Below are 56,548 nucleotides of genomic sequence, written 5' to 3'. Positions count from 1 at the left end.
TGCCACATGACGGCGATGACCACCAGCGACAGCACCTGCGGGAAGAAGAAGACGACCTTGTAGAGGGCGGAGCCGAAGACTCCGCGGACGCCGGCCCTGTCCTCGCGTCCGCCCACGTTGAGCAGGAACGCGAGGAACAGGGCCAGCGCGATGGTGAACAGCGGCACGGTGACCAGGAAGAAGACGTTGTGCCAGAACGCCTTCCGGATCAGCTCGTCGGAGAGCAGCCGGACGTAGTTGTCCAGCCCGACGAAGCGCTGGGAATCCGAGTACCCGCCCCAGTCGGTCAGCGAGTATCCCGCCGCCTGCGCGAACGGCCACACCACGTAGAACAGGTACAGCGCGACGGGCAGGGCCAGGAAGCCCGTGACGAAACGCGCGACTCCGTGCCGCATTGGACTCACTCTCTCCGTCGGATCAGGCGGTGCGGGTCTGCTTCTTGATCGACGAGTCCTTGGCGACCTTGTCGGCGGCCGCCTGCATCTTGTCGACGAACTGCTGCGCGGTGAGCCGGCCGGCCATCAGCTCCTCGGAGAGGTTCTGGCTCTCCTTGTCCAGGTCGGCGTAGAAGTCCGGGAACTTGAACGAGATGAGCTCGGAGCCACCGTTCTTCATCAGGCTGTTCGCGCTGGACAGCGCGGAGTCCTGCACGTTGTCGCCGGAGCCCTTGGTGGAGGCCAGCGACTTGGTCAGCTCGGCGAACTTCGCCGAACCGGCCTTGGACAGGATCGCCCGCAGGAACTCCTTGGCGGCCTCCTTGTTGGGGGCCTTGCTCGGGACCACGAAGCCCTCGCCGGAGGCGGCGAACACGTCCTTCGCCGCCTTGTCGCCGGTGTTGCTCCAGTAGTCGGAGAGCGTCATCTCGAAGCCCGGCGGGATGGTCGCGGCCATCTCGTTCTTCAGCCAGGTGCCGACCTGGATGAACGCCGCCTTGCCGTCGAGGAAGGCCTGCTGCGACTGGGTGTGGTCGAGCTTGCCCGGCAGGAGCAGCTTGTCCTTGACCAGCTTCTCCCACGGCTCCAGCGCCTTGAGCACGCCGTCCGCCTTCCAGGCGCCGTCCTTGAGGTTGTCGATGTCGACGACGACCTGCTTGCCGGCGGACTTCCAGATGCTGGCCATCAGGGCCCAGCGCGGGTAGTAGCCGTGCACGGCGTCGTGCACGTACGGCGCCATGCCCTTGGCCTTGATCTTCGGAGCCAGGGCGAAGAACTCGTCCCAGGTGGTCGGCGGCTGCCAGCCCTCCTGCTTGAACTTGGCCGCGTTGTACCAGTTGCCCCAGACGGTGAAGGCGATGTTCACCACGTAGAACTTGCCGTTCTGCGTGCCGTCGGAGACGGTGCCGGGCAGCAGCGAGTCGGCCACGGTGCCCTCGCCGTCCCAGGCGGGCGCGGTGAGCAGGTCGTCGAGCGGCTCGATGGCGCCCTCGTTGATCAGCGTGGCGCGGTCCATGCTGTCGGCGCCCGAGTTCATGACGAGGTCGCTGGGCTGCGTCGCCATCTTCGGCTGCTCTTCGGTCTTGATCTTCTGGGTCGAAGACATGTTGACCGTGATGTTCGGGTGCTTGGCGCTGAAGACGACCTTGTCTTCCTTGGCCCACTGGTCGCCCAGGCCGCCGTTGAAGATGACCACCTTGACGGCGCTGCCGTCCTTCACACCGAACGGGTTGTCCTTGCTCTTGGCCGCGCCGCCGGTGTCGGACTTCTCCGGCTCGCTGCCGGCGCAGGCGCTGAGCAGGCCCATCGCCGGAGCGGCGAGGAGGCCCGCCGCGGCGGCCCGCTGGAGCAGGGTCCGGCGGCTGAGGTCGCCGAGGTTCTCGGGGGTAACCGACATCTTTGTCTCTCCTTGTGGTGTCGGGTCAGGCGGTCCGCCGGAGGCGCCCGGCGTACCGCGACTCGAGGGCGAGGTTGTGCTCGTCCCCACCGGGGACGTTGGCGGAGAGGTAGATAGGGGGTACCTCCCCGGCCTGGTGGAACCGTCGTACGACCTCGGCGGTCAGCAGCTGCGCCAGGAGCGCCGCGGTGACCGACGAGACCGCACAGACCGCGCCGCCGCCCTCGAGCGGCAGCAGTGCGTCGCCGTACGGCGCGCCGTTGTCCAGCACGACGTCGGCGAGGTCGGCGAGCCGGTGGCCGGACGGGTGCCGCGGGGCGACCCGTGCGGTGTGCTCGACCGAGGTGACCGCGATCAACGGGTGGCCCTGCTCCCGGACCAGCGTCGCCAGCTCGACCACCGAGCCGTTGATGCCGGACTGGGAGGCGACCACGAACACGTCCTCCGGCTGCGGCGCCGCCAGGGCGTAGAGCTGGTGCGCCACGGCCGGGTCGCGTTCCAGCTTGGGGTCGGCGAGCACGTCGCGGGGCGCGTCGCCGTGCAGCACGAGGTCGTGCAGGGAGAGTCGGTTGGTCGGGACCAGGCCGCCGGCCCGGGCCACCAGCTCGGCGGCGAACGCCTCGGAGTGGCCGGCGCCGAACGCCTGGAGCACCCCGCCGGCACGCAGCCCGCCGGCGATCACGTCGGCCGCCCGGTCGACCGCCTCCGCCTGGGTGTCGACCAGCCGGTCGAGCACCGGGCGGACGGCGTCTGCGTACCGCTGGGCACTGATCATGAGGTGGCCCCCTTCTCGGCCTTGTGCCCGTCGACGGCCTGGGCGGTACGCCGGAAGGCCGCGTGGGCGCGGTCGTGGGTGCGCTGCGCCACCGCGATGTAGAGCAGGTCGAGCACGACGAGCTGGGGGTGCCGCGCGGAGAGCGCGTCGGGCCGGAAGGTGGTGGCCTGGCTGGCGGTGACCAGCACGATGTCGGCCAGCTCGGCCAGCGGCGAGCGGGGGAACCCGGTCAGCGCGACCGTTGTGGCGCCCCGGCTGCCCGCCTCGGCGAGCATCTCGATGGTCTCCCGCGTCTGCCCGGTGTGCGAGATGCCGAGCGCGACGTCGCCGACGCCGAGCAGCGCGGCGCTGGCCAGCCCCTCGTGCACGTCGCTCCAGGCCCAGGCGGCCACCCCGATGCGGTGCAGGCTGAACTGCATCTCCTCGCCGACCAGGGCGCTGCCGCTGGCGCCGAAGATGTTCACCCGGCTGGCCCCGGCGATGGCCACCGCGGCCCGCTCCACCTCGCCGAGGTCGAGCAGCGCGGCGGTGTCGTGCATGGCCCGCGTGTCGGCGGCCATGATCTGGTCGAGCACCCGGGACAGCGGGTCGCTGGGCTGGATCTCCCGGCCGATGTCGACCGTCCAGCCGGCCGAGCGCGCCCGGCCGGTCTCCGCGGCGATGCCGAGCCGCAGGTCGGCGTACCCCTCGAAGCCCATGGCCCGGCAGAACCGGGTGATGGTCGCCGGTGAGGTGCCGCTACGCTCGGCCAACTCGACGATGGTGGCCCGGGCCGCCGCCTCCGGGTCGCTGAGCACGTGCTCGGCGACCCGGCGCAACGCCCCCGTCAGCTCCCCCGCCCCGGCCCGGACCCTGGCCAGCACGCCGTCGGAGGAGACGGTCATCGCACCCCGCCGGTCGACCGCGTCGGCGTCGACCACCGCGGTCCCCGCGGGGGTGTCCACCTCGTGATCAACCATGGGACGCCTTTCGGAAAAGAGTGTTAACTGTTAGTGGTAAAAGTTCTTACTGAAGGCCCCTCCGTGTCAAGGCCGTGGGCGAAGTTTTCAAACTGTTACCTGGCGCACAGCCCGGATCTTGCGTCCGGAAGCCCGGCCGACCAGCATGAAGGGATGTCGGACACCGTCGTGGTCGGTCTCGACGTCGGGGGTACGTCCACCCGCGCCGCCGCCCTCAGCCTCGACGGGACACGCCTCGGCACCGGCCGTGCCGGCGGGGGCAACCCGACCAGCCACGGCGCCGAGCGGGCCGCCGTCGAACTCCTCGCCGCGCTGCGCGCCGCCCTCGCCGACGTCGACCCGACCCGAGTCCGTGCGGGCGTCATCGGGCTGGCCGGGGCCGGCCGGCTCCTCGCCGACCCGCAGGGCCGGGCGGCCTTCGACCACGCCTGGGCCGACGCCGGCCTGCGCTGCCCGTACGCGGTGCACGGCGACGCCCTGGTCGCCTACGCCTCGGGCACGGCGGCCCCGGACGGCACCGTGCTCATCGCCGGCACCGGAGCGATCGCCGCCCAGGTACGCAACCTGCGCCTCGACCGCACCGCCGACGGGCACGGCTGGCTGCTCGGCGACGCCGGCTCCGGGTTCTGGCTGGGCCGCGAGGCGGTCCGCCGGCTGCTCACCGACCTGGACCGGGCCGACCCGCCGGGCGACCTGGCCCGGCGGGTGCTCGCCGACCTCACCGGCGCCGCCGAGGTGGCCGCCCGCCCCCGCGCGACCGCGGAGGCCGTGGTGCAGGCGGTGACCCGCCGGCCGCCGGTCGAACTGGCCCGGCTCGCGCCGCTGGTCGTCACGGCGGCCCGGGACGGCGAGCCGACCGGTGTGGCCCTGGTCGCGGAGGCGGCCGCGTTGCTGGCCGAGAGCGTCTCCCGGATCCGGCCGCCCGGCGCGACCGACCCGGTGGTGCTCGGCGGCGGCCTGCTCACCGGGGACACGCCGCTGGCCACCGCCGTCCGCGCCGAACTGGCCCGCCGGTGGCCGGACGCCCCACTGTGCGGCGCCGGCGACGGGGCCGCCGCGGCGGCCTGGCTCGCCGCCCGCGACCTGCCCGAGGTCGCCGACCCGGCGGCACTGCACGCCCTGCTGGTCCCGGCGACCTGACCAGCAGGCCCCACGTGGGAACCGCGCCCGACCGCCCCCACCCGCGCTTCGCACCCGAGTACGGGTCGAGCGGCGCCGCATCCCACTGCCCGCGTTGATCAAGAAGTTTGCGTCACCTTCCGGCCAGATCCCGACCAAAACCTCTTGATCAACGCCAGGGACGGGATCTTGGCCAGCGGAGTCGGGTGGGTGATCAGGAACGGTCAGGTCGGCGCGAATGCGTGGCGCGCCGGGGTGGTGGCAGCCGGAACGACGGCAGCGGGCCGGTCGACAAGGCGTCGACCGGCCCGCTCGACGTGCTGACTTCAGGCGTTCGGGTAGCCCTGCTGCTGCGGCTGGCCGTACTGGGCCTGCTGCCCGTACTGGCCCTGGGGCTGGCCGTACTGGCCCTGCGGGGCCGGCTGGCCGTACGGCTGCTGCGGCGTCGGGTGGCCGGGCTGCTGCGGGGCCTGGCCGTACTGGCCCTGCGGCGCCTGGCCGTAGGGCGCCTGCGGCGCCTGGCCGTACGGGGCGGGCTGGCCCTGCGGGGCCGGCCAACCCTGGGCCGGCTGGCCCGGGGCGGACGGGGCGAACTGGCCGGGCTGGGGCGCGCCGGCGAACTGGTGCGCCGCGGCCTGCTCGCGGGCCTCCTTGCGGGCCTTCACCGCGCGCACGATCAGCAGGATCGGCAGGATGAAGACGTAGATGAAGATCCGGTACGAGCCGCCCTCGAAGAGGAACATCAGGTAGAAGCCGTAGGCGAAGAAGGCCAGGCCGACGACCACGTTGAGGATCCGGGCACCGGTGCCCTGCTCCTTGATGGCGATGCCGATGGCGACCATCGCGATGCCGCCGAGCAGCAACAGGAGGTCGTAGATGAGGAAGAACATGTGATTCCTGTCAATCGGTGAAGGTGCCGGCCCACGATAAGGGAGCCCTCAGCGGTCGCGCTGCCCCGTTGCCTGTGGCAACCAACACCTCACTTGAGCTGCCCGGCGGTGAGACCCGCCTGGATCTGCCGCTGGAAGGCCACGTAGACCACGAGCACCGGCAGCACCGCGATGGTCAGGCCGGCGAAGAGTTGCGCGTAGTCGCCCGCGTAGCCCTGGTTGACGGCGAGCGCGTTGAGCCCCTGGGCGAGCATCCACTTGGACTCGTCGCCCTGCATGAGCACCTGCGGCAGCAGGAACTGGTTCCAGTGGCTGAGGAGGTTGAAGATCCCCACACTGATCAGTCCCGGACGCGCCATGGGCAGCATCACCCGGAAGAAGAGCCGGAAGTGGCCGCAGCCGTCGATCAGCGCCGCCTCGGCGATCGCGGTCGGCAGGGTGCGGAAGAACGCGGTCAGGAAGAACACCGTGAACGGCAGCGAGTAGGCGGTGTAGACCAGGATCAGGCCGGTCCAGGTGCCGAAGAGGCCGGCGTTGCGAACCACGAAGAAGAGCGGCACGAGGGCGAGGAAGACCGGGAACATCATCCCGCCGACGAACAGGTAGTAGACCACCTGCCGGCCGCGGAAGTCGTAGCGCGCGAAGACGTACGCGGCGGCGGCGCCGAGGAGCATGGTGAGGGTCAGCGAGCCGGCCACCACCACGGCGCTGTTGAGGAAGTAGCGCCCGATGTGGGCCTTGGTCCAGGCCCGCGCCCAGTTGTCCAGGTGCAGCGCCTCGGGCAGCCCCCAGGGGTCGGCGAGGATCTCGCCGTTGCTCTTCAGCGAGCTGAGCACCATCCAGGCCAGCGGCAGCACGGTCATGGCCGCCCAGAGCAGCAGGAAGCTGTGCGAGAAGACGTTCGCCACGCCCAGTTCGCGGCGCGGCGGCCGGCCGGTCGTCGGCTCGGCGAGCGCGGCCGGAGCCGGCCGGGTGCCGGAGTCCACACTGGTCATGAGTACTCGATCCGATCGCGCCGGGCGGCCCGCAGCGCCAGCACCGCCACCGAGAGGGTCAGGAAGAACATCACCACGCCGATCGCCGAGGCGTAACCGAACTTGGTCTCGCTGCCGAACGCGGTGTCGTACATCCGGTTGCCGATCACGTCGGAGGAGAAGTTCGGGCCGCCGTTGGTCATGAGCTGGACCAGGATGAACCCGTCGAGCGCGGCGATGGCCAGGTAGATCCAGGCCACCTGGATGGTGTCCCAGAGCAGCGGGATGGTGATCTTCCGCAGCATCACGGCCCGGGACGCCCCGTCGAGCATCACCGCCTCGTAGATGTCGCGCGGGATGGCCTGCATGGCGGCGCCGAAGAGCACCACATAGAAGCCGACGTTGCTCCACACCATCACGGCCAGCACGCACCAGAAGGCGAACCGGGGGTCGCCCAGCCAGGCCGGGGTGGGCAGGCCGAGCGCGTGCAGGGCGCCGTTGAGCAGGCCGCTGCGCGGGTTGTAGATCTCCTTCCACAGCAGCGCGATGATCACCACCGAGAGCACCTGGGGGAAGAAGTAGACCAGTCGGTAGACCGCGGTGCCCCGGACGCCGGTCACGCCGGCCTGGCCCTTGCGGCCGCCCATGGTGAGCATGGTGGCGAAGAACAGGCCGAGCGCGATGGTCAGCACCGGCACCACGAGCAGCAGGACCGCGTTGTTCGTCAGCGCGTTCCAGACGTAGCCGTCGTGCAGCAGGGTGCGGAAGTTCGCCATGCCCACCGGGTCGGCCTGCGCGGAGTAGCCCAGCCAGTTGGTGGTCGAGATCTGAAAGGCCTGAAGGTACGGCGAGAGCACGAAGACGCCGTACAGCACCAGCGGCGGCAGCAGGAAGCTGACGATCAGCGGGTATCTGCCATGTCGCACCTGGCGACCCCTCCCTGGTTCGACCGGTGGGGGCGGGCACGCCCACCCCCACCGGGGCACGTCACGCGGCGCGCTTGTACTTCTTGATCGAGCTGTCCTGGGCGATCGAGTCGGCGCCCTTCTGGCACTGGTCGAGGAACTCGGCCGGCCCGATCCGGCCGCTGAAGAACTCGCCGCAGGCGGCGTCGACCAGGTTGCGCTCGAGCTTGCGGTAGTAGTTGTTGTAGACCCAGTTGAAGCCGTTGGACCCGGACGCCTCCAGCGCCTTGACCACGGTGTTCAGCCCGAACGGCAGCTCGACGCCCTCGGTCGCGCCGGCCACCACGGTGAGACTGGCGACCTTCTTGGTGAAGTCCTGCGCGCCCTTCTTGGACAGCATGGTCCGGAAGTACTCCAGGCCGCCGGCCACGTTCTTGGCCTTGGCCGGGACCATGAACGGCTCGCCGGCGGTGCCCCGGACCGCCTCGAACGGCAGCTTGTCGCCGCTGCCCAGGCTCGGGGTCGGCGCGACGGTCATGTTGAAGCCGGCCGGGGTGACGTCCTTCTGCTCGCTCTCCAGCCAGGAGCCGCAGGAGATGAAGGCGGCCTTGCCCTGGCACCAGGCGGTCTGCGACTGCTTGTGGTCGAGGCCGGGCGAGCCCTCCAGGATGTACTTGTCCTTGACGATCTGGTGCCAGGCGTCCGCGGCGGACTTCATGGCGTCGGACTTCCAGGCGTTGGGCTCCAGGTTGTCGATGGCCAGCGCCACCGAGGGCCCGCCGAGCTTGATGGCCGTGGAGATCAGCGGCCAGCTCATGTAGCGCGGGTGGATGCCGGCGTACGTCCAGGGGGCGATGCCGGCGGCCTTGATCTGCTTGCAGAGCGCGATGTGCTCGTCCCAGGTCTTGGCGTACTGCCAGCCCCGGTCGGCGAAGAGCTTGGTGGAGTGCCAGATGCCGTACACCGTGTAGGTGTAGTTCATCACCAGGAACTTGCCGTCGTACGAGCCGACCTCGACGGCGCCGGGGAGCAGGGTGTCCTTGACCGTCTTGCCGGGGATGTCGAGGCTGGGCGCGGCGAGCAGGTCGCCGAGGTCGGCCAGGGCGTTCTGCGAGACCAGGCCGTTGAAGTCGATCTGCCCGGCGCCGGAGTTGTTCACCACGTCCGGCGGCGTGCCGTCGACGAAGCGCGGCTGGAGGGTCTTGCTGATCTCCTGGGTGGCCGAGTGGTTGATCTTCGCCTTCGGGTACTTCTCCTTGTACATGGCCTCGTGGGCCTTGGCGTACTCCTCGCCGAAGCCGCCATTGAAGATCACCACCTCGAGCGGGGCGTCCTCCTTGACGCCGAGCGGGTTCTGCTCGCTCTTGGTGCCCTTGTAGGCGCCGGAGTCGCCCTTGTCGTCGCCACCGGAGGTGGCGCAGCCGGCGAGCAGGCCGGCGGCGGGGGTGGCCAGCAGACCGGCGGCAGCGGTCCGCTGGAGGATCTCACGCCTGTTCATCGCATCTCCTCGGTTCGGGTACGCGCGGACCGCCGCAGTCTGGGGGAACGGCGGCCGCGACGGCGAGGCTCGGGGGTGTCAGCTGTTGCTTGTCTTCATTTCAGTTGATGTTGCTGAAGAATTTCTACGGCAGACCGGCGCGGACCACAAGACCTCACGACCGAACCGTTATCCGTACCGGTCGCCGCCGGCTGGCATAGCCTGGGCCCATGCGCCGCCTGCGGCAGCTCGCCGAGCGCACGCCGGCCACCCGGGAGCGCTACGTCGACCTGCTCCGGGCGCTCGCCATCACCATGGTCGTGCTCGGCCACTGGGGCGTGACCGTCATCGGGTACGACCGGGCCGGCCGCCCCGCCGGCCACTCCGCCCTCGGCGACCTGCCCTGGGCCTGGCCGCTGACCTGGGTGGCCCAGGTGATGCCGGTGTTCTTCCTGGTCGGCGGCTACGCCAACGCCGCCTCGCTGGCCGCCCGCCGCGGCCGGGGCGGAACCCCCACCGGGTGGCTGGTCGACCGCAGCGCCCGGCTGGCCCGGCCGACCACCGCCCTGCTGGTGGTGCTCGCGGTCGGCGCCGCGGTGGCCACGCTGCGCGGCGCCGACCCGACACAGGTCCGCACGGTGGTCTGGTTCGCCACCATCCCGCTCTGGTTCCTGGTGGCCTACCTCGTGGTGGTGCCGCTGACCCCGCCCATGTACGCGCTGCACCGCCGCTTCGGCCTCGCCGTGCCCGTGGCGCTGGTCGGCCTGGTGGCGCTCGGCGACCTGGGCCGGCTGCTCGGGCCGGCCGGCCTGGCCACCGGCAACTACCTCTTCGGCTGGCTGGCCGTGCACCAGCTCGGCTTCGCCTGGTACGACAGCCGGGCGCGCTCCGGCGGCGAGGCGGCCGGCCCGGTCGAGCCGGAGCCGCGTGGCCTGCGCCGGCGCCGGCTGCCGCTCTCCCGCCGGGCGGGGGCGGCCCTGCTCGCCGGCGGGCTGGCCGCACTGCTGCTGCTCACCGTCGTCGGGCCGTACCCGGTGGTGATGCTCAACGTGCCCGGCGAGCGGCTGGACAACGCGGCCCCGCCGAGCCTGGCGCTGCTCGCCGCGGCCACCGCGCAGCTCGGCCTGATCCTGCTGCTGCGCGAGCCGGCGCAGCGCTGGCTGCGCCGCCCCCGCCCGTGGCAGGCGGTGATCGCGGTGAACGCCGTGGTGCTCACGGTCTTCCTCTGGCACCTGACCGCGGCGGTGCTGCTGGTCGGTCTGCTGGACGCGCTCGGCGTGCTGCCCACTCCCCGGGTCGGCTCGGCCGCCTGGTACGCCTGGCGGATCCCCTGGCTGCTCGCCCTCACCGTGGTGCTGGCCGCGCTGGTCGCCGTCTTCGGCCCGATCGAGGCCCGCACCCGCCGCCCGCGCGCCACCGGTCCGGCCCGCGAGGGCGCCCGCCGGCTCCGCACCGCGCTGGCCGTCCTCGGGTACGCCGGACTCGTCGCCGGGCTGCTGCTGAACAGCCTCACCCGCAAGGCCGCGCCCGAGCCGCTGGGGCTGCCCGCCCCGGCGCTGGTGGCGTACCTGGCCGGGGCGGGGGTGCTGCGGCTGCTCAGGTCTGGGTGGGGAAGCCGAGGTTGACCCCGCCGTGGCGCGGGTCGAGCCAGCGGCTGGTGACCACCTTGCCCCGGGTGAAGAAGGCGACGCCGTCGGCGCCGTGCGCGTGCAGGTCGCCGAAGAGGGACGCCTTCCAGCCGCCGAACGAGTAGTAGGCCATCGGCACCGGGATGGGCACGTTGACGCCCACCATGCCGACCTCCACCTCGTGCTGGTAGCGCCGGGCGGCCCCGCCGTCGTTGGTGAAGATCGCCGTGCCGTTGCCGTACGGGTTGGCGTTGACCAGCTCGATCGCCTCGTCGTACGAGCCGACCCGGACCACGCTGAGCACCGGGCCGAAGATCTCGTCGGTGTAGATCGACATCTCCGGCGTGACGTGGTCGAAGAGGGTCGGCCCGAGCCAGAATCCGCCGGCGTCCCCGTCCGGGGTCACCTCGCGCCCGTCCACCACGGGCACGGCGCCGGCCGCGATGCCGGACTCCACGTAGGAGCGGACCCGCTCGGCGTGCGCGGCGGTGACCAGCGGGCCCATGTCGCAGCCCCGCCGGCCGTCCCCGGTGCGCAGCCCGCCCATCCGCTCGGCGATCCGGGCGACCAGCGCGTCGGCCACCGGCTCCACCGCGACCAGCGCGGAGATCGCCATGCACCGCTCCCCCGCCGAGCCGAACCCGGCGTTCACCGCCGCGTCGGCGGCCAGGTCCAGGTCGGCGTCGGGGAGCACCACCATGTGGTTCTTCGCCCCGCCCAGCGCCTGCACCCGCTTGCCGGCCAGGGAGCCGCGCTGGTGCACGTACCGGGCCACCGGGGTGGAGCCGACGAACGACACCGCCCTGACGCCGGGGTGGTCGAGCAGCGCGTCGACGGCCTCCTTGTCGCCGTTGACGACGTTGAGCACGCCGTCCGGCAGGCCGGCCTCGGTGAACCACTCGGCCAGCAGCAGCGCCGCGCTCGGGTCCTTCTCGCTCGGCTTGAGCACCACGGCGTTGCCGCAGGCGACGGCGACCGGCACGAACCAGAGCGGCACCATCACCGGGAAGTTGAACGGGGAGATCACCGCCACCACGCCCAGCGGCTGCCGCAGGCTGTACGAGTCGACCTCGGTGGAGACGTTCTCGCTGAAGCCGCCGCGCAGCGCCGAGGGGATGCCGCAGGCGTACTCGATCACCTCGAGGCCGCGCTGCACCTCGCCGGCGGCGTCCGCGAGCACCTTGCCGTGCTCGGCGGTGATCACCTCGGCGAGCCGGTCGCGCCGGGCGTTCACCAGCTCGCGGAAGGCGAACATGACCGCGGTCCGCTTGGCCAGCGAGGCGTCCCGCCAGGCCCGGGCGGCCCGCTCGGCCGCCTCGACCGCGCCCGCCACGTCGGCGGCGGAGGCCAGCGCCACCTGCCCGGTACGCCGCCCGGTGGCCGGGTCGAACACGTCCCCGCGCCGCTCGGAGTCCCCGCTGATCCGCTTCCCGTCGACGAAGTGCCCGATCACGTTCATGCCGCCACCTCCGCGGCGACGGACGAACGGATGGCCTCGACCAGGATGGCCAGGCCCTCGCGGGCCTCGTCCTCGGTCAGGGTCAGCGGCGGCCCCATCCGCACCACGTTGCCCAGCAGGCCGCCCTTGCCGACCAGCAGGCCGCCCTCCCGGCAGGACTCGAAGACCCGGGTGGTGAGCGACGGATCCGGTTCGGTGGTGCCCGGGCGGACGAACTCGACGCCCAGCATGAGGCCCTTGCCGCGGACCTCGGCGACGCAGTCGAGGTCGGCCGTGGCGGCCCGCAGGCCGTCGCCGAGGATCGCGCCCACCCGCGCCGCGTTCGCCTGGAGGTCGTGGTCGAGCAGGTAGTCCAGGACGGCGTTGCCGGCCGCCGTGGAGACCGGGTTGCCGCCGAAGGTGGAGAAGCTGATCGCCGGCACCGACTCCAGCACGTCGGCCCGGCCGACCACGCCGGCCAGGGCGAAGCCGTTGCCGATGCCCTTGGCGAAGGTGAGCAGGTCCGGGGTGATCCCGTGCGCCTGGTAGCCCCAGAAGTGCTCGCCCGTGCGGCCCCAGCCGGTCTGCACCTCGTCGCTGATCAGCAGGATGCCGTGTTCGTCGAGCACCTTCTTCCAGGCGGCGAAGAGCCCGTCCGGGCCGTGCACGAACCCGCCGACGCCCTGGATCGGCTCGGCGATCAGGCAGGCCACGTCGCCGGCGGTCTGGGTGGCGAGCACCTCGCGCAGGTCCTCCACGGCGGCGTCGATCCGGTCGCCCTCGTCCAGCCGCGCCAGCAGCCCGCGCAGCCGCTCGCCGGAGTGCAGCCAGGCCACCTGGAGCGGGTTGAGGGCGCTGGCCGACCAGCCCCGGTTGCCGGTGACGCCCATGGCCGCGTACGACCGGCCGTGGTAGCTGTTGCGCACCGCCAGGATCTGGTGCGAGCGGCGGTGGTTGGTGGCGACGAGCAGGGCCGCCTCATTGGCCTCGGTTCCGGAGTTGGTGAAGAAGACCCGGGCGTCCGGGATGCCGGAGAGCCGGGCGATCTTCTCGGCCAGCTCGACCTGCTGCCGGATCAGATAGAGCGTCGAGCTGTGCACGATGCCGGTGCGCAGCTGCCGTTCGACCGCCTCGCGGATCTCCGGGATGTCGTAGCCGATCATGTTGGTCAGCACGCCGCCGAAGAAGTCCAGGTAGCTGCGTCCGGCCGCGTCGGTCACCCGGCGGCCGGAGCCGGCGACCAGCTCTAGCGGTTCGGCGTAGTAGAGCGGCATCCAGGACGGGAGCACGGCCCGGTGCCGGGCCAGCAGGTCGTCGGAGGTCATCGGCGCACCCTTCAGCGGCGGTTGGTCCCCCGCACGCTCTCACCACGCGGAGGCAGGGACAACTGTCACTGTGTAGCGCAGCGGGCCCGCCCGCCTGACACCACGTCAACCCGCCCGCTGCGATTTCCGGAGCGGAATGCCGACGACGCCGGTCGTTTCGCTGGTCACCGGGTCACCCGACCACTCGATCCGCAGCAGTGGACCTCCCTGCCTACCCTGGGCCCGTCGCCGGCGGAGGGAGCCTCATGCGGGTCGAGGACGTCGTCGCCGAGCTGGCCCGGGTCGCCGCCCGCGAGGTGGGCCGGGGCAGCGAGGCGCTCGCCGCACCGACGGCCGGAGGGCTGCTCACCGCCGCCCGGTCGCTCGCCGGCCGGCCCGCACCGGACGCCGCCGTGCTGACCGGGTTCTTCATCTCCCGCGCCGACCCGCCCGCCGCCGAGACCGACGGTCCGATCGGCGCCGTGCAGCTCGCCGCCGCCCTGCGCGCGGTCGGCGGGCAGGCCCGGCTGGTCACCGACGCGCCCTGCGCGCCGGTCGTCGAGGCCGCGATCACCGCCGGCGCCCCCGGCGTCCCGCTCGACGTGGCGCCACTGCGGGGGTACGACGAGTGGGCCGCGACCATGCTGCCCCGGTACGCGCGACTGTCGCACGTGATCGCCTGCGAACGGGTCGGCCCGGGCGTCGACGGCCGGCCCCGCACCATGCGCGGCGAGGACATCGGCGCCCACAGCGCCCCGCTCGACCGGCTCTTCACGGCCGGGCCCGCCTTCCGGATCGGCATCGGCGACGGCGGCAACGAGCTGGGCATGGGGCTGCTGCCGGCCGAGCTGGTGGCCCGCGTGGTCGACCGGGGCGAGCGGATCCGCTGCGTGGTCGGCTGCGAGACGCTGCTGGTCGGCGGCACCTCCAACTGGGCCGCCGCCGCGCTGGTCGGCGCGCTCGCGGTGCTGCGCCCCGAGGTGCCCGCCCTGCGCGACCTGCTCCGCCCCGAGTGGTCCGCCGGGGTGCTGGCCGCGATCGTCGCGGGAGCCGGCGCCGTGGACGGCGTACGCCGACGGGCGACGCCCAGCGTGGACGGTCTTGACTGGCCCGCGTACGCCGAGCCCCTGGCGCGGATCGCGGAGCTGGTGGCGGCCGCGGCCTGAACCACGGGGAACCGGTCGGTCAGGTGGCGGCGGGGCGCTCGGGGGCGGGCAGCGGCCGGCCGCCCGGACGCGGCGCGGCGCGCTCCGGACCGGGCTGTGCGGCCGGCCGGGCGGGACGGCGGCGGGGCAGGTGCAGGGCGGCGGAGACCAGCGCGAAGGCGGCCCAGCCGGCGGCCAGGGCGAGCGCCGGCGAGGTGTCCTGGAGGTAGTGGTGGCCGGCGAGGAAGCCGATCAGGGCCAGGCTGTTGCGGGCGAAGTGCCGGCTGAACTCGGCGAGCTGGCGGCGCGCCTCGACGGCGACCAGCACCCCGGAGTAGGGGAAGGTGACCACCATGCCGCGCAGCAGCTCGCCGAGCAGCCCGGTGAGCAGCGCGCCGACGAAGATGACCACCAGCTTGACCGGCGCGGCGAGACCGTCCCGCCGGGCGTCCGCCGGCTCCGCCGGCGGCGCGGCGGCGGCCCGGCGGCGCAGCAGCACCATGGTCAGCGCCCAGAGCGCCACGGTGCCGGCCAGCGCCGCCTCGAACGGCACCGGCACCGCCAGCACCCCGGCGCTGAGCGCCACGTAGACCGCGACGCCGGCCAGGTCGGCCAGGAGGATCGGCCAGCGCAGCCGGCGGTGGGTGACCGCCACCGTGACGAAGAAGAGGTTGAGGCCGACCACCCCGAGCAGCTGCGGCCCGTCCACCCGGTGACCGGTGGTGAGCAGTGCGAGGGTCATCGGCAGCGGCAGGCTGTAGACGAAGGCGCGCACCCGGACCGAGCGGATCACGCTGACCGCCCAGACCACGGCGGTCACCAGCAGCACCGCGCTCCACGTCATGACGCCTCAGTCCTGGAAGGTGGCGATGTCGGCGCAGAGCCGGAAGGCCCGGGTCAGCCGCTCCACGTCGGCGGGGTGGACCGAGAACTCGTTCTCGCTGATCTCGCCGTGCGCGGTCATCTTCGCCTCCCAGCAGCTCGACCCGTCCCAGACCGCCAGGTTGACGTGCAGGTGCGAGCTGACCGCGCCGAGCGGCAGCAGGCCCACCCGCACGCCGGCCCGCCGTTGCGTCTCCACCAGCTCGGACAGCTCGGGGCTGAGGGTGGCGTAGGTGAAGACCCGGGTGATCCGTACGCCCCGGGCCAGGGCGGCCAGGTTCGCCTCCCAGTAGCGCCGGCCGACGTCCCCGCGCCACCAGCTCAGCTCGCCGCTGACCCGGGGCATCACGTTGGTCAGCCCGAGCAGTTCCCGGGTGCAGTCCCGGGTCGCGCCGATCAGGTCCTCGTCGTCGTCGCCGGGGCGGACGATTCGGCCCGCCGCGAGCTGCTCCGCCTCCCGGCGGAACTCCTCGAAGCGGCGCTGCGCCTCGGCCGCGACCCGGGTGCCGGCGTGCCGCTCGGCCGCCTCGCGCAGCGCGCCGGCGACCTGCGGGGTGACGCGGACCAGCCAGGGCGGCCCGTCCAGCAGCGTCCGCAGGTGGAACCGGCGCTCGGCCCGGGCCAGCGAGTCGAGCACCAGCGAGATGGTGATGCCCATCAGCCCGGCCAGCAGCGACTCGACTCCGGTGGCCGCGTTGGTCAGGTCGAGCGTCACGGACAGCAGGATGGAGAGGCTGATGCCGACCAGGGCCACCGGGTCGGTGTGCGCGACCAGCCGCCCGAGGTTCTCCGCCGAGCCGGTCCGGCCCCGCGCGCGTCGCCGCATCGCCTCACCCGCCATCGGCCACCCCCGGTCACTCGTGCGCCCAGGGTAGCCACGATCCACAACGGTCGGTCGGCGCCCGCCCACCGCCGGTAGCATCCGCCGGGTGCGGACGACGGAGGTGGCGCTGCCGGCCGGCGCCGTGGGGACGACCCGGGCGGAACTCGCGGCGGGGGTACGGGACTGGGTGGACTCGCCGCCGATGCGGGCCCTGGTCGGGCACTTCGGCGGCGACTGGCCGGCCGGCGACCTGGGCGCGGTGCTGGCCGGGCTGGACGACTTCTCCGCCCGGCACTGGGACTTCCGGGGCGGGCGGGAACGCCCCGACGCCCGGGAGCCGGCGTTCGACCCGGCCACGGTCGGGCTGGTGCTCGACGCGGCGGCGGCGCTGGGCCTGGTCCGGGCCGTCCCGCCCACCCTGCCCCGATACGCGCACCTGCTGGTCCTGGGCGGCCTGGCGCACGCCTGCCTGCGGCGGACCGCGTACGCCGCGCACCTGGCCCGGACGGGCGCCGGGGTCGACGGCGAGGTGGCGGTGCTGGGCAGCTTCCGGGCCCTCTCCCCGGTCGAGTCGCGGCTGCTCGCCGGCCTCGGGGTGCACGGCTGCGCCACCGAGGTGGACGCCCTGGACGCCGGGGTGCGCGTGGCGTTCGGGGTGGACGGGCCGAGCGAGGAGATCGGCGAGACCGCGGACCACCCGCACCGGGCCTGGTCCTCGCGCACCTACCGGCCCGCCGGGCTGCCTCCGGTCCGGGTGCTCGCCGCCCCGTCCGGCGAGCCGGACCGCCGCCGGGCGCACACCGCCGACACGCAGCGGTTCTGGGCGGGGCACGTCCGGCTGCGGGAGGGGGATCCGGTGCTGATGGTGACCGCCCCGATCTACGTGCCGTTCCAGCACTGCGACGCGCTGCGGACGCTCGCCGTGCCGTTCGGCTGCGGGATCGACACGGTCGGGGTGGACCCGGCGCTGGCCACGCCGCTCAGGGTGCCGGAGCCCACCCTCACCGCGGGGCGCTACCTCCAGGAGATCCGCTCGGCGGTCCGCTCGATGCGCGCCCTGCACGGGGTGCTGGCAGCCGGCTGACCGGCGCGCGGCGGGGCCGGCGGGCTGAGTCAGCGGGCGGTGTCGGCGACCGCCTGCGCGAAGACCTCGGAGCGGTGCTCGAAGTTGCGGAACCGGCCGTAGCTGGGCGCGGCCGGGGAGAGTAGCACCACCCCGCCGGCCGGGGTGAGCTTGCGGGCCAGCCCCACCGCGGCGACCAGGTCCTCGGCGATCTCGGTGCGCACCGCCGGCAGCCCCGCCAGCGCCTCGACGATCCGGGGGCCGCTGTCCGGGATGCCGATCACGGTGATCTCCCGCTCGGCCAGGTGGTCGCGGAGCGGGGTGTAGTCCAGCCCCCGGTCCGTCCCGCCGACGATCACGGTCAACGGCCGCCCCTCGTACGCGTCGATCGCGTGCATGGCCGCGTACGGGCTGGTGGCCAGCGTGTCGTCGACGAAGGTGAGCCCGGACGGGTCGGCGATCTCGGTGAGCCGATGGGCGAGGCCCTGGAACCCGGCCACCGCGATGGCGAGGCTGTCCTTGCGCGCCACCACGTCGACGCCGAGCGCGTCGAGCACCGCCAGGGCGACGCAGAGGTTGCCCTCGTTGTGCCGCCCGACCAGGGGCAGCACGGCGCGCGGGAAGAGCGGGGTGTCCCGCAGGTGGAACCAGGGGGCGCCGTCCGGGCCGGTGGCCACGTGGGTGGTGTCCGACGAGCCGGCCCGGACCGCCGCCCGGTCCCCCAGTTCGAACGCCAGCCGGGGGTCGGCGCCGTTCACCACCACGGTGTGTGGGCCGTGCGCCAGCAGGTTGAGCTTGTCCCGGTAGTACTCCCGCTCGCCGCCGTGCGCGTCGAGGTGCTCAGGGAACAGCGCGGTCACCACGGCCACCCGGGGCGAGTCGGTCAGGTCGGCGCACTGGTAGCTGGAAAGCTCCAGCACGTACAGCTCCGCCTCGGGCAGGTCGAGCAGCGGCACGCCGATGTTGCCGCCGAAGACGTTCGGCCGGTCCATCGCGGTGAGCAGGTGGCTGATCAGGCTGGAGGTGGTGCTCTTGCCCTTGCTGCCGGTCACCCCGACGGTCCGGTCCGCGTGGTCGGCCATCCAGAGCGCGCTGCCCTGGGTGACCGGGACGGCCCGGCGGCGCAGCTCCACCATCCACGGGTGGGTGTTCGGCACCCCGGGCGAGCGGACCACCACGTCGGCGGCGGCCAGCCGGGCGAAACCGTCCTCCCCCGTCACCAGCGGCGCGGCCGCGGCGAGCGGACCCTCCCAGGGCAGGGTGAGGAAGTTCGCGCTGTCGTCGACGGCCACCAGGGCGGCCGGGCCGTGCGCGGCGATCGCGATCACCGCGGCCCGGCCCTCCCGGCCGGCGCCCCAGACGGCGACATGACGTCCGCGCAGGTCAGACAGGCGCACGGGCTCTCCTCGGGGTTCGGGTCGGCGGTTCGGCGGGTGCGGTCCGGCACAGCCGGACACGGCAGGACAGACCAGGGCCTAGTATGGCGTGTGCCCAACGAGCAGCTGCGGCGGATGGACGCCTTCACCTTCCCGTCCTACTCGATCGACTTCGCCACCGGCGAGGTGTTGTTCGACTACGCCCTGACCGGCCCCGACGGCGAGCAGCGGTTCACCGAGGTGGTCACCCTTCCCCTGCCGGCGGAGCCGGTGTCCGACGAGACCGCGGCCACCCTCGCCCGGGTCCTCGAACTGCTGCACGTGGTCGCCGGGGTCAGCTACTACAAGGCCGCCGCGCCGCCCCGGCTGGTGCTGCCGGCGCCGCTGGGCGCGGCCGCCGCCGACCTCGTCACCGCCGTCTACACCAAGGGCCTCGCCGAGTACGCGTACCGCAACCAGCTGCCGCACGTGCTGGAGCTGCGCCCGGAGGTGCCGGCCGGCGAGGTCGCCCCGCCCCGGGTGTACGACGACTCGGACCGCCGGCCGCTGTCGGCCGTCGGCGGCGGCAAGGACTCCATCGTCACGCTGGAGGCGCTGCGCCGGGCCGGCTTCGACCCGGTGCCCTTCTCGGTCAACCCCAACCACGTCATCGTCTCGGTCAACGAGGCGTCCGACCTGGTGCCGCTGGCCGCCCGGCGGCGGATCGACCCGGTGCTGTTCGACCTCAACGCGGCCGGCGCCCGGAACGGGCACATCCCGGTCACCGCGATCAACTCGCTGATCGCCGTCGCCACGGCCGTGCTGCACGGGCTCGGGCCGGTGGTGATGTCCAACGAGCGCTCGGCGTCCGACCCGAACCTGGTCTGGCAGGGCCACGAGATCAACCACCAGTGGTCCAAGGGTGTCGAGGCGGAGGGGCTGCTGCGCGCGGCGCTGGCCGAGCACGCCGGCCTCACCGAGCCGTACTTCTCGCTGCTGCGGTCGCTGTCCGAGCTGCACATCGCCCGGCTCTTCGCCGAGACCGACCGCTACGACGCCGTGGTGACCAGTTGCAACGCCGCGTTCAAGCTGCGCGACGCGAGCGAGCGCTGGTGCCGCGACTGCCCGAAGTGCCGGTTCGTCTTCCTGGCCATGGCCCCGTTCATGTCCCGGGAGCGGATCACCACGATCTTCGGCGGCGACCTGCTGGCCGACGAGTCCCAGATCCCCGGCTACCGGGAGCTGCTCGGGGTGGACGGGCACAAGCCGTTCGAGTGCGTCGGCGAGGTGGAGGAGTCGGTGGTCGCGCTGAGCCTGCTCGCCGAGCAGGAGCAGTGGCGCGACGCCCCGGTGGTCCGCGCCCTGGTCGACGCGGTCCCCCCCACGGCCTGGTCGGCCGCCGCCACCTCCGACGTCTTCACGCCCGGCGGCCCCACCTACGTCCCCACCCCCTACGCCAAGGCCCTGACCGCCCTCACCTGACCCGCGGGACGAGGGCGCGGCCGTTACGGGGTGCGGACGGCGTCCAGGGCCAGCAGGGCCACGTGGAGGGACAGGCACTGCTCCACGGAGTCGAGGTCGACGTCGAGGATGCGGCCGATGCGGGCCAGCCGCTCGTAGAAGGCCGGCCGGGAGAGGTGTGCGGCGGCGGCCGCCGCGGACTTGTTGCGGCCCTGCTCCAGGTACGCCCGGAGGGTGCCGAGCAACTGCTCCCGGGGGTGCTGGGCGTCGTACGCCAGCAGCCCGCCCAGCTCCCGCTCGACGAAGGTCTGCAACCGCGGCTCGTCCCGGAGCAGGTGCAGCAGGCCGGCCAGCCCGACGTGCGGCAGCCGGAAGTAGGGCAGGTCCCGGCGGTCCCGGCGGGCCGCCTCGGCGACCTGCCGGGCCTCGACCAGCGAGCGGCGCGCCTCCCGCAGGCTGCCCACCCCGGACCCGGCCGCCACGATCACGGCCGGGCCGGCCGGGCGCGGGCGGGGCGCCGGATCCGCGGCCCGCAGCGCGCCGACCGCCACGGTCCGGGCGGCCGGGTCGACGGGGCGGGCGGGGCGCGGCGCCGGAGGGCGGGCCGGGTCGGCGTCGAGGCGTACCCGGCGCAGCGCGGCGGCGAACGCGGCGAGCGCCTTCTCCTCGGCCGCCGGATCGGGCAGCGCGAGCAGCGCCCCGACCGCCTGGTCGTCGACGGCGCTGGTCAGCGCGGTGAGCTTGGCCTCGCGCAGCGCCTGGCCGACCGCCTCGGCGAGGTCGCGCAGCCGGGCCGGGCCGGCCTCCGGTCCGGCGTCGGGGCCCGGCCCGCCGCCCTCGGTCGGGTCGTCGGCCCGGTGCCGGACCACCACGCCGACCAGGTGCCGGCGGTCCAGGGTGACGCCGAGCGCCTTGGCCCGCAGCGCCACCTCGTCCACCGGGCGGGAGTGGTCGATCAGGGCGGTGAGCAGGGTGCGGTGGATCTGCCGTTCCAGTCCCTCGGCGTCGCGCCGGATCAGCCGGCCCAGGGCGAGGGTGGAGGCGGCCCGCTCGATCAGGATGGTGAGCCGGGTGGGCGGACCGGTCACGGCGGACGGGCGGGTGGGCGTAACCGGTGACGGGCCCCCGTCGGCGGAGGCCGGTTCGGTGCGGTCGTCGTCGGACGGCCGCCCGGGACGGGCCGCGCCGAGAGCGGTGGTCACCGGCTCGGCGGCGTCCCGTCCCGCCGTGGTCGCGACCGCCTCGTCGGCGGCGGCGTGGTCCCGGGCGGGCGGTGTCCGGCCGGTCGTCAGCTCGGTGCCGGCCGGCCAGCGCAGCAGCAGCCGCCCCCAGTCCTGGCCGCGGGCGCCGACGGTGGTCACGAGCCACCCGCTGTCCGGGTCGTACGCGGTACGCCCGGCCGGCCGGATCCGCCGGGAGTGCTGCTCCCAGCCGTCCAGCAGCAGCTCGGCGCTCTCCCCCGCCGGGTCGTACGCGAGCACCTGCCGGGACAGGTTCTCCAGCACGACGGGGCAGCCGGCCAGCTCGGCGGCCTGCCGGACCACCTCGGCCGGCTCGGCGCCCTCCACCGAGAGTTCGGTGAACCGCTGGTGGATCTCCTCGGTGGCGCGCAGCTCGGTGAGCTGGGCGTCCACGATCAGCGCGTGCACCGCCTCGGTGATCCGCACGAACGGGGTGGCCCGGCGCAGCTCGACCAGGGGCAGCCCGCGCCGCTCGGCGGCGGCCGCCATCACCCGGGGCACCCCGCTGACGTAGCGGCGGCCCAGCTCCACCACCAGCCCGGAGACCCCGACGTCGGCCAGGTCGCCGATGAACGCGCGCAGCCCGGCGTCGTCGGCGGGCAGCCCGATCCCGGTGGTGAGCACCAGCTCGCCCCCGCCGAGCAGGGTGGCGATGTCGGGCACCTCGGCCACGTGCACCCAGCGCACCGGCCGGTCCAGGCCCGCGTCCCCCGCCACGAGGCGCGGTGCGCCATGGCGCACCGGCACCAGGGCGAGCACCTCACGGACGGTAGGGAACACGGGCGACACGCTACCCTGCGTCACCGCCGATTCCGAGCACGCGGGGCGGCCCCCCACCCGTTGATCACCTCCAGTAGCGTGCCGGAGATCGTGATCAATCGGAAGGGGAGGCATGGACGGGACGACGGTCAGCCGACGGGCGTTCGCGAAGCTGGTCACCGCCGCGGGGGCGGGGGCGCTGGGCGCGGGCACGGCGGCGGCGCCGGCAACGGCCGCGGTGGACACCTGGACGACCACGGGCACCACAGTGAGCGCGCTGAGCGCGTTCGACGACACGATGAAGAGCTTCATGCAGGCCCGGCACATCGACGCCGGCCAGCTCGCGGTCACCTACCAGGGCCGGCTGGTTCTGGCCCGGGGCTACGGCAACAACTCGCCGATGCTCATCCAGCCCACCTCGCTGTTCCGGGTGGCCAGCCTCTCCAAGTCGCTGACCGCGGCGGCGCTGGTCCGGCTCGCCCAGGACGGCAAGCTCAGCCTCGGTGACCCGATCACCAAGTTCCTCGACCTGACCCCGCCGGCCGGGCAGAGCGCCGACCCCCGGCTCGCCAAGGTGACGCTGTGGCGGCTGCTTCAGCACACCGGCGGCTGGGACCGGGACCTCACCGCGTTCGACCCGGTCTTCAAGGACCGGATCATCGCCAACGCGCTCGGCGTGCCGATGGAGCTGACCCACGCCGACGTCATCCGGTTCATGTCCGGCCAGCCGCTCATGCACGAGCCCGGCTCGACGGTCTCCTACAGCAACTACGGCTACCTGCTCGCCGGCCGGATCGTCGAGAAGGTCAGCGGCCTGCCCTACGAGACGTACGTGAAGCAGAAGCTGCTCGCCCCGCTCGGCATCACCCGGATGGGTCTGGGGTGGACGGTCAGCCGGCACGCCGGCGAGGTCGGCTACCGGTCGCAGTACACCGGCCCCACGGTGCTGGACAACTCCGGCACCGTCGTGGACGCCCCGTACGGGACGTTCAGCATGCGCATCCACGACGCCAACGGCGGCTGGCTGGCCTCGGCGGTGGACCTGGTCCGCTGGGCGACCGCGTTCGACACCGGCAGCCCGGTGCTGAACAGCACCTCGACCGGCCGGGTCTTCGCGGTGCCCAACCCGACCGGGGTCAACGCCGACGGCTGGTACTACGGCCTCGGCTGGGCGGTCCGCCCGGTCACCGGCGGCACCGGCCGCAACACGTGGCACACCGGCAGCTTCGCCGGCACGTACAGCATCCTGGTGCGCACGTACCAGGGGATGAGCTGGGCGGCGGTGTTCAACCAGCGCGACGACGAGTCCGGGCTGAGCTACGCCCCGATCGACTCGGCGCTCTGGACCGCCTCCCGCGCCGTGAGCACCTGGCCGACGCACAACCTATGGTCGAAGTACTTCGCCTGACCGTGCGGCGCCGGGGCGGCACGGGCCGCCCCGGCGTCACAGCGGGTCGTCGCGGCCCAGCTCCCAGCAGGCCACCGCGGTGGCGGCGGCCACGTTGAGCGAGTCCACCCCGCGCCGCATGGGGATCACCACCCGGACGTCGCTGGCCGCCATGGCGGCCCCGGTCAGGCCGGCGCCCTCGGCCCCCATGAGCAGGGCCGCGCGGGCCCGCTGCCCGGCGTCGAGGCGCTGGATCGGCACCGCGTCCGGCGCGGGCGTCATGGCCAGCACCGTGAAGCCCGCCGCCCGCACCTCGTCGAGCGCGTCCGGCCAGGGTGAGAGCTTCGCGTACGGGATGGCGAAGACCTCGCCCATGCTGACCCGGACGCTGCGCCGGTAGAGCGGGTCGGCGCAGGTCGGCGAGAGCAGCACGGCGTCCACGCCGAGCGCCGCCACGGCCCGGAAGATCGCGCCCAGGTTGGTGTGGTTGTTGACGTCCTCCAGGATCACCACCCGCCGGGCGGTGGCCAGCACCTCGGTGGCGGACGGCAGTGGCTTGCGGCGGAACGAGGCGAGCACGCCCCGGTGCACGTGGAAGCCGGTGGCCCGCTGGAGCACCTCGGGGGTCGCCGCGTAGACCGGGGTGTCGCCGGTGTCGAGGTCGGCGAGCTGGTCCACCCGCTTGGCGTCGACCAGGTACGACCGGGCCGGGTAGCCGGCCCGCAGCGCCCGCCGCAGCACCAGCTCCCCCTCGGCGATGAACAGCCCGTGCGGGGGCTCCCAGCGGGTCCGCAGTTCCACGTCGGTCAGCGCGCGGTAGTCGGCGATCCGGTCGTCGTCGGGGTCGGTGATCTCGTGGACGGGCACCGGACGATTCTGCCTGGTCGGTCCGGCCGGTCCGGCGCGGCCCGGGTTTCCGCCGACCGGGGAGGGGAACGGAGCCCGGGAAAGCGGACAGCGACGAAGGGACCACCACGATGAGCGCGGACCCCAGCGGCGACGGCCGGCTGCCCCGGAACGCCACGGTCGCCGATCACATCGTGGCCCGGCTGGCCGAGTGGGGCGTGCACCGCTACTACGGCTATCCCGGCGACGGCATCAACGGGATGACCTCCGCGCTGCAACGGGCCGCCGACCGGACGCAGTTCATCCAGGTCCGGCACGAGGAGACGGCCGGCTTCGCGGCCTGCGCCCACGTCAAGTACGGCGGCGGCCCGCTCGGCTGCGTGGTGGTGACCAGCGGCCCCGGCGCCATCCACGCGCTCAACGGCCTGTACGACGCCAAGCTCGACCACCAGCCGGTGGTGGCGCTGCTCGGGCACACCGCGCTGCCCGCCGAGGGCGGCGGCTACTACCAGGAGGTCGACCTGCTCGCCCTCTACAAGGACGTGGCCTCGGCCTTCCTCGCCCAGCTCGACGACCCGTCGCAGGCGCGGCACCTGGTCGACCGGGCCTGCCGGACCGCCCTGGCCCGGCGTACGGTCACCGCCCTGGTGCTCCCCTCCGACGTGCAGGACGAGCCGGCGGTGCCGGAGCCGCCGCACGCGCACGGCTACTACCACACCAGCGCGGTGCCGAGCAGCATGCCGACCGTGCCGCCGGAGGAGGAGGTACGCCGGGCGGCCGAGGTGCTGCGCGGCGGCGAGAAGGTCGCCATGCTGGTCGGTCAGGGCGCCCTCGGCGCGGAGGACGAGGTACGCCGGGTCGCCGACCGGCTCGGCGCGGGGGTGGCCACGGCCCTGCTCGGCTTCGCCGCCGTCGACCACCGGGAGCCCTGGGTCACCGGCGCGATCGGCCTGCTGGGCAGCCGCCCGAGCTGGCAGCTCATGCAGGAGTGCGACCGGCTGCTGATCGTGGGCAGCAACATGCCGTACTCCGAGTTCTACCCGCCCCAGGGGCAGGCCCGGGCGGTGCAGATCGACCTGGACGGCAGCCGGATGGGGCTGCGCTACCCGACCGAGGTGAACCTGACCGGCGACGCCGCGCCGACCCTGCGGGCGCTGCTGCGGGAGCTGGGCACCGGGCCGGTGCCGACCGCCTGGCGGGCCACCCTGGCCGACGCGACCGGGAAGTGGCGGCGGGCCCAGCGGGAACTGGCCGAGCAGGCGGCCGACCCGGTGAACCCCCAGCTGCTCTTCGCCACGCTGGACGACGCCCTGCCCGACGACGCGATGCTGGCCGTGGACTGCGGCACCGCGACCGCCTGGTACGCCCGCCACGTCCGGGTCCGCCCCGGCATGCTGGCCAGCCTCTCCGGCACCCTGCTCTCCATGGGCGGGGCCATGCCGTACGCCATCGCCGCGAAGTTCGCCCACCCGGACCGCCCGCTGGTCGCGCTGATCGGCGACGGCGCCATGCAGATGAACGGTGTCAACGAGCTGATCACGGTGGCTAAGTACTGGCGGGAGTGGGCGGACCCGCGGTTCGTGGTGCTGGTGCTCAACAACCGCGACCTGTCGTTCGTGAGCTGGGAGCAGCGCTCCGGCGAGGGCACGCCGATGTTCCCGGCGAGCCAGGACCTGCCGGACGTGGCGTACCACCGGTGGGCGGAGGTGCTGGGGCTCGACGGCGTCCTGGTCGACTCCCCCGACCAGGTGCCCGACCTGTGGCGGCGGGCGCTCGCCGCCGACCGGCCGGTGGTGGTGAACGCGGTCGTCGACCCGGCGGAGCTGATGCTGCCGCCGCACTTCACCGCGGAGCAGGCGCGCAAGACGGCCGCCGCGGTGCTGCGCGGGGACAGCGACCGGACGGAGATCCTCCGGCGTGGGCTGCCGTCGGTCATCGCCACGTACCGTCCCCGCCGCCGCGGGAGGTGAGGCGGTCTCAGGAGCGCTCGTAGCGCAGCAGCACCGACCGGCCGTCGAAGCCCCGGGTCCCGGTCAGCCGCAGGTCGAGGCGGTCCTTGCCGGGAAAGACCGGGGTGCCGCCGCCCAGCACGACGGGGTGCACCACCACGTGGTACTCGTCGACCAGCCCCAGCTCGGTCAGCGCCGCCGCGGCGCCGGAGCCACCGGTGAGCAGCAGGTCCCCACCCGGCTGCGCCTTCAGCTCGGCGACCTCGGCGGCCAGGTCGCGGCGGCCGATCACCCGGGCACCGTACTCGGCGCTCTCCAGCGTGCGCGAGATGACGATCTTCGGGGTGCGGGCCCAGACCGGGGCGAACCGCAGGTCGTGCGGGTCCTGGGAGATCTGCTCCGCGCGGGGCCAGTACCAGGACATCAACCCCCACACCTTGCCGCCGTAGAGGAAGGCGTCGGCCCGGTCGGTCAGCTCGAACGAGTACGCGGACAGCTCCGGCCCCATGGCCGGCCAGTCGAACTCCCCGTTCGGCCCCTCGATGAAGCCGTCGACCGACTGGTGCACCCAGTAGACGAGCTTGCGCATGGTGTCCTCCGCTTCCGGCGACGCCCCCGGCGGGCGCGCTCACCGGTGGGTCGGAGCCGGCCGACCGGATCCGACAGCCGGCGCGGATTTCTTTCGAGGAACTTGCCCGGGGCGGCTACCGTCCGGATCCGTGGCCCGCTCCGTGATGATCGCCCTGGTCGGTGTCGACGGCTCCGGCAAGAGCACCCAGGCCCGGGCCCTCGCCCGCCGGCTGACGGCCCGGGGGATCCCGGCGACCTACTTCGAGAACGCCGGTGGCCGGCCGCTGTGGAACCGGCTGGCCCGGGCGCTCGGCCGGGCGGACGGGGTGGCGCTGTTCGGCCGTACCCTCTATCCGGCGCTGGAGGCGACGGTCCGCGCGCTCGCGATGGCCCGCACCGTGCTGGTGGCCCGGTTGACCGGGCGCACGGCGGTGCTGGACCGGTGGACCTGGTGCCAGGAGGTCATCATGGCCGCCCGCGGCGACCGCGGCCGGCGGGCGGTCCGCGCCGCGTACGCCATCTTCCCGCGCCCGGCGGTGGTCTGCTTCCTGGCCACCTCGCCCGAGGTCGCGCAGCGGCGGGTCACCGCCCGGGGCATCGACACCGAGGAGTTGACGCACCTGCGCGCGCTGGACGCCGCCTACCGCGCCCTGCCGGAGTTCGGCTCGTTCGTGGTGCTCGACGGCGACGGCGACCCCGACGAGGTGGCCGCCGCCCTGGACCGCGCGGTGTCACCCCTCGTGGCGGGGTGACACCGCGGATCGAGGTCAGCCGCGGCCGCGGCCCTGGAGCCAGCGGAGCAGGTCCGAGGGAAGGTTCTCCCGGTCCTGCTGGCGCCGCTCCTCGGGGTCCGGCGTGGGGCGCGGCTGGGGACGCTGCGGGTCACCGGCCAGCTCACGGCTCGGCGCGGTGAAGTCCTTCACCGGCTTGCCGTCCACCGCCGTCCGGATCACCCGGGCGACCGCGTCGATCACCTTGGCCTGCACCGCCGAGCCGACCAGGTCGGTCGAGTCGTCGGGGTTGGCCGCGATGCCGGCCACGGCCACCTGCGGGGTGAACCCGACGAAGGTCTCGGTGGCGTTCTGCTCGGAGCTACCGGTCTTGCCGGCCACCGGGCGGCCGACGATCCGGTTCACCGAGGTGGCGGTGCCGCCGTTGCACTGCCCGTACGCCGACTGCTGGCCGACCGGGCAGCGGGCCGCGTCGGTGGCCGCCCGGGCCACGTCGGCGTCCAGCACCTTCCGGCAGGACGGCTGGCCGACGTCCACCTTCTCGCCGTTGGCCGCGGTCACCGAGACCACCGGCAGCGGGGTGCAGTAGGTCCCCTCGGCGGCCACGGTGGCGTACGCGTTGGCCAGGTCGAGCGGGGTGGTGGCCGCGACGCCCAGGGTGAACGCGCCCCAGTTCTCCGCGTCGTCCTTGGCGAAGGCGGCGTCGGAGTCGGCCCGGAAGGTGATGCCGAGCCGCTGCGCCATCTCCACCACCTTGTCCTCGCCGACCTGCTCGGCCAGCCAGACGAAGTAGGTGTTCACGGAGCGGCCGAAGCCGTCCCACATCATCCGGTAGCCGTCCATCCACTCCGGGTTGGCGTTGCCCGGGCACCACTTGCCGGCGCAGTTGCCCTCGTCGTCCGAGGCGTAGCGGGTGGGCAGCTTGGCCGGGGCGTCGAAGCCGGTGGAGAGCGTCTTGCCGGCCTCCAGCGCCGCGAGCATGGTGAACAGCTTGAACGTGGACCCGGCCTGGTAGCCGTCGACGCTGGCGCCGCCGGAGATCAGCGGGTTGACGGTGTTCGGGTGGTTGGCCTGCCCGGCCGGGTTGTCGGCGAGGCTGTAGTGCCGATTGACCGCCATGGCGAGCACCCGGCCGGTGCCCGGCTCGACCGCGGCGATCGGCAGGGCGCGCTTGTTGCCGTAGCCGTAGACGCTGGTGGCCTGCTTCTGTGCGGTCTGCTGGATCTTGGGGTCGAGCGTGGTGACCACGCTGTAGCCGCCCCGGCGCAGCGCCTGCTCGCGCTCCTTGACCGTGTTGCCGAAGGCCGGCTGGGCGAGCCACCACTGGCGCAGGTAGTCGCAGAAGAAGCCCCAGTCGTCGTGCCCCTGGGCGACCGCCGTGCAGCCGTTGGGCTGGGCGGTCGGGTGCAGGGTGAGCGGCTCCGCCTTGGCCGCAGCCGCCTGCTGCGCGGTGATCGCGCCGGTCTCGGCCATCGAGTCGAGCACGTACCCCCGGCGGGCGAGCGCCTGGTCCTTGTCGCCGTCGATCGGGCTGTACTCGTCCGGCGACTGGACCAGGCCGGCGAGCAGCGCCGCCTCGCCCAGGGTCAGGTCGGCCGGGGCCTTGCCGAAGTAGCGCTGGCTGGCCGCGGCGACGCCGTACGCGCCGGAGCCGAAGTACGCGATGTTGAGGTAGCGGTTGAGGATCTCGTCCTTGCTGAGCGTCTTCTCCAGCGCGTTCGCGTACCGGATCTCCTGGAGCTTGCGCCCGACGGTCTGCTCGGTGGCGGCCTGCCGCTCCTCGGCGGTGCGGGTGGGATCGGTCTTGAGCACGTTGCGGACGTACTGCATGGTCAGCGTCGAGCCGCCCTGCTCGGTGCCGCCGCCCTTGACGTTGGCGACCAGGGCGCGGGCGATGCCGCGCAGGTCCGCCCCGCCGTGCGAGTAGAAGCGACGGTCCTCGGCGGCGATGATCGCCTGCCGCATCACCGGGGCGATCTCGGCGAGGGGAACGTCGGAGCGGTTGACGTCGTAGAACGTGGTGATCAGGGTCTTGCCGTCGTTCGCGTAGAGGTAGGAGCGCTGAGGCTGCGCGGGGGTGCGCAGCGCGTCGGGCAGCTCCGCGTACGCGCCCAGGCTGGCCTTGGCCGTGAGCCCGCCGAGCAGGCCGCCGGGAAGCGCGGCGACCGCGAGGACGAGCCCGGCGAGGACGCCGGCGAGCAGCACGGTGAAGAGCCGCGACAGCGGCGACCGGGGAGACGGCATGGACTCCAGGATTACCGCGAATGCGGCGATTCGGCCACCCCGCCAGGCAACTGTCAGTTACCTCACGGCAACCTCCCAGCTCGCCGGGAGCGCGTCGATCATGAGGTTGCCGGTCATGTGGATCTCCCTGGGTGCCGCCAACCTCATGATCGACGGAGTCGGGCCCGGGGCGGTCAGCCGGCGGCCAGGGGGCCGTTCGGGGGTGGGGAGGGGGTGGCCGTGACGCTGGCGGCCAGGGCGTCCTGGGCGATCACTGCGGGGACGAGGCGGCCCGAGCGGTAGCCGATGCCGATGCCGGCGATCAGCACGAAGATCGCGCCGAAGGTCTGCAGGGAGCCGATCAACGCGCCGCCCAGGCCCAGCAGCGGGGCGGCGATCATCAACATGATCCCGTCGCCGTAGGAGAACATCCCGGACCGGGCGACCGACCAGCCGGTGAGGAACCAGCCGAGGCTGTAGAAGGTGGCGCCGACCAGGACGAGGGAGCGCGCGGTGGTGCCGAACACCGGCGCCTGCTCCTCCAGCCCGGCGAAGGGCAGCATCAGCACCATCCCGCCGATGCTGGCCAGCAGGCCGACGAGGGCGATCCGCCGGCAGCGGGTGGCGGCGAGCAGGCCGGCGAGCGCCAGCAGGGCGAGCAGCCCGAGCCAGACCGCGGCCACCCAGCCGACCAGGTAGAGCGGCTGGCCGTCGGCCGGGTAGGGGTCGTTGCCCACCCCGCCGTCGCTGGCGATCGCCACCAGACCGTAGAGGACCGCGTACGCGGGCAGCAGCCAGACCGCCGCGCGGGCGAACCGCCGGACCGACCAGGCCCAGCTCGCGTCGGTGGCCGGGGCGGCCGGCCCGGGCTCGGAGACGAACGGCAGCACCCCGAACCCACCCCCGGTACGCCGGGTGCCCAGCGGCCCGGCCGGGTCGTGCGCGCCGGGGACCGGGGTCCTGGAGAACAGCCGGTTGGCCGGATCCTTCATGCGTCACCTCGCTCCGCGTGCGGGACGCGCGACGGCGCCCCGGTCCTGCTCACCACCCGTCCTCAGACCGATCGTGGCAGGCGCCGGGGCGCCGTATGAGTGATTCTCGGATTTGCGGGCGGCGTGCCCGTTCAGCCCCGTTCGCGCTGGTCCGACGGGTCGTTGAGCAGGCTCTGCGGGGAGACTGGCTCGGGCGCCGGCAGCCCCTGCGGGGCGGTGCCGCCGGTGGCCTGCGCCTCGGCCACGCGTACCTCGTCGTGGATCTCCTGGGCCGCGGTGGCGGCGGCGTGCGCGGCCTCGGCGGCCTCGCGCTCCACCTCGCTGGCGCTCTTGGTGGCCTCCGGCGACGGCACGTCGCCGACCATGTTGGCCAGCCCGCCGAGCGCGCCACCCATGCCCTCCAGGGCCTTGGTCAGCTCGGTCGGGACGATCCAGACCTTGTTGGCGGTGCCGTTGGCGATCTGCGGCAGGGCCTGGAGGTACTGGTAGGCGAGCACCTTCTGGCTCGGGTTGGCCTGGTGGATCGCGTCGAAGACGGTGCGGATCGCCTTGGCCTGGCCCTCCGCCTGGAGGATCCGGGCCTGCCGGTCACCGTCGGCGCGCAGCACGGCGGCCTGCTTCTCACCCTCGGCGGTGAGGATCTGCGACTGCTTGTGCCCCTCGGCGTTCAGGATAGCGGCACGGCGGTCCCGCTCGGCGCGCATCTGCTTCTCCATCGAGTCGCGGATGCTCGGCGGCGGCTCGATCGCCTTGATCTCGACCCGCGTCACCTTGATGCCCCACCGGCCGGTGGTCTCGTCCAGCACCCCGGAGAGGTGCCGGTTGATCTCCTCGCGGCTGGTCAGCGCCCGCTCCAGGTCCAGCGAGCCGATCACGTTGCGCAGCGTGGTGACGGTGAGCTGCTCGATGGCCTGGAGGAAGTTGGAGATCTCGTAGGTGGCGCGGACCGAGTCGACCACCTTGAAGTAGAGCACCGTGTCGATCGAGACGACGAGGTTGTCCGAGGTGATCACCGGCTGCGGCGGGAAGCTGACCACCTGCTCCCGCATGTCCACCTTGGTGCGCACCGCGTCGATGTACGGCACCAGCAGGTTCAGCCCCGGGTTCAGGGTCCGCTTGTACTTGCCCAGCCGCTCCACCACGTCCTGGCGCTGCTGCGGCACGATCCGCACCGCCTTCACCAGCGTCACCACGACGATCACGGCGACGGCGATCAACACGATCGCTGCAAACTCCATATCTTCACCTTTTCCCTTCGGGCAGTCCGCCCGGGGTGGAAATCTCGTCCTGCCAGACCAGGGCGGTCGCGCCCCGGACCTTTATCACCTGCACCCGCTCGCCGACCGCGTAGCTGCGCGTCGCGTCGTACGACCGGGCCGTCCACAGCTCACCGTCGATCTTGACGAGGCCCCGCTCGGCATCCACCGGCTCCAGCACCATCGCGGTGGACCCCTCGATCGCCTCGACCCCGAACGGCTGGTCGCCGCTCTGCAGGGCCGGCATGGCGTGCCGTTTGATGACCGGCCGGACCAGGGCCACCGACAGCGCGGAGACCACCGCGAAGACCAGCGCCTGGAGCGCGACCGGCGCGCCGAGCGCCGCGGCGCCCGCGGCGGCGAACGCCCCGGCCGCGAACATGATCAGGAAGAGCGTCGTCGTGAAGATCTCGGCGACCGCCAGCAACACACCCAGAACGATCCAGAACACGGCGTCCACCCTTAGATCGTGACACGCCGACGCACGCAGCACCGCCCCCACATGATCACCTAAGCTCGGCACCGCGCCGACGACCGCCGAGGAGGACGCCATGGCCCTGCTGCCCGAGACCGCCCGACAGGTCGACCTGCTGGTCGCCCGGGCCCAGGCGGAGGGGCGCGGCCCCTCGCTCGCCCTCGGGGTGATCCGGGACGGCGGCCTCGCGCACGTCGCGGTCGCCGGCGAGCAGCCGCGCCCCGACGCCGACCTCCAGTACCGGATCGGCTCGATCAGCAAGACCATGACGGCCGTGCTGGTGATGCAGCAGCGCGACGCCGGCCGGCTGGCGCTGGACGACCCGCTGGACAAGCACCTGCCCGGCACCCCGGTCGGCGCGCTCACCCTGCGCCAACTGCTCGGGCACGCCAGCGGCCTCCAGCGGGAGCCGGACGGGCAGTGGTGGGAGCGGGCCGCGGGCACCGACCTGGCGACCCTGCTCGCCGGGCTCACCCCGGCGAAGATCGCCCACCCGCCGCACCACGTCTACCACTACTCGAACCTGGCGTACGGGCTGCTCGGCGGGGTGCTGGAGCGGATCACCGGTACGCCCTGGGCCGACCTGCTCCGGGAGCGGCTCCTCGAACCGCTGGCCATGCGCCGCACCACCTACCACCCGACCGAGCCGTACGCCCGCGGCTACGTCGTGCACCCCTGGCACGACACGCTGCGGGAGGAGCCGCGCACCGACACCGGGGCGATGGCGCCGGCCGGGCAGCTCTGGTCGACCGTCGAGGACCTGGCCCGCTGGGCGGCCTTCCTGGCCGACCCCGCCCCGGACCTGCTGGCCCCGGCCACGCTCACCGAGATGTGCGCGCCCGTGGTGATCAGCGACCTGGACGCCTGGACGGGCGGGCACGGCCTCGGCGTGGAGCTCTACCGGGTCGGCGACCGGGTGTACGTGGGCCACGGCGGCTCGATGCCCGGCTACGTCGCCGGCCTGGCCGTGCACCGCCCCACCCGCACCGCCGTGGTCGACTTCGCCAACTCTTACGGGCTGCGTGGCGGCCACCACGTCGTCGGCCTGGCCCGCGACATCCTCACCCTGGTGCTGGACGCCGAGCCGGCCGCGCCCGCCCCGTGGCGCCCGGCCGAGGCGCCGCCCGCCGACCTGGCCGAGCTGACCGGCCGCTGGTGGTGGATGGGCGGCGAGTACGAGTTCCGCATCGACCCCGCCGGCGACCTCGTGGGCGGCCAGGTCGGTCGCCCCACCCTCCGCTTCACCCCGGAGGGGCCCGACCGCTGGCGCGGCCGCTCCGGCGCACAGGACGGCGAACTCCTCACCGTCATCCGCGACGAGGCGGGGCGAGCGGTCGCCCTCGACATCGCCACCTTCGTCTTCACGAGAACCCCCGACCAGGAGCCGTAACTCCCAGAGCCGCTACGAACGTGAAGACATGGATGACCGACCCCGGGATCCGTCCACGTCATGAGGTTCGTAGCAGGCGTAAGGTCCTCCACCCTCGACTGCCGGCACCGACCCGCGCAGCCCGAGCACGACGGGGCCGGGGCGACCGTGCCCGGCGGAGGGATCAAGCCTGACCGCCCGGAGCCGGGCACGGTCGCCCCGGCCCTGGACCGCAACCACTACTCAGGCGAAGTCACGAAATCGATCATCCGCTCGACAGCGTTGATCAACGGCGTCTCCACGTCCGCGAAACTGTCCACCCGGGACAGGATGTGCCGCCACATGTCCGCCGGCTCGGCCACCCCGAGGGCCGCGCAGACCCCCTCCTTCCAGGGCCGCCCCGGCGGCACCACCGGCCAGGCTGGGATGCCCAGCGCCCGGGGCTTCACGGCCTGCCACACGTCGACGTACGGGTGCCCGGTGACCAGCACGTGCGGCGAGGTGACCTGCGTGACGATCCGGCTCTCCTTGGAGCCGGGCACCAGGTGGTCGACGAGCACGCCGAGCCGGCGGCCGGGGCCCGGGGCGAAGGCGCGTACCTCGGCGGCGAGCGCGTCGATGCCGTCGAGCGGCTCCACCACCACGCCCTCGATCCGCAGGTCGTCGCCCCAGATCCGCTCGACCAGGGCCGCGTCGTGCACGCCCTCGACCCAGATCCGGCTGGCCTTGGCGACCTGCGCCCGGACGTTGTCGACGGCGATCGAGCCGGAGGCGGTACGCCGCCGGGCGGCGGGCACCGGGGCCCGGACCGGGCGGCGCAGGGTCACCGGCCGGCCGTCGAGCAGGAACGCGGCGGGCAGCAGCGGGAAGTTGCGCCGCCGGCCGTGCCGGTCCTCCAGCACCACCGCGCCGGACTCGAAGCCGACGACCGCGCCGCAGAACCCGGAGTCGGCGTCCTCGACCACCAGGTCGGGTTCGGCGTCGACCTCGGGGATCACCTTCCGCCGCCGCCAGTCGCCCGCCAGCACGTCGCCGTCGTATCGCCCCGCCATGTCGATCACGCTAGCCACCGGCCCGGCGTGTCGCCCGGCGACGCGCCGACCAGGCGTTCCACCGGAGACACAGAAAGGGGCGAAGGGGGTAGTTGGGGGCAGGTCACGCCGCCGGAGCGGCAGCCGAGACAGCGACGGCGGCGAGCACGTACCCTTTCGGCATGTCCTCCCCCGCAACGGGCGCGGCCACGCTGGCTCCGCGCCGGTCGAGCCGGTTCGTCGCCTGGGTTCGCGCCTGGCGCGCCGGCCTGGTGCCCTTCGACGAGGTCGCCGACGAGATCGCCGGCGACGAGGAGCACCTGGTCGCCGACGCCCCCGGCACCTGGACCGACGTGTCCCTGCGGGAGGCGCTGCCCAGCCTGGCCAAGCTCTCCCCGGACGAGATCCGCCTGGTGCTGCCCGCCCCGGGCGACCCGCGCGGGCTGCCCGGTCCCGGCGACTTCGCCGGGGCGGCGCTGCTGGCCGGGGAGGCCGTGGTGGCCAGCGGGCTCGGGTTCGTCCCGGAGGTGCGCACGCACACCTCGGGCTCGGGGATGACCTGGGAGACCGTGCTCTGGCGGGTCCATCCGCTGCCGGCCGACGCGCCGAAGGCGTCCCTGATCACGCCCGGCGCGGCCGAGGCGGAAGCCGAACTGGCCGCCGCGCTGGCCGAGACGACGGCCGCGCTGACCCGACTCGACGTGGCCCAGTGGCGGCCCGAGCTGGCCGGCGCGCTCGCCGCGCTGCGCCGCCCGGACGGCGGGACCGACCTGCCGCCCGGCTTCGACCCGCGGTCGCGCCGGCTGTTCGCCCGCGCGGCCGTGCTGGACCGGGTGCTCGCCCTGGCCGGGGAGAGCGCCCCGGGCGGTGCCGTGAACACCTACGAGGCGCAGCAGCGGGACGCGGCGCTGCGGCCGTTGACCACCGCCTGCCGGCAGGCCCTGGTGGCCGCCTGCAACGCCCCGCTGCGCCCCTGAGCCGGAGGGCTCAGACCTCGTCGATCAGGTCGGCCACCGAGTCGACGATCCGGGACGGCCGGTAGGGGTAACGCTCGGCCTCGGCGCGGCTGCTGATCCCGGTGAGCACCAGGATGGTCTCGAGCCCCGCCTCCAGGCCGCAGAGGATGTCGGTGTCCATCCGGTCGCCGATCATGGCGGTGGACTCGGAGTGCGCGTCGATGGTGTTCAACGCCGAGCGCATCATCATCGGGTTCGGCTTGCCGACGAAGTACGGGTCCACCCCGGTCGCCTTGGAGATCATCGCGGCCACCGAGCCGGCGGCCGGCAGGGCGCCCTCCACCGACGGGCCGGTCGCGTCCGGGTTGGTGCAGATGAACCGGGCCCCGTCGTTGATCAGCCGGATCGCCTTGGTGATCGCCTCGAAGCTGTAGGTGCGGGTCTCCCCCAGCACCACGTAGTCGGGGGCGAAGTCGCTGAGCACGTAGCCCACCGCGTGCAGCGCCGTGGTCAGCCCGGCCTCACCGATCACGTACGCGGTGCCGCCCGGCCGCTGGTCGGCCAGGAACTGGGCGGTGGCCAGCGCCGACGACCAGATCGCCTCCTCCGGCACGTCCAGCCCCATCCGGGCCAGCCGGGCCTGGAGGTCGCGCGGCGTGTAGATCGAGTTGTTGGTGAGCACCAGGAACGGCTTGCCGGAGGCGCGCAGCCGCTTGACGAACTCGGGCGCGCCGGGCACCGGCTGGCCCTCGTGCACCAGCACCCCGTCCATGTCGGTGAGCCAGCTCTGCACCGGCTTGCGGTCATGCATGTGTCGTCCCCAGGGAGTGTCGGAGGTGGTCGGGCTCAGGGACGGCGGGCCGGGGGCACACAGCACAGCGCCGGGCAGGTGTCCCAGGTGGGCAGCTCGCCGAGGCGGCGGCGGAACCGCGCGCCGTCCGGGGCGGTCCGTTCCAGCACCAGCTCGCGGACCATGGCCACGAACCGCGGGTCGGTGCCGGGCGTGCCGGCGCGGGCGAAGTCCAGGCCGAGTTGCTTGGCCGTGTCGAGCGCCTCGGTGTCCAGGTCCCAGACCACCTCGAGGTGGTCGGAGACGAACCCGATGGGGCTGACCACCACGCCGGTCACGCCCTGGCCGGCCAGCGTGGCGAGGTGGTCGTTGATGTCCGGCTCCAGCCACGGCACCTGCGGCGGCCCGGAGCGGCTCTGCCAGACCAGGTCGTAGGGCAGGTCCGGCGCGGCGGCGGCGTGCACCAGCCGGGCGGCCTCCTCCAGCTGGGCGGTGTACCGGCCGCCGTGCGGGCCGGCGGTGGCGGCCGCCGACACCGGCACCGAGTGCGCGGTGAACACCAGCCGGGTGCTGTCCCGCCGGGCCGGGTCGAGCTGCGCCAGCGCGGCCCGGACGGCGTCGGCGTGCGGCTCGACGAAGCCCGGGTGGTCCCAGAACTGGCGCAGCTTCTCGATCAGCGGGGCGTCCGGGCCGACGGCGGCCCGGGCCGCGGCGATGTCCTCCTGGTACTGCCGGCAGGACGAGTAGCCGCCGTAGGCGCTGGTGACGAAGGCGAGGGCCCGCTGGACGCCGTCGTCGCGCATCTGCGCCACCGTGTCGGCGAGCATCGGGTCCCAGTTCCGGTTGCCCCAGTAGACCGGCAGGTCGACGCCGTGCGCGACGAAGTCCTCCCGGATCGCCGCGAGCAGGTCACGGCACTGCTGGTTGATCGGGGACACCCCGCCGAAGTGCAGGTAGTGCTCGGCGACCTCGGCGAGCCGCTCGGGCGGCACGCCCCGGCCCCGGGTCACGTTCTGCAGGAAGGGCAGCACGTCCTCGGGCCGCTCGGGGCCGCCGAAGGAGACCAGCACCAACGCGTCGTACGCCATGGTCCCTATTCTCCCCCGACGGCCGTGCCGGTCCGGCGACCACCCCGGGTCGAGCGGGTTTCGCGCCCGGTGTCAGGCGCCGATGGCGTGGTAGCCGCCGTCGACGTGGACGATCTCGCCGGTGGTGGCCGGGAACCAGTCGGAGAGCAGCGCGAGGCAGGCCCGGGCGGCCGGCTCCTGGTCGGTGAGGTTCCAGCCCAGCGGGGCGCGCTCGGCCCAGGCCTCCTCGAACTGCTCGAAGCCGGGGATGGACTTGGCGGCGATGGTGCGCAGCGGCCCGGCGGCGACCAGGTTGCTGCGGATGCCCTGCTTGCCCAGGTGCAGGGCCAGGTAGCGGGAGGCGGACTCCAACCCGGCCTTGGCCACGCCCATCCAGTCGTAGACCGGCCACGCCTTGGTGGCGTCGAAGGTGAGGCCCACCACGGCGCCGCCCGCCGACATCAGCGGCAGCGCCGCCATGGCGAGGGACTTGTAGGAGTAGGTGGAGACCTGGAGCGCGGTCGCCACGTCCTCCCAGGGCGCGTCGAGGAAGCCGCCGCCGAGGCAGCTCTGCGGGGCGAAGCCGATCGAGTGCACCACCCCGTCGAGGCCGTCGACGTGCTCGCGCACCCGGTCGGCCAGGCCGGCCAGGTGCTCGGTGTTGGTGACGTCCAGCTCGATCACCGGCGCCGGCTCGGGCAGCCGCTTGGCGATCCGCTCGACCAGGGAGAGCCGGCCGTAGCCGGTGAGCACGACCTGGGCGCCGTTCTCCTGGGCGAGCTTCGCCACCGAGAAGGCGATCGAGGCGTCGGTGATGACGCCGGTGACCAGCAGCCGCTTACCGGCCAGGAGTCCGGACATTGTGCTATCTCCTTCGTACTTTCTCAGTGGCCCATGCCCAGGCCGCCGTCGACCGGGACGACGGCGCCGGAGATGTATCCGGCCGCGTCCGAGGCGAGCCAGGTGACCACGCCGGCCACCTCCTCCGGCTCGGCGAACCGGCCGGCCGGGATGGCCTTGCGGTACTCGGCGCGCCGTTCCTCGGGCAGCGCCGCGGTCATGTCGGTGTCGATGAAGCCGGGCGCCACCACGTTCGCCGTGATGTTGCGGCTGCCCAGCTCGCGGGTGATCGAGCGGGCCACCCCGACCAGGCCGGCCTTGCTCGCCGCGTAGTTGACCTGGCCGACGCCGCCGTAGAGGCCGACCACCGAGGAGATGAAGATCATGCGGCCCCACTTGGCGCGGAGCATCTTCGTCGAGGCCCGCTTGGCGACCCGGAACGCGCCGGTCAGGTTGGTGTCGAGCACCCGGGTGAACTGCTCCTCGGACATGCGCATGAGCAGCGTGTCGTCGGTGATGCCGGCGTTGGCGACCAGCACCTCGACCGGGCCCAGCTCGGCCTCGATCGCGGCGAACGCGGCGTCCACCGACTCGGCGTCGGTCACGTCACACTTCACGCCGAACAGTCCCGCCGGGGCCTCGCCGCTGCGGTGGGTCACCGCCACCCGGTCGCCCTGCTTGGCGAAGGCCTGCGCGATGGCCAGGCCGATTCCCCGGTTTCCGCCGGTCACCAGCACGGTACGGGCCACGGTTCCCCCTCTGCTCAGCTGATCTCCCAGTCGGTGGCGAGCCTAGGGGTTACCGGCAGGTAAGCGCTAACGCGGGCGGCCCGCCGGGAACCCCGCCGACCCGGTCGGACCGGGGTGCGTGGACCGGTCGGCCGAGTGCGTGCCGCCGGCGCGCCGGGTGTACGATGATCGACGTTTGCGGGCAGTGGATTCGCCCGCCGTCGAGCCCCGCCGACCGCAGGAGGTGATCGCTGTGCGAGATAGCGATCCTCCCAGTCGTGGCCGGGCCGACCGTCAGCCCCGCTGAGCCACGACTCAGTCGGCGCGGCTGACCCCGCTCCCCGCCCTCCCGCACCGCCCCGAATGTCCTCGGCCGTCCGCCGGGGCGACCGTGGCGCGCGGCCCGGGGCGGAGCACCCCGGTCACGACTTCGTGTGCGTACGTCCTGATCCACCCCCGCGGTCCGTCCCGCCCGGACCGTCCGTCGCCACGGAGCAGTCCCATGAGCCGTTACGTCGCCCCGCTGGGCTTCACCCTCGCCGCCGTCTGGGTGGCCGTCCTCTTCGTCCTGGCCGGTGGCGGTCACTGACCGCCACCGGCCGGTCCCGGGTCGTCCCGCCTCAGATCAGGCGGGACGACCAGAGCAGGCTCAGCGCCCCCGCGCAGAGCGCGAGGAGCAGCGCGATGCCCGCGTACCACTGGGTGATCTCCCGCGGCTCGGTCCGGAACCCGATCGAGCTGCCCATGTCCTGGTAGACCTGCTTCAGCTCGCTGACCGAGGCCGCCTCGTAGAAGTAGCCCTGGGTGGTCTCGGCGAGCTGCGACAGCGCCATCCGGTCCACCGGCACCCGCTGGAGCTGGCCGCCGATGTCCACCTGCCCCGAGTCGGTGCCGAACGCGATGGTGGACACCGGCACGTTGGCCGCCTGCGCCGCCGCGGCCGCCTCCTCCACCGACCGGCCCGAGGTGCGGTAGCCGTCGGAGAGCAGCACGATCCGGGCCGGCGGGATGCCGGCCGCACCGTCCGCCGGCACCGAACGGATGGCCTCCAGGCAGGTGAAGACCGCCTCACCGGTGGCGGTCGCCTCGGCCAGCACCAGGCCGTCGATGGCGGTGGTCACGGCGCCCCGGTCCTTGGTCGGCGGGACCAGCACGTTCGCCGACTTGGCGAACGACACCAGCCCGAGGTTGTAGCTCTCCGGCAGCTCACCGACGAACTGCTTGGCCGCCTCCTGCGCGGCCTCCAGCCGGTTCGGCGCCACGTCGTCGGCCTGCATGGACAGCGACACGTCGATGGCGAGCATCACGGTCGCCCGTTCGAGGGGCTCCTTGGTGTCGACCGCCGGCCGGGCCAGCCCGGTGGCGAGCACCAGCAGGCAGAGCAGGAAGGCGGTGGCCGCCGCGTGCCGCCGCCAGCCCAACCCCTTCGGCGCCAGGGTGCGCAGCAGGTCCACGTTGGTGAACCGCATGGCGTACTGCCGGCGGTGCAGCTGCCGCCAGACGTACGCGGCGGCCAGGGCGAGCACCGGCAGCACGGCCAGCAGCCACCACGGTTGCAGAAAACGGATCATCGGGTCGTCCCTCGGGTACGGGCGTGCCGCTGCGCGGCCACGAAACGCACCATGTCCAGCAGCCAGTCTCGGTCGGTACGCAGTCGCAGGTGGGCCGCGCCGGCGGTGCGCAGCTCGGCGGCGATCGCCGCGCGTTGGGCGGCCGCCGACTCGGCGTACCGGCGGCGCAGGCCCGGGTCGGCGGTCTGCACCTCGTGCAGCTCGCCCGTCTCCGGGTCGACCACCGGCAGCACCCCCACGTCGGGCAGTTCCAGCTCGCGCGGGTCGACCACCTCGACGGCCAGCACGTCGTGCCGGACCCGCAGCTTACGGATCGGCCGGCCCCACTGCTCGGGTGGCGCGAGGAAGTCGGAGATCACCACCGCCACGCCCCGCCGGCGTGGCGGGCGGTTGAGCATGTCGACGAGGACACCCAGGTCGCTGCGGCCGGGCCGGATCTCGGTGCCGGCGATGGCGCGCAGCAGCCCCTGCGCCTCCTTGCGCCCGGCCCGGGCCGGCAGCCGGTGCAGCGTCCCCGGCCCGCTGGGCGGGGAGCCGCCCCGCCACCGGCCGGCCGGCGCCGGCGCGCCCGTGCCGACCACCGCGCCGATCCGGTTGCCGCCCCGGACGGTCAGGTGGGCCAGGGCGGCCGCGGCGGCGACCACCACGTCCCGCTTGAGCCACCGCCCGGTGCCGAAGTCCAGGCTGGCCGAGAGGTCGACCGCCAGCCAGGTCTCCAGTTCCCGGTCGGCCACCGTACGCCGGACGTGCGGCATGGTGGTGCGGGCGGTGACCGGCCAGTCCATCCGGCGTACGTCGTCGCCGGGGCGGTACTCGCGGGACTCCCCCGCCTCGCTGCCCGGGCCGGGCAGCAGCCCCGCGTAGTCGCCCTGGAGCAGCCCGTCCAGCTTCCGGGTGACCATGAGCTGCAAGCGGGCGAGGACGGCGCCGGAGCGGTCGCCGGTGGCCGGCGGTGGGGTGGGTGGGGTCACGGCCGCTGCCCGGGCCAGCCGCCGTGCGGGACGGCCGGTGGCGGCGGCGTGGCCTGCTGCCGGGGCGCGACCGCGGGCAGCGGGATGGTCGACATCACCCGGTGCACGATGTGGTCGGCCGGCACGTCGTCGGCGAGCGCGTCGTAGCTGAGCACCAGCCGGTGCCGCAGGATGTCCGGGGCGATGTCCTGCACGTCCTGCGGCAGGGCGTAGTCCCGGCCACGCAGCAGCGCCAGCGCCCGGGTGGCCCGGACCAGGCCGAGCGAGGCGCGCGGGCTCGCGCCGTACTGGATGAGCTGCGCGACGTCCGGCATGCCGTGCTCGGCGGGGGCCCGGGTGGCCAGCACCAGCCGGACCGCGTAGTCGACCAGCGCGTTGTGCACGAAGACCTGGTCAGCCTTGTGCTGGAGCGCGATGAGGTCCGGGGTGTCGAAGACCCGGGCCGGCTCGGGCGGTGCGACCCCCATCCGGTAGACGATCTCGCGCTCCTCGGCGTCGGTCGGGTAGCCCACCACGATCTTCATGAGGAACCGGTCGCGCTGCGCCTCCGGCAGCGGGTAGACGCCCTCCTGCTCGATCGGGTTCTGGGTGGCCATCACCAGGAACGGATCGGGCACCCGGTGGGTCTCGCCGCCGATGGACACCTGGCGCTCGCTCATCACCTCCAGCAGCGCCGACTGCACCTTCGCCGGTGCCCGGTTGATCTCGTCGGCGAGCAGGAAGTTGACGAAGACCGGGCCCAGCTCGACGTCGAACTTCTCGCTCGACTGCCGGTAGATCCGGGTGCCCATGATGTCGGCCGGCACCAGGTCGGGGGTGAACTGGACCCGGGCGAACGACCCGCCGACCACCTTGGCCAGGGTCTCCACGGCGAGCGTCTTGGCGACGCCGGGCACCCCCTCCAGCAGGCAGTGGCCCCGGGCGAGCAGGGCCACGAACATCCGCTCGACCATCCGGTCCTGGCCGACGATCACCCGCTTGATCTCGAACAGCGCCCGCTCCAGCAGGGTGGCGTCCTGCGCCGGGGTGGTGGTCGCCGGGGGCGACGCGTCCGGCACGGCCTCGGTCGGGGTCGGGGCGTCGGGCGTGGTCGGCTGGGCCACCGGTCCTCCACAGCTTGGTCGTCGTCGCGGCATGGTGCGTATCAAGACTGTCATGCCTCGCTGAGAGCCGAGGGCGGGAGAGGGACGATTTTCGCCGCGCCGTCCCACGGCCCGGAAAACCCTGAACACGGGTGGACAACCAGGGGTCCGGCGTGTGTACGATTCATCCCGTCGCCGGGCGGCTCCCCCCGTGGCCGCCCGGCGCTATAGCTCCCGGCGTGCGGCTCTACACTCGCCCCGGTGACCACTCCCGCTCCCCCCGACGAACCGCTGATCTGTTCGGCGCGGGGATGTCGCGCCCCCGCCGTGTGGGAGCTGCGCTGGAACAATCCCCGCCTGCACCCGCCCGAGCGGCGCAAGACCTGGCTGGCCTGCGCCGCGCACCGGGGATCGCTGGGCGACTTCCTCGACGCGCGCGGCTTCCTGCGCGAGGTCGTACCGGTGCCCGGATCGCCTACGCTCGAAGGGTGATTGAGCGCAGCGGATCACCCGGGTGAACGGTGACGACCTCGCCGGCCGGCGGCCGGCCCCGACCGGCCCCCTGGAGCCCTGGCCGGAGACCGTCCGGTGGCAGCCGATCTCCCGCGACCTGATCTGGGTGGAGCTGATCCGGCTCGGCATCGGTCTCGCCGTGGCGCTGGTCGTGCTCGGCGTGGCCTGGGCGCTCGCCGGGCACTGGCTGTTCGGCGCCGCCCTGGGCGTGGCGCTGCTGCTGGCCGCCTGGCGGGCGGTCACCATCGTCCGCGCGGTACGCGCCTGGGGCTACGCCGAGCGGGCGGACGACCTGCTGGTCCGGCACGGGCTGCTGGTGCGGCGGCTGTCCATCGTGCCGTACTCCCGGATGCAGTTCGTCGACGTGAGCGCGGGGCCGCTGGAACGCGCCTTCGACCTGGCCACCGTGCAGCTGCACACCGCCGCGGCGGCCAGCGACGCCCGGGTGCCGGGCCTGCGACCGGCCGAGGCGTCCCGGCTGCGGGACCGGCTCACCGCGCTGGGCGAGGACCGGGCGGAGGGCCTGTGAGCTCCGGCCCGGCCGAGCCGGAGCCCGGCGCCCCGCCGCCGCACCAGCCCGCCGACGGCCCGCCCGCCGCACCGCCGCCGCCCGCCGGTGCCGAGCCGACACGGAACGGCCACCCGTGGCCACCGCAGCCCGGCCAGGCCCACCCGCCCGGCCCGGCCACCCCGGGCGGACCCTGGCCCGGGTACGGCCACCCGTCCGGCCCCGCCGCCCCGGGCGGACCCTGGCCGGGGTACGGCCACCCCGCGCCCCCACCCGGCTACGGCCACCCCGCGCCGCCCTGGCCCGGGGCGGGACATCCCGCACCGGCCGGACCCGGTCCCTGGGGACCGCCCGGCCCGGGCGGGCCGGGAGTGCCCGCGCCGGCCGGTGAGGAGCCGCGGCGGCGGCTGCACCCGCTGAGCCCCGCGCTGCACGGCGCGAAGTCGCTGGTCGTGGTGATCGCCGGGCTCTCCTGGTCGACGCTGTCCCGGGTCGGCTTCGGCTGGTTCGCCGTGCTGGTCGCGGTCTTCGTCCTCGGCGCCACCGTGCTCTCGGTGGTCAGCTGGTGGAACACCGGCTACCACGTGGTGGGCCGTGAGCTGCGGGTGCACGAGGGGCTGCTCTGGCGGCGCACCCGGGCCATCCCGCTGGAGCGGTTGCAGGCGGTGGAGGTGGTCCGCCCGCTGCTCGCGCAGCTCACCGGGCTGGCCGAGCTGCGGCTGGAGGTGGTCGGCGGGGGCAAGACCGAGGCGCCGCTGGCGTACCTGAGCGTGGCCGAGGCGACCGCGCTGCGGCACCGGCTGCTCGCCGTGGCCGGCCGCGCCCCCGTGACCGGCGGCGTCCCCGAGGCCGCCCCGCCCGCCGCCGGCGCACCGCCCGCGCCGGTCCCGGCCGGGCGCCGGCTGCACAGCGTCCGCAACCAGGACCTGCTGGTCAGCCAACTACTCACCCCGCAGGCGTTCCTGCTCCCGTTCGGCCTGGCGTTCGTGGTGGCGCAGTTCGTCTCCGAGGGGTCCTGGTCGTTCATCGCGGTGGCCAGCACGCTGACCGCCATGGCAGGCGTGGTGCTGCAACCCGTGCGCCGGGTGCTCGACGACTGGAGCTTCCGGCTGGACCGGGACGGCGACACGCTGCGGGTACGCAACGGGCTGCTGGAGACCAGGGTGCAGACCGTGCCGCTGCACCGGGTGCAGACCGTCGGGGTGACCTGGCCGCTCCTCTGGCGGATGAAGGGCTGGCTGCGCCTGCGGCTGGAGGTGGCCGGCTACTCCGCCGCCGAGCCGGACGACCGGAACCGCCCGGACCGGCTGCTGCCGGTCGGCGACGCGCCCACCGGCGAGCTGGTCGTCGCGGAGGTGCTTCCCGGCGTACGGCTGGCGGCGCTGCCCGACACGCCGCCGCCCCGGCGGGCCCGCTGGCTGCGCCCGCTGAGCCGGGCGAGGGTCGGCACCGGCCTGGACGAGCGCGTCTTCGTGGCCCGGTCCGGGCTGCTCACCCGCCGGTTGACGCTGGTGCCGTACGCCCGGATCCAGAGCGTGCGGGTGACCCAGGGGCCGGCGCAGCGGCGGTTGCGGCTGGCCACCGTGCACGCGGACACGGCCGGCGGTTCGGGCGCGGCGGCGCCGGACCGGGACCTGGCCGAGGCGTGGGAGCTGGCGGCGGAGCTGACCGCGCGGGCGCACGCCGCCCGGCGGACCGACCGCGGCCGGCCGGGCTGACCCGGACCGAGCAACCGGGCGGTCAGCGCTCGGCCGGCGCGTACAGCCGGGCTGAGCGACGGGACAGTCAGCGTGCAGCCGGGCCGAGCGACCGGGCGGTCAGCGCTCGGCCGGCACCGTGGCCGGGTCGGTGGCGGGCGCGGGATCGGCCGGGCCGCCGGCGGGCGTGGCCGGGCCTGCGGGCGCGGGATCGGCCGGGTCGACCGCCCGGGTCGGCTCGGCGGCGGTCGCCTCCCCGGCCGGGGCGAGCGCGGCGCGGCGGGCCCCGCGGGCCGCCCACCACCGCTCGGCCAGCCCCACGACCAGGAAGGTCAGCCCGACGTACGCCCAGCCGACCAGCACGTCGATCAGGTAGTGCTCGCCGCTGTAGATCAGCGTGAAGGTCATGGCCAGCGGGTAGGCCAGCAGCAGCGGCCACCAGCGCTTCCGGGTCGCGCGCAGGAAGAACAGGACCACGAACAGGGCGAACGCGGTGTGCAGCGACGGCATGGCGGCCACCGGGTTGGAGGCGATCTGCCCGGCGTTGAGCAGGTTGCCCGCGCCGTGCATGCCGATCTCCTTCCACCCCCGGGTGGAGATCCGCGCCACGTCGCCGAGCAGCCCGTTCTGGGCCGCCCACCACGGCGGGGCGGCCGGGTAGATGAAGTAGGTGGCCAGCCCGGCCGCGCAGAGGAAGCCCCACCGCCGCATGTACGCGCCCCAGCGCGCGCGGTCGCGCAGCCAGAGCACCGCGGCGGCGGCGAGCGTCGCCACGAAGTGCGAGAAGTAGATCCAGCTCACCGCCACGTCCCACCAGTGCACCTGGTCGGGCCGGTAGAGGTGCTCCTGGAGCCAGATCGTGGGCACCTCGCCGCCGGTGGCCCAGCCGGTCAGGAACCGGTCGGCGACGATCAGCTCCATGGCGTGCGGCGTCGCCCCGTTGTCGGCGAAGCCCCGGGACAGGTTGTACGCGGCCAGCAGCAGCACGACCGGGATCCAGTCCCGGGCGAAGCGCAGGTGGCTGCGCCACGGGCGGGACGAGTGCCAGGCGATGGTGCCGGCCCAGATCCAGAGGAAGGCGTACGCCGGGTCGGTCGGCAGGCCGATGGCGAGCCAGGCGGCCACGAAGGCGATCCCCCAGATCGCCATCGCCACCACGCGACGGCGCCCGCCGTCGGGGGACGCGGTCGGTCCGGCGGGGGCGGGGGGCGGGGGATCAGTCAGCACGGCCATCGCGGACAAGGTTAACGGCGGGCGACGGGGCCGCCGACGCCGACCGCCCGCCGCCGGGGCAGGTCGCCCCCGGGTCCGGGCACCGGAGGGCCGGGACGGCGGTCCGGACGCCGCCCGGGCCCGGGGCCGCTGCACTAGGCTCGGCCCATGCAGGAGCAGCCGGAGCCGCCCCTCGCCCCGGGCCTGACCGCCCGGGTCGAGCTGACCGTCACCGACACGGACACCGCGCAGGCGGTGGGCTCGGGAGACGTGCCCGTGCTCGGCACGCCGCGGGTGCTGGCGCTGGCCGAGGCGGCGACCGTGGCGGCCACCGCGAGCCGCCTTCCGTCCGTGTCGACGACCGTCGGCACCCGGGTCGAGCTGGAGCACCGCGCCGCCACCCCGGTCGGGCGCACCGTGGCCGCCCGGGCCGAGCTGGTCAAGGTCGACGGCCGGCGGCTGACCTTCGAGGTGATCGTGACCGACGGGAACGAGGTCGTGGCCACCGGGCGGGTCGAGCGGGCGCTGGTCGACCGGCAGCGCTTCGTCGAGCGCGCCGCGCGGGCGTCATGACCGCCCGGTTCGTCGAGATCGCCGACCGCGTGCACGTGCTGCGCGACCCGCTGCTGCACGTCAACGTGACGCTGGTGGTGGGCGACGGCGCGGCGCTGCTGGTGGACACCCTCTCCACCGCCGGGCAGGCCCGGGAGCTGGCCGAGGCGGCTCGGGCGGTCACCCCGCATCCGTGGACGATCGTCAACACCCACCACCACTTCGACCACTGCTTCGGGAACGCCACGCTGGCCGCCGACCCGCCCCGCCCGGTGTACGCGCACGCCCAGGCCGCGGCGGTGCTCCGCGACCACCCCGACGAGCTGCGCCGGGCCGCGGCCGAGGAGATGCGTACGGAGCAGCCGGCGCTCGCCGCCGAGCTGGCCCGGACGGAGCTGCTGGCCCCGACCCACCCGGTGCAGGGCGAGGCGGTGCTCGACGTGGGCGGCCGGCGGGTGGTGCTGCACCACCCCGGGCACGGGCACACCGACGCCGACCTCGTGGTGCACGTGCCGGACGCGGACGTGCTGGTCGCCGGCGACCTGGTGGAGCAGAGCGGGCCGCCGGCCTTCGAGGAGTCGTACCCGGTGCAGTGGCCGGACGCGGTGGCCGCGCTGCTCCGGTTGACCACGCCGGCCACGGTGGTGGTGCCGGGGCACGGCGAGCCGGTCGACGTGGAGTTCGTCCGGGCCCAGCACGCCCAGCTCGCCCAGCAGGCCTGGCTCATCCGGGCCGGCCACACCGGCAGCGCCCCGCCCGAGCGGGTGGCCGCCGAGTCGCCGTTCGGCGCCCGGCCCGGCCTCATCGCGGCCCGCCGCGGCTACGCCGAGCTCGACGGCGCCGCCTGACGGCCCGGGCGCGGGTCAGGGGCGGCCGCGCAGGGCGGCGAGGAGGGCGTCGAGGTGCGGGGCGGCGGCGAGGATCGCGTCGCGGGCCGGCGGGTCGAGGGTGGCCAGGGCCTCGGTGAGCAGTGCGCTGCGGTGGGCCGCGTAGTCGGCCATCCGGGTGCGGGCGGCGTCGGTGAGGGTGAGCCGCGCGACCCGGCGATCGCCCGGGTCGCGGTCGCGGGCCAGCAGCCCGGCGTCGGTGAGGTCGCGGACCAGGGTGCTGACCGTGTTCGGTGCGGTGCCCAGCCGCCGCGCGACCTCCTTGCCGCTGATCCCCGGCTCGGCGCGGACCAGGTGCAGCAGCTCCACCTGCGCCTCGGGCAGGGCGTCCCGGTCGGCCCGGGCGACGGTCCTGCGGCGCAGCAGCCGGTGCAGCTCCCCCACGACGGCGCCGAACCGCGCGACGGGTTCTTCACTCGCCACGGAGTCACCTTCTTCACATCGCAATAGTTCTGAGTGCAGAGCTAAGGTTACCCGGAGATCACCGACCTCAGGGGGAACCTCGTGAGCCAGACCGTGCGGACCGCCGCGCGCCCGACCGTCCACCCGCCCGCGGCGACGGGTGGCGCGACGCTGCTGGTGCTGCTCGGCACGCTCACCGCGATCGGTCCGCTCTCGCTGGACATGTACCTCCCGGCGTTCCCGGCGATGGCCCGCGACCTCGGCGCCGACCAGGCCGGCATCCAGCTCTCCCTCACCACCTGCCTGATCGGCCTCGCCGTCGGCCAGTTCGTCACCGGCCCGCTCAGCGACCGGTGGGGGCGGCGGCGCCCCGTGCTGGTCGGCGTCGTCGCGTACACCCTGCTCGCGCTCGCCTGCGCCGCGGCGCCGAGCGCGCCGATGCTGGCCGCCGCGCGGTTCGCCCAGGGCCTGGCCGGCGGCATGGGGGTGGTGGTCGCCCGGGCCGTGGTCCGCGACCTCTACTCCGGCCGCGAGGCCGCGAAGTACTTCTCCCGGCTCACCCTGGTCTTCGGAGTCGCGCCGGTGGCCGCGCCGAGCGTGGGCAGCCTGGTGCTGCGCTTCGGTGACTGGCGGGCGGTCTTCCTGGCCCTGGCCGCCATCGGGCTGCTGCTCACCGTCGCGGTCGCCCGGCGCCTGCCGGAGACGCTGCCGGCCGAGCGCCGCAGCACCGGCGGCCTGGGCGCCACCGCACGGACCATGCGGTCGCTGGTCGCCGACCGGGTCTACCTCGGGTACGCGCTGACCCAGGGCTTCGCCTTCGCCGGGCTGTTCGCGTACATCTCCGGGTCGTCCTTCGTGTTCCAGGACGTCTTCGGCGTCTCCGCGGTGGCGTTCAGCCTGGTCTTCGGGCTCAACGCTCTCGCACTGGTGGCCACCGGGCAGGCGAACGCCCGCCTGCTCGACCGGTTCAACCCGCGCCGGCTGCTGGTCACCGCGCTCGTGGTCGGCATGGTGGCCGCGGCCGGCGTGCTCACCGGGGCGCTCGCCGGCAGCCTCGCCGTGGTCGCGGTGACGCTGTTCGCCTTCGTCGGCTCGCTGGGCATGGTGACGCCGAACAGCACGGCGCTGGCGCTGGACACGCACGCCCGGCACGCCGGCACGGCCGCGGCGCTGCTGGGCGGCGTCCAGTCGGTGGTCGGCGCGCTCGCCGCGCCCCTGGTCGGCCTGGGCGGCGAGGGCAGCGCCGTGCCGATGGCCGTCGTGCTGTCCGCGGCCGCCGCCCTCTCCCTCACCGCCGTGCTCACCCTCACCCGCCCGCGCTGACCTCACCGGAAGCGGTCGGCCACCGCCTCCCGGGTGGGCATGGCGGTGGCCCCACCGGGTGACTCGCAGACCAGGCCGGCCACCCGCAGGGCGAAGGCCACCCGGTCCCGCCAGCCGGTCGGGTCGGTCGGCTCGCCGGCGTGCAGCAGGTCGGCGATGAGCGCGCCCATCACCGAGTCGCCCGCGCCGGTGGCGTCCACGGCGTCGACCTTCGGCGCGGGGACGCGTACCACGTCGTCGGCGGCGGCGACCAGGGCGCCGTCCGCGCCGAGGGTGACCACCACGGTCCCCGCGCCCAGTTCCCGCAGGTACGCGGCGACGCCCTCGACCGGCTCGTGCGGGTAGAGCTGGCGCGCGTCCGCGGCGCTCAGCTTGACCAGGTGGGCGCTCGCGGCGAACTCGGCGACCACCGCGCGCAGGTCGTCCAGCGCGCCGGGGCCGGTGAGCAGGCTGGGTCGCACGTTCGGGTCGAACACCCGCAGCGCCCCGGCGATCGACCAGGCCCGGCGGGCGGCGGCCAGCACCGGCGGGTCGAGCAGCACGATCGATCCGCAGTAGAGCACCTGCGCGCCCTCGACCAGGGCGACGTCCAGGTCGTCGGCGGTGAGCAGGGCGTACGAGCGGGGCTCGCCGTAGAAGCGGAAGTCCGGCTCGGGGCCGGCGAAGGTGGCCACGGCCAGCGCGGTCGGGGCCGGCACCGTGACCGCCCCGTCCAGCCCCACGCCGGCGGCGCCCAGGAAGGCGCGGATCCGCGCGGCGAGCGCGTCGTCGCCGAGCGACCCGACGAACTGGACGTCACCGCCGAGCCGGGCCACCGCCACGGCCACGTTGAGCGGCCCCCCGCCGATCGCCTGCCGGTAGACGGGTTCCCCGTCGTGCTCGGCGTCGAGCAGGTCGACCAGTGCCTCGCCGAGCACCACCGCGTAGCCCATCCTGGCTCCCTCCGTCCGTCGTACCCCTGATCCTGGCGTATGGCGGGGGCCGGCGCGACGAGACTCCCGCATCGACGGGTGGCTATTGCGCGGGATGCCCGGACGTGATGGGATGGCGCGTGCCGGGAGGGCGCGGGGGCTGCCGCGCCGCCGGCCGCCGGGTCGAGCCGACGCGAGGGCACTCACCGGTCCGTGGCACGGACCGCAGGCGGTGCGCGTCCCCGACGGCCCCGGCCGCACTCCGACCGCCGGGCGTGGCACCGCGATCGTCGCATCCGCTCGTCGCAGCGGGGCGGCCCGTGCGGGTCGCGCCCCGCGAGTCAGGAGATCCCGTGCACCGATCCCGTACGGCCGCGCTGCTCACCGCGGCCGCCACCCTGGCCCTGGGCGCGTTCGCCCTGGTCACCGGCTCCGACCCGGCCGCCGCGCACGGCGCGGCCATGACACCGGGCGCCCGGACCTACCTGTGCTGGAAGGACGGCCTCACCGCCACCGGGGAGATCAGACCCAACAACCCCGCCTGCGCGGCGGCGGTCGCCCAGAGCGGCACGAACTCGCTCTACAACTGGTTCAGCGTGCTCCGCTCGGACGCCGGCGGCCGGACCGTCGGGTTCATTCCGGACGGGAAGCTGTGCAGTGGCGGCAACCCGAACTTCGGCGGCTACGACCTGGCCCGCACCGACTGGCCGGTCACCCACCTGACGGCCGGGCGGTCGATGGAGTTCCGCTACAGCAACTGGGCCCACCACCCGGGCACCTTCTACTTCTACGTGACCAAGGACAGTTGGAGCCCGACCCGGCCGCTGGCCTGGAGCGACCTGGAGGAGCAGCCGTTCCTGACGGTCACCAACCCGCCGGCGGTCGGCTCGCCCGGCACGAACGACGGGCACTACTACTTCAACGGCACCCTGCCGGCCAACAAGAGCGGCCGGCACATCATCTACTCCCGCTGGGTCCGCTCGGACAGCCAGGAGAACTTCTTCGGCTGCTCCGACGTGACCTTCGACGGCGGCAACGGCGAGGTGACCGGGATCGGCTCCGGCGGCACGCCGTCACCGACCCCCACGACGCCCACGCCGACGCCGACCAGCCCGACGCCCACCCCGACCGCGCCGAGCCCGACACCGACCCCGACCATGCCGTCCGGCGCCTGCATGGCGGTCTACAAGGTGGTCAGCGCGTGGCAGGGCGGCTTCCAGGGCGAGGTCATGATCATGAACCACAGCACCCGCACCTACAGCGGCTGGACGGCGAACTGGACGTGGCCCGGCGGCCAGACCATCACCCAGCTCTGGAACGGCACGGCGAGCACCAGCGGGGCGGCGGTGACGGTCACCAACGCCGCCTGGAACGGCAGCGTCGCGCCGGAGGGCACCACCACGTTCGGCTTCACGGCGAACGTCTCCGGCACCAACACCCTGCCCACGGTCACCTGCACCGGCCGGTGACCCGGAACTGAGCAGGGCCCCCGGGGGCACGTCCCCGGGGGCCCTGTCCACACACCCGCGTCAGCGGACCATGCTGCCGACCACCGGCTTGGTGAGCAGGGCCGACTGGTTGCGCTGGATGCCCGGGTCGAGGGTCTTCGCCACGAAGATGGCGTGCCAGATGCAGAAGATCAGCACGGTCCACACCTTGCGGGAGTGGTCCGCCTCCTCCCGCTTGTGCTCGTCCAGCAGCCGCATCGCGTACGACAGGTCGATGAGGTCGCCCGCGCCGGAGGTGGCCAGCACGTGCCGGGCCCACTCGTACATCTCGCCGCGCAGCCAGACCCGGGTCGGGGTCGGGAAGCCCAGCTTCTTGCGGTTGACGATGGCCGGCGGCACCACGCCCTGCAACGCCTGGCGCATGGCGTACTTGGTGGCCTCGGAGCGGGGCGGCAGCTTCAGGTCGACCGGGATCCCGGCCGCCACGTTGAACACCTCGCGGTCCAGGAAGGGCACCCGGACCTCCAGCGAGTGCGCCATCGAGATCCGGTCGGCCTTGACCAGGATGTCGCCGCGCAGCCAGGTGTAGAGGTCGACGTACTGCATCTTGGTGACGTCGTCCAGCTCGGTGCACTCGGCGTAGATGGGCGAGGTGACGTCGGTGTAGCGCACCGAGGGGTCGTAGCGGCGCAGCAGGTGCTGCTTCTCCTCCTCGGTGAACATCCGGGCGTTGCCGTAGTAGCGCTCCTCGATCGGGGTGGTGCCCCGCTCCAGGAAGCTCTTGCCCTTCACGCCCTGCGGGATGGCCTTGGAGACCGCCCGCAGGCCCTTCTGCACGCCGCCCGGCAGGCTGTTCACCGCGTTGAGCGACAGCGGCTCCCGGTAGATCGTGTAGCCGCCGAAGAACTCGTCCGCGCCCTCCCCGGAGAGCACCACGGTGACGTGCTCGGCGGCCTTCTTCGCCACGAAGTAGAGCGGCACCAGGGCCGGGTCGGCGACCGGGTCGTCCAGGTGCCAGACGATCTTCGGCAGCGCCTCGATCATGTCCTGCGGCCCGATCTTCGTCGGGATGGTGGTCACGTCGAGGTGCCGCGCCGAGTCCTGGGCCACGTCGATCTCGGAGTAGCCCGGCACGTCGTAGCCGACGGTGAAGGTGAGGATGTTCGGGTTGAACTCCCGGGCCAGGGCCACCACGGCGGTGGAGTCGATGCCGCTGGAGAGGAACGAGCCGACCGGCACGTCCGAACGCATGTGCATCCGGACGCTCTCCCGCAGCGTCTCCCGGATCTCGTGGTAGAGCTTCTGCTCGTCGGAGACCGGGGCCGGGCGGAACACCGGCCGGTACCAGCGGCGCACCTCGATCCGGCCGCCCGGCGTCCAGGTCAGGTACTCCCCCGACCCGATCCGGCTGATCCCCCGGTGCAGGGTGCCCGGCTCCGGCACGTACTGGAGGGTCAGGTAGTGGCTCAGGTTGGCGGTGTCGATCCCCGCGTCGCCCTGGTAGGCCGAGTGCGCGAAGGGCAGCAGCGCCTTCTTCTCGGAGGCCAGGTAGAGCCCGTCCTGGGTCTCCAGGTAGTGCAGGGGCTTGATGCCGAAGTAGTCCCGCGCGCCGAAGGCCCGCCGCTCCTGCCGGTCCCAGATCACGAAGGCGAACATGCCGCGCAGCTTGGTGAGCACCTGCTCACCCCAGTAGTGGTAGCCGGCGACGATCACCTCGCCGTCGCCGTTGGTGGCGAACTGGGCGCCGTAGTCGCGGATCAGCTCGTCCCGCAGCTCGATGTAGTTGTAGATCTCGCCGTTGAAGGTGAGCAGGTAGCGGCCGTTCGCGTAGGGCAGCGGCTCGTGGCTGAGCGCCACGTCGATGATCGCCAGCCGCTTGTGCGCGAACACTCCGTCCGCGTACCGGCCGGAGGCGTCGCCGACCACCTCGACCCCGGTCTCGTCCGGGCCGCGGTGGTGCAGGCACTCCAGTGCTCCGGCGATGTGGTCGCGGTGAGCGGCGGCGTCACCGCGCGCGCTGAAAAAGGCCAGGAGTCCGCACATGGGGGCCATCTTTCCACGCGCCGGAAGCCACCGTCGCGGCACCGCAGGCACTCCCCGCTCCCGCACGCACGGTACCGTCTGGACCAGCGACGAGGCGCAAGGAGGCGGATCATGGCCGAGGAGCGGACGCAGCAGGGCAAGCCGGCGGACGGCACCGAATCGCACGACCCGGACTTCCCGGAGGCGTTCCTGTCCTTCATGCGGCAGGGCTGGCGGGACACGGAGCTGCCGGTCGGTCCCCGACCGGAGGTGCCCAACCACGCCAAGCGGCGGGCCGCGCTGGCCGAGGCGTTCCCGGGAGAGACGCTGGTCATCCCGACCGGCACCGAGAAGGTACGCGCCAACGACACCGACCACCGGTTCCGGCCGGGCAGCGACTTCGCCTACCTGACCGGCGACCTGGAGCCGGACAGCGTGCTCGTGCTCCGGCCGGGCGGCGAGGCCACGCTGTTCATGCGGCCCCGGTCGTCCCGGGCGACCGACGAGTTCTTCCGCAGCCGCCACGGCGAGCTGTGGGTGGGCCGTCGGCCGACGCTGAAGGAGAAGTCGACCGAGCTGGGCCTGCCCACCGCCGACCTGACCGAGCTGGACGCGGCGCTGGCCGAGCTGGCGCCGGGGCGTACCCGGGTGCTGCGCGGCTTCGACGCCCGGGTGGACGCGGCGGTGCGGCCGTACGACGGGGCGCGGGACGAGGGGCAGCCGGGGCGTGACCGGGAGCTGGCCATCGCCATCTCGGAGCTGAAGCTGGTCAAGGACGAGTGGGAGATCGCCCAGCTCCAGGAGGCGTGCGACGCCACCGTCCGCGGCTTCGAGGACGTGGCGCGGGCGCTCCCGGCCGACCGCGCGGTCTCCGAGCGGCTGCTGGAGGGGGTCTTCGCGCTGCGCGCCCGGCACGACGGCAACGACGTCGGCTACGGCTCGATCGTGGGCGCCGGCGAGCACGCCACGATCCTGCACTGGGTGCACAACCACGGGGCGACCCGCCCGGGCGAGCTGCTGCTCATGGACATGGGCGTGGAGAACCGCAACCTCTACACGGCCGACGTCACCCGGGTGCTCCCGGTCGACGGCCGGTTCACCCCGCTCCAGCGCCAGGTCTACGACGCCGTCTACGCCGCCCAGCAGGCCGGCATCGACGTGATCAAGCCGGGCGTGGCGTTCCGCGACGTGCACCTGACCGCCATGCGGGTGCTCGCCGAGGCGCTGAAGGACCTCGGCCTGCTGCCGGTGAGCGTCGACGAGGCGATGGACCCGGCGTCGACGGTCTACCGCCGCTGGACGCTGCACGGCACCAGCCACATGCTCGGCATCGACGTGCACGACTGCGCCAACGCCCGCAAGGAGACCTACCGCGACGGGCCGCTCGGCGAGGGCTACGTGCTCACCGTCGAGCCGGGGCTCTACTTCCAGCCGGAGGACGAGCTGGTCCCCGAGGAGCTGCGCGGCATCGGCGTGCGGATCGAGGACGACATCCTGGTCACCGCCGACGGTTCGGTGAACCTCTCGGCCGGGCTGCCGCGCCGCTCGGACGAGGTGGAGACCTGGCTGGCCGAGCAGCGCGAGGCCGGCCCCCGCCTGCCCGGCTGATCCGACAGGCACGACCCCCCGGCGGGCCCGCCGCCGGCGTCTGCGAGGTTTCTCGCGGTAACGACGCCGACGCCGGGCCCGTCGTCGTTTGCGCTGCTCACGGTCCTCCTGGTGCCGCTACGGCCCGCTCACGCCGCGCGGGCCGAATGTGAGTCAAATGCGCGATTTCTTCGGATACGTCCGCGTCGCGAGGATCCTTCTCATACGGTGGCGATCAGAGGCTGCAACCGATTTGTAGCTGGTCGCGCGGCTGAGACCGGTGCGACCCCTTTGGTAGAAACCGAAAGGGCGGAAGGCTCTGATGTCCAACGACGTAACGACTTCCGACGGCGGGGCGCCGACGCCCCCGCCGACGAGCAGGCGGCGGGCACTCTGGGTCGCCACCGGCGTGGCCGGGCTGACCGGCGTCGTCGGCCTGGCGGCCCTCGGTGGCCTCGCCGCTCGCGACGACAAGTCCGGCGACCCGCAGCGGGTCGCGGAGAATCACGCGGCGCCCCAGAACGCCAGCGACTCCGGCAAGAGCGCCGACGAGGAGCACAAGGACAAGGACAAGGACAAGAAGGGTGAGGAGGGCCGGGACCGTGGTGAGTGGGACCCGGACGG

The 56,548-nt window shown here is 73.9% G+C and carries 49 protein-coding genes and 3 pseudogenes (1 of these 52 cut by a window edge); 19 read left to right on the top strand and 33 right to left on the bottom strand.

The genetic code is table 11. From position 1 onward, the window contains the following. The 4 genes in view from IEY96_RS28900 to IEY96_RS28885 are tightly spaced (at most 25 nt apart) and all read right to left on the bottom strand, a layout consistent with a single transcriptional unit that may run on beyond the window. On the bottom strand, window positions 1-395 hold the 5' end (the start) of the coding sequence (locus tag IEY96_RS28900) for a carbohydrate ABC transporter permease (RefSeq protein ID WP_189197968.1). The gene continues 547 nt to the left of window position 1, outside the view; only the first 395 of its 942 coding nucleotides appear in the window; it begins with the start codon at window positions 393-395; the stop codon falls past the left edge of the window. A gap of 22 nt (window positions 396-417) precedes the next feature. Then, window positions 418-1,830, bottom strand: coding sequence for an N-acetylglucosamine/diacetylchitobiose ABC transporter substrate-binding protein (gene ngcE / locus IEY96_RS28895; RefSeq protein WP_189197967.1), 1,413 nt, complete (start codon window positions 1,828-1,830; stop codon window positions 418-420). A 25-nt stretch (window positions 1,831-1,855) separates the two neighbouring features. Next, the gene (locus IEY96_RS28890; protein WP_189197966.1) at window positions 1,856-2,605 is read right to left on the bottom strand and encodes an SIS domain-containing protein; all 750 of its coding nucleotides are present in this window, start codon (window positions 2,603-2,605) and stop codon (window positions 1,856-1,858) included. Next, a complete protein-coding gene (locus IEY96_RS28885) occupies window positions 2,602-3,564 on the bottom strand; it encodes a MurR/RpiR family transcriptional regulator (RefSeq protein ID WP_151464495.1) in 963 nt (320 codons plus the stop codon). The genes IEY96_RS28890 and IEY96_RS28885 overlap by 4 nt, the downstream gene beginning before the upstream one ends. 153 nt (window positions 3,565-3,717) lie before the next feature. On the opposite strand from IEY96_RS28885, the gene IEY96_RS28880 reads away from it, so the two are divergent. Next, window positions 3,718-4,704 (top strand): N-acetylglucosamine kinase, encoded by a 987-nt coding sequence (locus IEY96_RS28880; protein WP_189197965.1) that lies wholly within the window; start codon window positions 3,718-3,720, stop codon window positions 4,702-4,704. A gap of 305 nt (window positions 4,705-5,009) precedes the next feature. Here the strand turns inward: IEY96_RS28880 and IEY96_RS28875 are convergent, their stop codons facing one another. From IEY96_RS28875 to ngcE (IEY96_RS28860), 4 genes are all read right to left on the bottom strand, one after another. Then, entirely contained in the window at window positions 5,010-5,573 is a 564-nt protein-coding gene (locus IEY96_RS28875) for a hypothetical protein (protein ID WP_229791952.1), read from the bottom strand. An 89-nt stretch (window positions 5,574-5,662) separates the two neighbouring features. Then, entirely contained in the window at window positions 5,663-6,568 is a 906-nt protein-coding gene (locus IEY96_RS28870; RefSeq protein ID WP_189197964.1) for a carbohydrate ABC transporter permease, read from the bottom strand. Next, window positions 6,565-7,473 (bottom strand): carbohydrate ABC transporter permease, encoded by a 909-nt coding sequence (locus IEY96_RS28865; protein ID WP_189197963.1) that lies wholly within the window; start codon window positions 7,471-7,473, stop codon window positions 6,565-6,567. Before IEY96_RS28865 ends, IEY96_RS28870 begins: the two co-directional genes overlap by 4 nt. 61 nt (window positions 7,474-7,534) lie before the next feature. Continuing rightward, the gene (gene ngcE / locus IEY96_RS28860) at window positions 7,535-8,950 is read right to left on the bottom strand and encodes an N-acetylglucosamine/diacetylchitobiose ABC transporter substrate-binding protein (protein ID WP_189197962.1); all 1,416 of its coding nucleotides are present in this window, start codon (window positions 8,948-8,950) and stop codon (window positions 7,535-7,537) included. 209 nt (window positions 8,951-9,159) lie between these two features. Here ngcE (IEY96_RS28860) and IEY96_RS28855 point away from each other — a divergent pair, with 209 nt between their 5' ends. Further along, complete coding sequence (locus IEY96_RS28855) at window positions 9,160-10,554, top strand: acyltransferase family protein (protein ID WP_189197961.1); 1,395 nt, start codon at window positions 9,160-9,162, stop codon at window positions 10,552-10,554. On the opposite strand, the gene IEY96_RS28850 is transcribed toward IEY96_RS28855, so the two are convergent. Together IEY96_RS28850 and IEY96_RS28845 are read right to left on the bottom strand one after the other, a co-directional pair. Continuing rightward, the gene (locus IEY96_RS28850; RefSeq protein WP_189197960.1) at window positions 10,526-12,016 is read right to left on the bottom strand and encodes a CoA-acylating methylmalonate-semialdehyde dehydrogenase; all 1,491 of its coding nucleotides are present in this window, start codon (window positions 12,014-12,016) and stop codon (window positions 10,526-10,528) included. The genes IEY96_RS28855 and IEY96_RS28850 overlap by 29 nt on opposite strands. Further along, entirely contained in the window at window positions 12,013-13,320 is a 1,308-nt protein-coding gene (locus IEY96_RS28845) for an aspartate aminotransferase family protein (protein ID WP_189197959.1), read from the bottom strand. The genes IEY96_RS28850 and IEY96_RS28845 overlap by 4 nt, the downstream gene beginning before the upstream one ends. A gap of 245 nt (window positions 13,321-13,565) precedes the next feature. Between IEY96_RS28845 and IEY96_RS28840 the strand changes: the two genes are divergently transcribed. After that, window positions 13,566-14,465, top strand: a complete 900-nt coding sequence (locus tag IEY96_RS28840; protein WP_189197958.1) for a glutamate cyclase domain-containing protein — start codon at window positions 13,566-13,568, stop codon at window positions 14,463-14,465. Window positions 14,466-14,484: 19 nt separating this feature from the next. Here IEY96_RS28840 and IEY96_RS28835 read toward each other — a convergent pair whose 3' ends face one another. Continuing rightward, window positions 14,485-15,288 carry a hypothetical protein gene (locus IEY96_RS28835; RefSeq protein WP_189197957.1) on the bottom strand — a complete coding sequence of 268 codons (804 nt, stop codon included), beginning with the start codon at window positions 15,286-15,288 and terminating at the stop codon, window positions 14,485-14,487. 6 nt (window positions 15,289-15,294) lie between these two features. Next, a complete protein-coding gene (locus IEY96_RS28830) occupies window positions 15,295-16,152 on the bottom strand; it encodes a hypothetical protein (RefSeq protein ID WP_189197956.1) in 858 nt (285 codons plus the stop codon). A 103-nt stretch (window positions 16,153-16,255) separates the two neighbouring features. Between IEY96_RS28830 and IEY96_RS28825 the strand changes: the two genes are divergently transcribed. Further along, complete coding sequence (locus IEY96_RS28825) at window positions 16,256-17,233, top strand: hypothetical protein (protein ID WP_229791951.1); 978 nt, start codon at window positions 16,256-16,258, stop codon at window positions 17,231-17,233. 29 nt (window positions 17,234-17,262) lie between these two features. Here the strand turns inward: IEY96_RS28825 and murD are convergent, their stop codons facing one another. Then, window positions 17,263-18,609: a UDP-N-acetylmuramoyl-L-alanine--D-glutamate ligase gene (gene murD, locus IEY96_RS28820; protein ID WP_189197955.1), complete on the bottom strand. Its 1,347-nt coding sequence runs from the start codon at window positions 18,607-18,609 to the stop codon at window positions 17,263-17,265. A gap of 90 nt (window positions 18,610-18,699) precedes the next feature. Here murD and IEY96_RS28815 point away from each other — a divergent pair, with 90 nt between their 5' ends. Beyond that, on the top strand, window positions 18,700-20,049 hold the full coding sequence (locus IEY96_RS28815; protein ID WP_189197954.1) for a MurL-like N-terminal domain-containing: 1,350 nt from the start codon (window positions 18,700-18,702) through the stop codon (window positions 20,047-20,049). Between the two features lie 23 nt (window positions 20,050-20,072). Here IEY96_RS28815 and IEY96_RS33435 read toward each other — a convergent pair. Beyond that, window positions 20,073-20,543, bottom strand: a pseudogene (locus tag IEY96_RS33435) (PucR family transcriptional regulator); the annotation flags it as partial. A 99-nt stretch (window positions 20,544-20,642) separates the two neighbouring features. Then, window positions 20,643-22,049 (bottom strand): annotated as a pseudogene (locus tag IEY96_RS32980) (PucR family transcriptional regulator ligand-binding domain-containing protein); the annotation flags it as partial. 112 nt (window positions 22,050-22,161) lie between these two features. On the opposite strand from IEY96_RS32980, the gene IEY96_RS28800 reads away from it, so the two are divergent. Continuing rightward, window positions 22,162-23,436, top strand: coding sequence for a serine hydrolase domain-containing protein (locus IEY96_RS28800; protein ID WP_189197953.1), 1,275 nt, complete (start codon window positions 22,162-22,164; stop codon window positions 23,434-23,436). Window positions 23,437-23,472: 36 nt separating this feature from the next. Here IEY96_RS28800 and IEY96_RS28795 read toward each other — a convergent pair whose 3' ends face one another. Beyond that, a complete protein-coding gene (locus IEY96_RS28795; RefSeq protein ID WP_189197952.1) occupies window positions 23,473-24,282 on the bottom strand; it encodes a TrmH family RNA methyltransferase in 810 nt (269 codons plus the stop codon). Window positions 24,283-24,392: 110 nt separating this feature from the next. Between IEY96_RS28795 and IEY96_RS28790 the strand changes: the two genes are divergently transcribed. After that, window positions 24,393-26,231 carry a thiamine pyrophosphate-requiring protein gene (locus IEY96_RS28790; protein ID WP_189197951.1) on the top strand — a complete coding sequence of 613 codons (1,839 nt, stop codon included), beginning with the start codon at window positions 24,393-24,395 and terminating at the stop codon, window positions 26,229-26,231. Between the two features lie 7 nt (window positions 26,232-26,238). Here the strand turns inward: IEY96_RS28790 and IEY96_RS28785 are convergent, their stop codons facing one another. Then, window positions 26,239-26,799 (bottom strand): dihydrofolate reductase family protein, encoded by a 561-nt coding sequence (locus IEY96_RS28785; protein ID WP_189197950.1) that lies wholly within the window; start codon window positions 26,797-26,799, stop codon window positions 26,239-26,241. Between the two features lie 130 nt (window positions 26,800-26,929). On the opposite strand from IEY96_RS28785, the gene IEY96_RS28780 reads away from it, so the two are divergent. Continuing rightward, window positions 26,930-27,532: a dTMP kinase gene (locus tag IEY96_RS28780; RefSeq protein ID WP_189197949.1), complete on the top strand. Its 603-nt coding sequence runs from the start codon at window positions 26,930-26,932 to the stop codon at window positions 27,530-27,532. A gap of 15 nt (window positions 27,533-27,547) precedes the next feature. On the opposite strand, the gene IEY96_RS28775 is transcribed toward IEY96_RS28780, so the two are convergent. From IEY96_RS28775 to IEY96_RS28760, 4 genes are all read right to left on the bottom strand, one after another. After that, window positions 27,548-29,755, bottom strand: coding sequence for a transglycosylase domain-containing protein (locus IEY96_RS28775; RefSeq protein WP_189197948.1), 2,208 nt, complete (start codon window positions 29,753-29,755; stop codon window positions 27,548-27,550). A 173-nt stretch (window positions 29,756-29,928) separates the two neighbouring features. Continuing rightward, window positions 29,929-30,726: a hypothetical protein gene (locus IEY96_RS28770; RefSeq protein WP_189197947.1), complete on the bottom strand. Its 798-nt coding sequence runs from the start codon at window positions 30,724-30,726 to the stop codon at window positions 29,929-29,931. A 131-nt stretch (window positions 30,727-30,857) separates the two neighbouring features. Beyond that, on the bottom strand, window positions 30,858-31,964 hold the full coding sequence (locus IEY96_RS28765; protein ID WP_189197946.1) for an SPFH domain-containing protein: 1,107 nt from the start codon (window positions 31,962-31,964) through the stop codon (window positions 30,858-30,860). Between the two features lie 4 nt (window positions 31,965-31,968). Next, a complete protein-coding gene (locus IEY96_RS28760) occupies window positions 31,969-32,442 on the bottom strand; it encodes an NfeD family protein (RefSeq protein ID WP_189197945.1) in 474 nt (157 codons plus the stop codon). A gap of 91 nt (window positions 32,443-32,533) precedes the next feature. Here IEY96_RS28760 and IEY96_RS28755 point away from each other — a divergent pair, with 91 nt between their 5' ends. Beyond that, on the top strand, window positions 32,534-33,847 hold the full coding sequence (locus tag IEY96_RS28755) for a serine hydrolase domain-containing protein (RefSeq protein ID WP_189197944.1): 1,314 nt from the start codon (window positions 32,534-32,536) through the stop codon (window positions 33,845-33,847). A gap of 218 nt (window positions 33,848-34,065) precedes the next feature. On the opposite strand, the gene IEY96_RS28750 is transcribed toward IEY96_RS28755, so the two are convergent. Then, window positions 34,066-34,878, bottom strand: a complete 813-nt coding sequence (locus tag IEY96_RS28750; RefSeq protein ID WP_189197943.1) for a DUF3097 domain-containing protein — start codon at window positions 34,876-34,878, stop codon at window positions 34,066-34,068. Window positions 34,879-35,039: 161 nt separating this feature from the next. On the opposite strand from IEY96_RS28750, the gene IEY96_RS28745 reads away from it, so the two are divergent. Next, a complete protein-coding gene (locus IEY96_RS28745) occupies window positions 35,040-35,834 on the top strand; it encodes an Rv1486c family protein (RefSeq protein ID WP_189197942.1) in 795 nt (264 codons plus the stop codon). Between the two features lie 10 nt (window positions 35,835-35,844). Here the strand turns inward: IEY96_RS28745 and IEY96_RS28740 are convergent, their stop codons facing one another. The 7 genes from IEY96_RS28740 to IEY96_RS28710 form a co-directional block, all read right to left on the bottom strand. Further along, a complete protein-coding gene (locus tag IEY96_RS28740) occupies window positions 35,845-36,711 on the bottom strand; it encodes an HAD-IIA family hydrolase (RefSeq protein WP_189198016.1) in 867 nt (288 codons plus the stop codon). After that, window positions 36,660-37,691 (bottom strand): ferrochelatase, encoded by a 1,032-nt coding sequence (locus IEY96_RS28735; protein ID WP_189197941.1) that lies wholly within the window; start codon window positions 37,689-37,691, stop codon window positions 36,660-36,662. The genes IEY96_RS28740 and IEY96_RS28735 overlap by 52 nt, the downstream gene beginning before the upstream one ends. Before the next feature lie 72 nt (window positions 37,692-37,763). After that, a complete protein-coding gene (gene fabI / locus IEY96_RS28730; protein WP_189197940.1) occupies window positions 37,764-38,531 on the bottom strand; it encodes an enoyl-ACP reductase FabI in 768 nt (255 codons plus the stop codon). 23 nt (window positions 38,532-38,554) lie between these two features. Further along, entirely contained in the window at window positions 38,555-39,259 is a 705-nt protein-coding gene (fabG, locus tag IEY96_RS28725) for a beta-ketoacyl-ACP reductase (RefSeq protein ID WP_148431924.1), read from the bottom strand. Between the two features lie 599 nt (window positions 39,260-39,858). After that, the gene (locus IEY96_RS28720) at window positions 39,859-40,809 is read right to left on the bottom strand and encodes a VWA domain-containing protein (protein WP_189197939.1); all 951 of its coding nucleotides are present in this window, start codon (window positions 40,807-40,809) and stop codon (window positions 39,859-39,861) included. Beyond that, window positions 40,806-41,798, bottom strand: a complete 993-nt coding sequence (locus IEY96_RS28715) for a DUF58 domain-containing protein (protein ID WP_189198015.1) — start codon at window positions 41,796-41,798, stop codon at window positions 40,806-40,808. Before IEY96_RS28715 ends, IEY96_RS28720 begins: the two co-directional genes overlap by 4 nt. After that, window positions 41,777-42,883, bottom strand: coding sequence for an AAA family ATPase (locus IEY96_RS28710; protein WP_189197938.1), 1,107 nt, complete (start codon window positions 42,881-42,883; stop codon window positions 41,777-41,779). The genes IEY96_RS28715 and IEY96_RS28710 overlap by 22 nt, the downstream gene beginning before the upstream one ends. 240 nt (window positions 42,884-43,123) lie before the next feature. Here IEY96_RS28710 and IEY96_RS28705 point away from each other — a divergent pair, with 240 nt between their 5' ends. From IEY96_RS28705 to IEY96_RS28695, 3 genes are all read left to right on the top strand, one after another. Then, complete coding sequence (locus IEY96_RS28705) at window positions 43,124-43,354, top strand: hypothetical protein (RefSeq protein ID WP_189197937.1); 231 nt, start codon at window positions 43,124-43,126, stop codon at window positions 43,352-43,354. 22 nt (window positions 43,355-43,376) lie between these two features. Continuing rightward, entirely contained in the window at window positions 43,377-43,904 is a 528-nt protein-coding gene (locus IEY96_RS28700) for a PH domain-containing protein (RefSeq protein WP_189197936.1), read from the top strand. A 350-nt stretch (window positions 43,905-44,254) separates the two neighbouring features. Next, window positions 44,255-45,601 (top strand): PH domain-containing protein, encoded by a 1,347-nt coding sequence (locus IEY96_RS28695; RefSeq protein WP_189198014.1) that lies wholly within the window; start codon window positions 44,255-44,257, stop codon window positions 45,599-45,601. Between the two features lie 99 nt (window positions 45,602-45,700). Here the strand turns inward: IEY96_RS28695 and IEY96_RS28690 are convergent, their stop codons facing one another. Further along, window positions 45,701-46,813, bottom strand: coding sequence for a phosphatase PAP2 family protein (locus tag IEY96_RS28690; protein ID WP_189197935.1), 1,113 nt, complete (start codon window positions 46,811-46,813; stop codon window positions 45,701-45,703). A gap of 147 nt (window positions 46,814-46,960) precedes the next feature. Between IEY96_RS28690 and IEY96_RS28685 the strand changes: the two genes are divergently transcribed. Both IEY96_RS28685 and IEY96_RS28680 read left to right on the top strand, forming a co-directional pair. Next, a complete protein-coding gene (locus IEY96_RS28685; RefSeq protein ID WP_189197934.1) occupies window positions 46,961-47,365 on the top strand; it encodes a thioesterase family protein in 405 nt (134 codons plus the stop codon). Then, window positions 47,362-48,192, top strand: a complete 831-nt coding sequence (locus tag IEY96_RS28680) for an MBL fold metallo-hydrolase (protein ID WP_189197933.1) — start codon at window positions 47,362-47,364, stop codon at window positions 48,190-48,192. Before IEY96_RS28685 ends, IEY96_RS28680 begins: the two co-directional genes overlap by 4 nt. A gap of 15 nt (window positions 48,193-48,207) precedes the next feature. Here the strand turns inward: IEY96_RS28680 and IEY96_RS28675 are convergent, their stop codons facing one another. Further along, entirely contained in the window at window positions 48,208-48,654 is a 447-nt protein-coding gene (locus IEY96_RS28675) for a MarR family winged helix-turn-helix transcriptional regulator (RefSeq protein WP_189197932.1), read from the bottom strand. An 81-nt stretch (window positions 48,655-48,735) separates the two neighbouring features. Between IEY96_RS28675 and IEY96_RS28670 the strand changes: the two genes are divergently transcribed. Beyond that, window positions 48,736-49,956, top strand: a complete 1,221-nt coding sequence (locus IEY96_RS28670; protein ID WP_189197931.1) for a multidrug effflux MFS transporter — start codon at window positions 48,736-48,738, stop codon at window positions 49,954-49,956. A gap of 2 nt (window positions 49,957-49,958) precedes the next feature. Here IEY96_RS28670 and IEY96_RS28665 read toward each other — a convergent pair whose 3' ends face one another. Further along, window positions 49,959-50,888 (bottom strand): carbohydrate kinase family protein, encoded by a 930-nt coding sequence (locus IEY96_RS28665; RefSeq protein WP_189197930.1) that lies wholly within the window; start codon window positions 50,886-50,888, stop codon window positions 49,959-49,961. 332 nt (window positions 50,889-51,220) lie between these two features. On the opposite strand from IEY96_RS28665, the gene IEY96_RS28660 reads away from it, so the two are divergent. Continuing rightward, the gene (locus IEY96_RS28660) at window positions 51,221-52,336 is read left to right on the top strand and encodes a lytic polysaccharide monooxygenase auxiliary activity family 9 protein (RefSeq protein ID WP_189197929.1); all 1,116 of its coding nucleotides are present in this window, start codon (window positions 51,221-51,223) and stop codon (window positions 52,334-52,336) included. 60 nt (window positions 52,337-52,396) lie between these two features. Here IEY96_RS28660 and asnB read toward each other — a convergent pair whose 3' ends face one another. Then, complete coding sequence (gene asnB, locus IEY96_RS28655) at window positions 52,397-54,358, bottom strand: asparagine synthase (glutamine-hydrolyzing) (protein ID WP_189197928.1); 1,962 nt, start codon at window positions 54,356-54,358, stop codon at window positions 52,397-52,399. A gap of 111 nt (window positions 54,359-54,469) precedes the next feature. Between asnB and IEY96_RS28650 the strand changes: the two genes are divergently transcribed. Both IEY96_RS28650 and IEY96_RS28645 read left to right on the top strand, forming a co-directional pair. Continuing rightward, the gene (locus IEY96_RS28650) at window positions 54,470-55,945 is read left to right on the top strand and encodes an aminopeptidase P family protein (RefSeq protein ID WP_189197927.1); all 1,476 of its coding nucleotides are present in this window, start codon (window positions 54,470-54,472) and stop codon (window positions 55,943-55,945) included. 301 nt (window positions 55,946-56,246) lie between these two features. Continuing rightward, window positions 56,247-56,548, top strand: a pseudogene (locus IEY96_RS28645) (hypothetical protein); the annotation flags it as partial.

Origin of the sequence: Micromonospora fulviviridis, from assembly GCF_014648395.1 — a bacterium.
GTDB lineage: Bacteria > Actinomycetota > Actinomycetes > Mycobacteriales > Micromonosporaceae > Micromonospora > Micromonospora fulviviridis.
This window is presented reverse-complemented; position numbering and strand designations above follow the sequence as displayed.

Bases quoted from the DNA above. Each gene is read 5' to 3' on its own strand.
- IEY96_RS28680 (WP_189197933.1), top strand. From the start codon at position 47,362: ATGACCGCCCGGTTCGTCGAGATCGCCGACCGCGTGCACGTGCTGCGC.
- IEY96_RS28890 (WP_189197966.1), bottom strand. From the start codon at position 2,605: ATGATCAGTGCCCAGCGGTACGCAGACGCCGTCCGCCCGGTGCTCGAC.
- IEY96_RS28765 (WP_189197946.1), bottom strand. From the start codon at position 31,964: ATGGAGTTTGCAGCGATCGTGTTGATCGCCGTCGCCGTGATCGTCGTG.
- IEY96_RS28835 (WP_189197957.1), bottom strand. From the start codon at position 15,288: ATGACGTGGAGCGCGGTGCTGCTGGTGACCGCCGTGGTCTGGGCGGTC.
- IEY96_RS28790 (WP_189197951.1), top strand. From the start codon at position 24,393: ATGAGCGCGGACCCCAGCGGCGACGGCCGGCTGCCCCGGAACGCCACG.
- IEY96_RS28745 (WP_189197942.1), top strand. From the start codon at position 35,040: ATGTCCTCCCCCGCAACGGGCGCGGCCACGCTGGCTCCGCGCCGGTCG.
- IEY96_RS28720 (WP_189197939.1), bottom strand. From the start codon at position 40,809: ATGATCCGTTTTCTGCAACCGTGGTGGCTGCTGGCCGTGCTGCCGGTG.
- ngcE (WP_189197962.1), bottom strand. From the start codon at position 8,950: ATGAACAGGCGTGAGATCCTCCAGCGGACCGCTGCCGCCGGTCTGCTG.
- IEY96_RS28800 (WP_189197953.1), top strand. From the start codon at position 22,162: ATGGACGGGACGACGGTCAGCCGACGGGCGTTCGCGAAGCTGGTCACC.
- IEY96_RS28885 (WP_151464495.1), bottom strand. From the start codon at position 3,564: ATGGTTGATCACGAGGTGGACACCCCCGCGGGGACCGCGGTGGTCGAC.
- IEY96_RS28770 (WP_189197947.1), bottom strand. From the start codon at position 30,726: ATGAAGGATCCGGCCAACCGGCTGTTCTCCAGGACCCCGGTCCCCGGC.
- IEY96_RS28735 (WP_189197941.1), bottom strand. From the start codon at position 37,691: ATGGCGTACGACGCGTTGGTGCTGGTCTCCTTCGGCGGCCCCGAGCGG.
- IEY96_RS28850 (WP_189197960.1), bottom strand. From the start codon at position 12,016: ATGAACGTGATCGGGCACTTCGTCGACGGGAAGCGGATCAGCGGGGAC.
- IEY96_RS28650 (WP_189197927.1), top strand. From the start codon at position 54,470: ATGGCCGAGGAGCGGACGCAGCAGGGCAAGCCGGCGGACGGCACCGAA.
- IEY96_RS28690 (WP_189197935.1), bottom strand. From the start codon at position 46,813: ATGGCCGTGCTGACTGATCCCCCGCCCCCCGCCCCCGCCGGACCGACC.
- IEY96_RS28880 (WP_189197965.1), top strand. From the start codon at position 3,718: ATGTCGGACACCGTCGTGGTCGGTCTCGACGTCGGGGGTACGTCCACC.
- IEY96_RS28665 (WP_189197930.1), bottom strand. From the start codon at position 50,888: ATGGGCTACGCGGTGGTGCTCGGCGAGGCACTGGTCGACCTGCTCGAC.
- fabI (WP_189197940.1), bottom strand. From the start codon at position 38,531: ATGTCCGGACTCCTGGCCGGTAAGCGGCTGCTGGTCACCGGCGTCATC.
- IEY96_RS28875 (WP_229791952.1), bottom strand. From the start codon at position 5,573: ATGTTCTTCCTCATCTACGACCTCCTGTTGCTGCTCGGCGGCATCGCG.
- IEY96_RS28840 (WP_189197958.1), top strand. From the start codon at position 13,566: ATGCGGGTCGAGGACGTCGTCGCCGAGCTGGCCCGGGTCGCCGCCCGC.
- asnB (WP_189197928.1), bottom strand. From the start codon at position 54,358: ATGTGCGGACTCCTGGCCTTTTTCAGCGCGCGCGGTGACGCCGCCGCT.
- ngcE (WP_189197967.1), bottom strand. From the start codon at position 1,830: ATGTCGGTTACCCCCGAGAACCTCGGCGACCTCAGCCGCCGGACCCTG.
- IEY96_RS28855 (WP_189197961.1), top strand. From the start codon at position 9,160: ATGCGCCGCCTGCGGCAGCTCGCCGAGCGCACGCCGGCCACCCGGGAG.
- IEY96_RS28775 (WP_189197948.1), bottom strand. From the start codon at position 29,755: ATGCCGTCTCCCCGGTCGCCGCTGTCGCGGCTCTTCACCGTGCTGCTC.
- IEY96_RS28870 (WP_189197964.1), bottom strand. From the start codon at position 6,568: ATGACCAGTGTGGACTCCGGCACCCGGCCGGCTCCGGCCGCGCTCGCC.
- IEY96_RS28685 (WP_189197934.1), top strand. From the start codon at position 46,961: ATGCAGGAGCAGCCGGAGCCGCCCCTCGCCCCGGGCCTGACCGCCCGG.
- IEY96_RS28755 (WP_189197944.1), top strand. From the start codon at position 32,534: ATGGCCCTGCTGCCCGAGACCGCCCGACAGGTCGACCTGCTGGTCGCC.
- IEY96_RS28830 (WP_189197956.1), bottom strand. From the start codon at position 16,152: ATGCGGCGACGCGCGCGGGGCCGGACCGGCTCGGCGGAGAACCTCGGG.
- IEY96_RS28845 (WP_189197959.1), bottom strand. From the start codon at position 13,320: ATGACCTCCGACGACCTGCTGGCCCGGCACCGGGCCGTGCTCCCGTCC.
- IEY96_RS28785 (WP_189197950.1), bottom strand. From the start codon at position 26,799: ATGCGCAAGCTCGTCTACTGGGTGCACCAGTCGGTCGACGGCTTCATC.
- IEY96_RS28750 (WP_189197943.1), bottom strand. From the start codon at position 34,878: ATGGCGGGGCGATACGACGGCGACGTGCTGGCGGGCGACTGGCGGCGG.